Annotated in this window: 56 protein-coding genes (2 of these 56 cut by a window edge); 26 read left to right on the forward strand and 30 right to left on the reverse strand. The window is 70.9% G+C overall.

Features of this window, described 5'->3' with window-relative positions; genetic code table 11:
* The 6 genes in view from pgl to tkt are tightly spaced (at most 36 nt apart) and all read right to left on the reverse strand, a layout consistent with a single transcriptional unit that may run on beyond the window.
* Positions 1-600, reverse strand: partial view of a 6-phosphogluconolactonase gene (pgl, locus tag AC3A46_RS03085; protein WP_487663753.1) — the 5' portion only. 180 nt of this gene lie to the left of the window's left edge; the window shows 600 of its 780 coding nt (coding positions 1-600); the start codon lies at positions 598-600; its stop codon lies off the left edge, out of view.
* A 36-nt stretch (positions 601-636) separates the two neighbouring features.
* Positions 637-1,593, reverse strand: a complete 957-nt coding sequence (locus tag AC3A46_RS03090) for a glucose-6-phosphate dehydrogenase assembly protein OpcA (RefSeq protein WP_487663754.1) — start codon at positions 1,591-1,593, stop codon at positions 637-639.
* Positions 1,590-3,140, reverse strand: a complete 1,551-nt coding sequence (gene zwf / locus AC3A46_RS03095) for a glucose-6-phosphate dehydrogenase (RefSeq protein ID WP_487663755.1) — start codon at positions 3,138-3,140, stop codon at positions 1,590-1,592. The genes AC3A46_RS03090 and zwf overlap by 4 nt, the downstream gene beginning before the upstream one ends.
* A gap of 15 nt (positions 3,141-3,155) precedes the next feature.
* Positions 3,156-4,778 carry a glucose-6-phosphate isomerase gene (locus tag AC3A46_RS03100; protein ID WP_487663756.1) on the reverse strand — a complete coding sequence of 541 codons (1,623 nt, stop codon included), beginning with the start codon at positions 4,776-4,778 and terminating at the stop codon, positions 3,156-3,158.
* Complete coding sequence (gene tal / locus AC3A46_RS03105) at positions 4,775-5,896, reverse strand: transaldolase (RefSeq protein WP_487663757.1); 1,122 nt, start codon at positions 5,894-5,896, stop codon at positions 4,775-4,777. The genes AC3A46_RS03100 and tal overlap by 4 nt, the downstream gene beginning before the upstream one ends.
* An 18-nt stretch (positions 5,897-5,914) precedes the next feature.
* Positions 5,915-8,035, reverse strand: a complete 2,121-nt coding sequence (tkt, locus tag AC3A46_RS03110; RefSeq protein ID WP_487663758.1) for a transketolase — start codon at positions 8,033-8,035, stop codon at positions 5,915-5,917.
* 355 nt (positions 8,036-8,390) lie between these two features.
* On the opposite strand from tkt, the gene AC3A46_RS03115 reads away from it, so the two are divergent.
* Entirely contained in the window at positions 8,391-9,311 is a 921-nt protein-coding gene (locus AC3A46_RS03115) for a heme o synthase (protein WP_487663759.1), read from the forward strand.
* Between the two features lie 60 nt (positions 9,312-9,371).
* Here the strand turns inward: AC3A46_RS03115 and AC3A46_RS03120 are convergent, their stop codons facing one another.
* Entirely contained in the window at positions 9,372-9,767 is a 396-nt protein-coding gene (locus AC3A46_RS03120; protein ID WP_487663760.1) for a dinucleotide-utilizing enzyme, read from the reverse strand.
* A 93-nt stretch (positions 9,768-9,860) separates the two neighbouring features.
* The gene (locus AC3A46_RS03125) at positions 9,861-10,817 is read right to left on the reverse strand and encodes a COX15/CtaA family protein (protein WP_487663761.1); all 957 of its coding nucleotides are present in this window, start codon (positions 10,815-10,817) and stop codon (positions 9,861-9,863) included.
* 258 nt (positions 10,818-11,075) lie between these two features.
* Here AC3A46_RS03125 and sufB point away from each other — a divergent pair, with 258 nt between their 5' ends.
* From sufB to AC3A46_RS03160, 7 genes are all read left to right on the forward strand, one after another.
* Positions 11,076-12,494: a Fe-S cluster assembly protein SufB gene (gene sufB, locus AC3A46_RS03130; RefSeq protein WP_056367164.1), complete on the forward strand. Its 1,419-nt coding sequence runs from the start codon at positions 11,076-11,078 to the stop codon at positions 12,492-12,494.
* Complete coding sequence (sufD, locus tag AC3A46_RS03135; RefSeq protein WP_487663762.1) at positions 12,495-13,682, forward strand: Fe-S cluster assembly protein SufD; 1,188 nt, start codon at positions 12,495-12,497, stop codon at positions 13,680-13,682.
* Complete coding sequence (locus AC3A46_RS03140) at positions 13,679-14,008, forward strand: non-heme iron oxygenase ferredoxin subunit (RefSeq protein WP_487663763.1); 330 nt, start codon at positions 13,679-13,681, stop codon at positions 14,006-14,008. Before sufD ends, AC3A46_RS03140 begins: the two co-directional genes overlap by 4 nt.
* A gap of 15 nt (positions 14,009-14,023) precedes the next feature.
* Positions 14,024-14,818, forward strand: a complete 795-nt coding sequence (gene sufC / locus AC3A46_RS03145; protein ID WP_056367166.1) for a Fe-S cluster assembly ATPase SufC — start codon at positions 14,024-14,026, stop codon at positions 14,816-14,818.
* Between the two features lie 10 nt (positions 14,819-14,828).
* On the forward strand, positions 14,829-15,158 hold the full coding sequence (locus AC3A46_RS03150) for a metal-sulfur cluster assembly factor (RefSeq protein ID WP_045298811.1): 330 nt from the start codon (positions 14,829-14,831) through the stop codon (positions 15,156-15,158).
* Between the two features lie 132 nt (positions 15,159-15,290).
* Positions 15,291-16,451 (forward strand): MalY/PatB family protein, encoded by a 1,161-nt coding sequence (locus AC3A46_RS03155; protein WP_487663764.1) that lies wholly within the window; start codon positions 15,291-15,293, stop codon positions 16,449-16,451.
* Positions 16,448-17,824: an MFS transporter gene (locus AC3A46_RS03160; RefSeq protein WP_487663765.1), complete on the forward strand. Its 1,377-nt coding sequence runs from the start codon at positions 16,448-16,450 to the stop codon at positions 17,822-17,824. Before AC3A46_RS03155 ends, AC3A46_RS03160 begins: the two co-directional genes overlap by 4 nt.
* Positions 17,825-17,853: 29 nt before the next feature.
* On the opposite strand, the gene AC3A46_RS03165 is transcribed toward AC3A46_RS03160, so the two are convergent.
* From AC3A46_RS03165 to AC3A46_RS03190, 6 genes are all read right to left on the reverse strand, one after another.
* Positions 17,854-18,762, reverse strand: a complete 909-nt coding sequence (locus tag AC3A46_RS03165; protein ID WP_487663766.1) for a siderophore-interacting protein — start codon at positions 18,760-18,762, stop codon at positions 17,854-17,856.
* Positions 18,759-19,628, reverse strand: a complete 870-nt coding sequence (locus AC3A46_RS03170) for an ABC transporter ATP-binding protein (protein ID WP_487663767.1) — start codon at positions 19,626-19,628, stop codon at positions 18,759-18,761. The genes AC3A46_RS03165 and AC3A46_RS03170 overlap by 4 nt, the downstream gene beginning before the upstream one ends.
* Complete coding sequence (locus AC3A46_RS03175; RefSeq protein WP_487663768.1) at positions 19,625-20,674, reverse strand: FecCD family ABC transporter permease; 1,050 nt, start codon at positions 20,672-20,674, stop codon at positions 19,625-19,627. The genes AC3A46_RS03170 and AC3A46_RS03175 overlap by 4 nt, the downstream gene beginning before the upstream one ends.
* The gene (locus AC3A46_RS03180) at positions 20,671-21,717 is read right to left on the reverse strand and encodes a FecCD family ABC transporter permease (RefSeq protein WP_487663769.1); all 1,047 of its coding nucleotides are present in this window, start codon (positions 21,715-21,717) and stop codon (positions 20,671-20,673) included. The genes AC3A46_RS03175 and AC3A46_RS03180 overlap by 4 nt, the downstream gene beginning before the upstream one ends.
* Before the next feature lie 20 nt (positions 21,718-21,737).
* A complete protein-coding gene (locus AC3A46_RS03185; RefSeq protein WP_487663770.1) occupies positions 21,738-22,772 on the reverse strand; it encodes an iron-siderophore ABC transporter substrate-binding protein in 1,035 nt (344 codons plus the stop codon).
* A 178-nt stretch (positions 22,773-22,950) separates the two neighbouring features.
* Positions 22,951-23,598 carry a biotin transporter BioY gene (locus AC3A46_RS03190; RefSeq protein ID WP_487663771.1) on the reverse strand — a complete coding sequence of 216 codons (648 nt, stop codon included), beginning with the start codon at positions 23,596-23,598 and terminating at the stop codon, positions 22,951-22,953.
* A gap of 168 nt (positions 23,599-23,766) precedes the next feature.
* Between AC3A46_RS03190 and AC3A46_RS03195 the strand changes: the two genes are divergently transcribed.
* Positions 23,767-25,365 carry an ABC-F family ATP-binding cassette domain-containing protein gene (locus AC3A46_RS03195; RefSeq protein ID WP_310246312.1) on the forward strand — a complete coding sequence of 533 codons (1,599 nt, stop codon included), beginning with the start codon at positions 23,767-23,769 and terminating at the stop codon, positions 25,363-25,365.
* 102 nt (positions 25,366-25,467) lie between these two features.
* Here the strand turns inward: AC3A46_RS03195 and AC3A46_RS03200 are convergent, their stop codons facing one another.
* From AC3A46_RS03200 to AC3A46_RS03215, 4 genes are all read right to left on the reverse strand, one after another.
* The gene (locus tag AC3A46_RS03200) at positions 25,468-26,361 is read right to left on the reverse strand and encodes an SURF1 family cytochrome oxidase biogenesis protein (protein ID WP_487663772.1); all 894 of its coding nucleotides are present in this window, start codon (positions 26,359-26,361) and stop codon (positions 25,468-25,470) included.
* The gene (locus AC3A46_RS03205; protein WP_487663773.1) at positions 26,358-26,588 is read right to left on the reverse strand and encodes a hypothetical protein; all 231 of its coding nucleotides are present in this window, start codon (positions 26,586-26,588) and stop codon (positions 26,358-26,360) included. Before AC3A46_RS03205 ends, AC3A46_RS03200 begins: the two co-directional genes overlap by 4 nt.
* Positions 26,585-26,974: a DUF3099 domain-containing protein gene (locus AC3A46_RS03210; RefSeq protein WP_487663774.1), complete on the reverse strand. Its 390-nt coding sequence runs from the start codon at positions 26,972-26,974 to the stop codon at positions 26,585-26,587. Before AC3A46_RS03210 ends, AC3A46_RS03205 begins: the two co-directional genes overlap by 4 nt.
* Positions 26,975-27,041: 67 nt before the next feature.
* On the reverse strand, positions 27,042-27,506 hold the full coding sequence (locus AC3A46_RS03215) for a DUF4190 domain-containing protein (protein ID WP_487663775.1): 465 nt from the start codon (positions 27,504-27,506) through the stop codon (positions 27,042-27,044).
* 127 nt (positions 27,507-27,633) lie between these two features.
* Here AC3A46_RS03215 and fabG point away from each other — a divergent pair, with 127 nt between their 5' ends.
* A complete protein-coding gene (gene fabG / locus AC3A46_RS03220; protein WP_056367180.1) occupies positions 27,634-28,344 on the forward strand; it encodes a 3-oxoacyl-ACP reductase FabG in 711 nt (236 codons plus the stop codon).
* A 29-nt stretch (positions 28,345-28,373) separates the two neighbouring features.
* Here the strand turns inward: fabG and AC3A46_RS03225 are convergent, their stop codons facing one another.
* The 3 genes from AC3A46_RS03225 to AC3A46_RS03235 all read right to left on the reverse strand — a co-directional run bounded on the left by AC3A46_RS03225 (position 28,374) and on the right by AC3A46_RS03235 (position 31,072).
* Entirely contained in the window at positions 28,374-29,081 is a 708-nt protein-coding gene (locus AC3A46_RS03225; RefSeq protein ID WP_487663776.1) for an alpha/beta fold hydrolase, read from the reverse strand.
* A 62-nt stretch (positions 29,082-29,143) separates the two neighbouring features.
* Entirely contained in the window at positions 29,144-29,785 is a 642-nt protein-coding gene (gene serB, locus AC3A46_RS03230; protein ID WP_487663777.1) for a phosphoserine phosphatase SerB, read from the reverse strand.
* 42 nt (positions 29,786-29,827) lie between these two features.
* Positions 29,828-31,072: a glucose-1-phosphate adenylyltransferase gene (locus AC3A46_RS03235; protein ID WP_487663778.1), complete on the reverse strand. Its 1,245-nt coding sequence runs from the start codon at positions 31,070-31,072 to the stop codon at positions 29,828-29,830.
* A 48-nt stretch (positions 31,073-31,120) separates the two neighbouring features.
* On the opposite strand from AC3A46_RS03235, the gene glgA reads away from it, so the two are divergent.
* The 3 genes from glgA to AC3A46_RS03250 all read left to right on the forward strand — a co-directional run bounded on the left by glgA (position 31,121) and on the right by AC3A46_RS03250 (position 33,485).
* Entirely contained in the window at positions 31,121-32,314 is a 1,194-nt protein-coding gene (glgA, locus tag AC3A46_RS03240) for a glycogen synthase (protein WP_487663779.1), read from the forward strand.
* Between the two features lie 9 nt (positions 32,315-32,323).
* Positions 32,324-33,109 (forward strand): ABC transporter ATP-binding protein, encoded by a 786-nt coding sequence (locus AC3A46_RS03245; RefSeq protein WP_487663780.1) that lies wholly within the window; start codon positions 32,324-32,326, stop codon positions 33,107-33,109.
* A 121-nt stretch (positions 33,110-33,230) separates the two neighbouring features.
* Positions 33,231-33,485, forward strand: coding sequence for a type B 50S ribosomal protein L31 (locus AC3A46_RS03250; RefSeq protein WP_045302322.1), 255 nt, complete (start codon positions 33,231-33,233; stop codon positions 33,483-33,485).
* 71 nt (positions 33,486-33,556) lie between these two features.
* On the opposite strand, the gene AC3A46_RS03255 is transcribed toward AC3A46_RS03250, so the two are convergent.
* Positions 33,557-34,288, reverse strand: coding sequence for an exonuclease domain-containing protein (locus AC3A46_RS03255; RefSeq protein WP_487663781.1), 732 nt, complete (start codon positions 34,286-34,288; stop codon positions 33,557-33,559).
* A gap of 89 nt (positions 34,289-34,377) precedes the next feature.
* Between AC3A46_RS03255 and AC3A46_RS03260 the strand changes: the two genes are divergently transcribed.
* Positions 34,378-35,277, forward strand: coding sequence for an alpha/beta fold hydrolase (locus AC3A46_RS03260; protein ID WP_487663782.1), 900 nt, complete (start codon positions 34,378-34,380; stop codon positions 35,275-35,277).
* On the opposite strand, the gene AC3A46_RS03265 is transcribed toward AC3A46_RS03260, so the two are convergent.
* Positions 35,237-35,791, reverse strand: coding sequence for a CGNR zinc finger domain-containing protein (locus AC3A46_RS03265; protein ID WP_487663783.1), 555 nt, complete (start codon positions 35,789-35,791; stop codon positions 35,237-35,239). The genes AC3A46_RS03260 and AC3A46_RS03265 overlap by 41 nt on opposite strands.
* A 75-nt stretch (positions 35,792-35,866) precedes the next feature.
* Between AC3A46_RS03265 and AC3A46_RS03270 the strand changes: the two genes are divergently transcribed.
* Complete coding sequence (locus AC3A46_RS03270; protein ID WP_487663784.1) at positions 35,867-36,877, forward strand: EamA family transporter; 1,011 nt, start codon at positions 35,867-35,869, stop codon at positions 36,875-36,877.
* Here AC3A46_RS03270 and AC3A46_RS03275 read toward each other — a convergent pair.
* Positions 36,849-37,322 carry an Lrp/AsnC family transcriptional regulator gene (locus tag AC3A46_RS03275; protein ID WP_045302332.1) on the reverse strand — a complete coding sequence of 158 codons (474 nt, stop codon included), beginning with the start codon at positions 37,320-37,322 and terminating at the stop codon, positions 36,849-36,851. The genes AC3A46_RS03270 and AC3A46_RS03275 overlap by 29 nt on opposite strands.
* A gap of 165 nt (positions 37,323-37,487) precedes the next feature.
* On the opposite strand from AC3A46_RS03275, the gene pdhA reads away from it, so the two are divergent.
* From pdhA to AC3A46_RS03290, 3 genes are read left to right on the forward strand one after another with little or no spacing between them, the layout of a single operon-like run.
* Positions 37,488-38,618: a pyruvate dehydrogenase (acetyl-transferring) E1 component subunit alpha gene (gene pdhA, locus AC3A46_RS03280; RefSeq protein WP_487663785.1), complete on the forward strand. Its 1,131-nt coding sequence runs from the start codon at positions 37,488-37,490 to the stop codon at positions 38,616-38,618.
* A gap of 2 nt (positions 38,619-38,620) precedes the next feature.
* On the forward strand, positions 38,621-39,631 hold the full coding sequence (locus AC3A46_RS03285; protein ID WP_487663786.1) for an alpha-ketoacid dehydrogenase subunit beta: 1,011 nt from the start codon (positions 38,621-38,623) through the stop codon (positions 39,629-39,631).
* Positions 39,631-41,040 carry a dihydrolipoamide acetyltransferase family protein gene (locus AC3A46_RS03290; RefSeq protein WP_487663787.1) on the forward strand — a complete coding sequence of 470 codons (1,410 nt, stop codon included), beginning with the start codon at positions 39,631-39,633 and terminating at the stop codon, positions 41,038-41,040. The genes AC3A46_RS03285 and AC3A46_RS03290 overlap by 1 nt, the downstream gene beginning before the upstream one ends.
* A gap of 197 nt (positions 41,041-41,237) precedes the next feature.
* Here AC3A46_RS03290 and AC3A46_RS03295 read toward each other — a convergent pair whose 3' ends face one another.
* Positions 41,238-41,834 carry an SACE_7040 family transcriptional regulator gene (locus AC3A46_RS03295; protein WP_487663788.1) on the reverse strand — a complete coding sequence of 199 codons (597 nt, stop codon included), beginning with the start codon at positions 41,832-41,834 and terminating at the stop codon, positions 41,238-41,240.
* Positions 41,835-41,969: 135 nt separating this feature from the next.
* On the opposite strand from AC3A46_RS03295, the gene AC3A46_RS03300 reads away from it, so the two are divergent.
* Genes AC3A46_RS03300 through AC3A46_RS03320 form a run of 5 tightly spaced genes read left to right on the forward strand, consistent with a single transcriptional unit; the run spans position 41,970 to position 48,128 of the window.
* On the forward strand, positions 41,970-43,574 hold the full coding sequence (locus AC3A46_RS03300) for a carboxyl transferase domain-containing protein (RefSeq protein ID WP_487663789.1): 1,605 nt from the start codon (positions 41,970-41,972) through the stop codon (positions 43,572-43,574).
* Positions 43,575-43,579: 5 nt separating this feature from the next.
* Positions 43,580-45,601 carry an acetyl/propionyl/methylcrotonyl-CoA carboxylase subunit alpha gene (locus AC3A46_RS03305; protein ID WP_487663790.1) on the forward strand — a complete coding sequence of 674 codons (2,022 nt, stop codon included), beginning with the start codon at positions 43,580-43,582 and terminating at the stop codon, positions 45,599-45,601.
* Positions 45,602-45,617: 16 nt separating this feature from the next.
* The gene (locus AC3A46_RS03310; protein WP_487663791.1) at positions 45,618-46,778 is read left to right on the forward strand and encodes an acyl-CoA dehydrogenase family protein; all 1,161 of its coding nucleotides are present in this window, start codon (positions 45,618-45,620) and stop codon (positions 46,776-46,778) included.
* A gap of 16 nt (positions 46,779-46,794) precedes the next feature.
* Positions 46,795-47,322 carry a MaoC family dehydratase gene (locus AC3A46_RS03315; protein ID WP_487663792.1) on the forward strand — a complete coding sequence of 176 codons (528 nt, stop codon included), beginning with the start codon at positions 46,795-46,797 and terminating at the stop codon, positions 47,320-47,322.
* A complete protein-coding gene (locus tag AC3A46_RS03320) occupies positions 47,319-48,128 on the forward strand; it encodes an HpcH/HpaI aldolase/citrate lyase family protein (protein ID WP_487663793.1) in 810 nt (269 codons plus the stop codon). The genes AC3A46_RS03315 and AC3A46_RS03320 overlap by 4 nt, the downstream gene beginning before the upstream one ends.
* A gap of 21 nt (positions 48,129-48,149) precedes the next feature.
* Here the strand turns inward: AC3A46_RS03320 and AC3A46_RS03325 are convergent, their stop codons facing one another.
* The 3 genes from AC3A46_RS03325 to AC3A46_RS03335 are packed head-to-tail and all read right to left on the reverse strand — an operon-like array spanning position 48,150 to position 50,018.
* Positions 48,150-48,530, reverse strand: coding sequence for an iron chaperone (locus tag AC3A46_RS03325; protein ID WP_487663794.1), 381 nt, complete (start codon positions 48,528-48,530; stop codon positions 48,150-48,152).
* A 10-nt stretch (positions 48,531-48,540) separates the two neighbouring features.
* A complete protein-coding gene (locus AC3A46_RS03330; RefSeq protein WP_487663795.1) occupies positions 48,541-49,146 on the reverse strand; it encodes a histidine phosphatase family protein in 606 nt (201 codons plus the stop codon).
* A gap of 38 nt (positions 49,147-49,184) precedes the next feature.
* Positions 49,185-50,018 (reverse strand): Sir2 family NAD-dependent protein deacetylase, encoded by an 834-nt coding sequence (locus AC3A46_RS03335; protein WP_487663889.1) that lies wholly within the window; start codon positions 50,016-50,018, stop codon positions 49,185-49,187.
* A 114-nt stretch (positions 50,019-50,132) separates the two neighbouring features.
* On the opposite strand from AC3A46_RS03335, the gene AC3A46_RS03340 reads away from it, so the two are divergent.
* Positions 50,133-50,936, forward strand: coding sequence for a TrmH family RNA methyltransferase (locus tag AC3A46_RS03340; protein WP_487663890.1), 804 nt, complete (start codon positions 50,133-50,135; stop codon positions 50,934-50,936).
* Positions 50,937-50,961: 25 nt separating this feature from the next.
* On the opposite strand, the gene AC3A46_RS03345 is transcribed toward AC3A46_RS03340, so the two are convergent.
* Together AC3A46_RS03345 and AC3A46_RS03350 are read right to left on the reverse strand one after the other, a co-directional pair.
* A complete protein-coding gene (locus AC3A46_RS03345; RefSeq protein ID WP_487663796.1) occupies positions 50,962-51,651 on the reverse strand; it encodes an SDR family oxidoreductase in 690 nt (229 codons plus the stop codon).
* A 1-nt stretch (position 51,652) separates the two neighbouring features.
* Positions 51,653-52,513 carry an SGNH/GDSL hydrolase family protein gene (locus tag AC3A46_RS03350; RefSeq protein ID WP_487663797.1) on the reverse strand — a complete coding sequence of 287 codons (861 nt, stop codon included), beginning with the start codon at positions 52,511-52,513 and terminating at the stop codon, positions 51,653-51,655.
* A gap of 235 nt (positions 52,514-52,748) precedes the next feature.
* On the opposite strand from AC3A46_RS03350, the gene AC3A46_RS03355 reads away from it, so the two are divergent.
* Together AC3A46_RS03355 and AC3A46_RS03360 are read left to right on the forward strand one after the other, a co-directional pair.
* Positions 52,749-54,548: a DEAD/DEAH box helicase gene (locus AC3A46_RS03355; protein WP_487663891.1), complete on the forward strand. Its 1,800-nt coding sequence runs from the start codon at positions 52,749-52,751 to the stop codon at positions 54,546-54,548.
* Positions 54,549-54,696: 148 nt separating this feature from the next.
* A protein-coding gene (locus AC3A46_RS03360; protein WP_487663798.1) for a VIT1/CCC1 transporter family protein crosses the window boundary here: on the forward strand, positions 54,697-55,637 show its 5' portion. Its footprint extends 148 nt past the window's final position; only the first 941 of its 1,089 coding nucleotides appear in the window; the start codon lies at positions 54,697-54,699; its stop codon lies off the right edge, out of view.

Below are 55,637 nucleotides of genomic sequence, written 5' to 3' on the forward strand. Positions count from 1 at the left end.
CTTCGAGCTGTTGATGACCGGGCGCGTCATGGTGATGCGCTCCGGCGGCGGCTTGGGGGAGTCGCGCACCGCGACCACCGCGCGATCCGTGATCTGGATCTCGGAGCGGTCCGGGAAGAGCGAGGCGATGTGCCCGTCGGGCCCGACGCCGAGGAAGCACACGTCGAACGACGGCCAGGCGCCTTCGGCACCCGGGAAGCGCGCGAGCTCCTCGGCATATGCCGCGGCGGCGGCGTCGAGGTCGGCGCCGTCGTCGCTCCCGAGGGTCGCGTGGATGTTCTCCTCGGGGATCTCGAGAGCGTCGAGGAACGCCTCACGCGCCTGGCGATCGTTGCGCTCGGCGTGGCCGAGCGGAACGAAGCGCTCGTCGCTCCACCAGAAGTGCACGCGCGACCAGTCGATGCGCGCCGCGCGCGGATTGCGCGCGGCGGCGGCGAGCACGGCCGAGCCCATCGATCCGCCGGTGAGCGAGATGTGCGCGAGCTTGCCCTCGTCGATCCGCTTGATGACCCGGCTCAGGAAGCGGGGCGCGACCGATTCGGCCAGTGCGGCGGGATCGGAGCTGATGATGACGCGTTTCTCTGCCCAGCCCTCAGGCATCCGTCTGCATCCCGTTCGTCACCCGCGCACCGCTCATCAGGCCTGCGTCCCCTTCGTCGCCGGGGGGTCGAGCAGCTCCCAACCCTCGGTGATGACTCGACCATACAGGACGTCCGGGTCGAGTCGACGAAGCTCCTCCGCGAGGCATTCGCGGAGCGTCCGGCGGGGGAACGCGAGGTCGTGCGTCGGCTGACCCGGCTGCGTGAGGATCGCCACACCGGGCGTCGGGCGCTCGAGGAGCACCTCGCCGCTCGGGCGCACGAGAGCGACGGACTTGATGCCGTGCGGCCACTCGTCCGCGTCGAGGTAGGCCCAGTCGACCGGCACATCGAGGGTGAGGCGCAGCCACGCCGCCAGGAGCGCGGTGGAGGGCGAATCGGACGCCCCGCGCACGCGCACGCCCACGACGGGCTCGTACGGCGGCTGGTCGAGGATCGCCGCCAGCTGCTCGCGCCAGCGCGTCAGACGCGTCCACGCGAGGTCGGTGTCGCCCGGCGCGTACTGCTCGCCGAGGTCGGCGACCCAGGCCGACGGGTCGGACTTGGTCGCGGCATCCGTGATTCGGCGCTGCGCGATGCGGCCGATCGACGTCTTCGAGATGTGGTCGGGGGTCCGGTTGGGCCACCACACCACCACGGGGGCGTCGGGGAGCAGAAGACCGGTGACCAGGCTCTCGAGGTTGGAGCGGCCGGCGTCTCCGAACGCGCGGAGCGTGACGACCTCGCTCGCGCCGGCGTCACCGCCGACGCGGATCTGCGCGTCGAGGCGGGACTCGCCGTCGCCGGAGTCCGGGATCATGAGCACGATGACGCGCATCGGGTGCTCGCGGGACGCGTCGTTCGCGGCCTCGATGACCTCTTCGACGGCGCCTTCACGCGTCAGGATGACGAGCGTCAACACACGGCCGAGCGCGACCGCCCCGCCTTCCTCGCGCACGTTGACCAGTGCGCGGGAGATCTTGCTGACGGTGGTGTCGGGAAGGTCGACGATCACGGGCGCCTCCAGGTGCGGCCATCGCGGGAGAGCATCTCGTCCGCGGATTCCGGGCCCCACGACCCGGGCGAGTACTGTTCGAGAGGTCCGCCCTGGGCGTCCCAGAACTTCTCGATCGGGTCGAGGATCTTCCACGACAGCTCGACCTCTTCGTGCCGCGGGAACAGCGGCGGGTCTCCGAGCAGCACGTCGAGGATCAGGCGCTCATAGGCCTCGGGGCTGGCCTCGGTGAACGCGTGGCCGTAGCCGAAGTCCATCGTGACGTCGCGGACCTGCGCGCCGGCACCGGGCACCTTCGAGCCGAAGCGGATCGTGACGCCCTCGTCGGGCTGCACGCGGATCACGAGGGCGTTCTGGCCCTGACCCGAGGTCTGGCTGCGCGAGAACAGCAGCTCGGGCGCGCGCTTGAACACCACGGCGATCTCGGTGACGCGGCGGCCGAGGCGCTTGCCGGTGCGCAGGTAGAACGGCACGCCGGCCCAGCGGCGCGTGTTCACCTCGAGCGTGACGGCGGCGTACGTCTCGGTCGTGGACTTCGGGTTCATCCCGTCTTCCTCGAGGAAGCCGAGCACCTTCTCGCCGCCCTGCCATCCGCCGGCATACTGACCACGCGCGGTCGAGCGCGCGAGGTCGGCCGGGAGTGTGACGGCCGCGAGGACCTTCTCCTTCTCGGCGCGCAGGTCCTTCGCGTCGAACGAGATGGGCTCCTCCATCGCGGTGAGCGCCATCAGCTGCAGCAGGTGATTCTGGATGACGTCGCGTGCGGCGCCGACGCCGTCGTAGTACCCGGCGCGGCCGCCGACCCCGATGTCCTCCGCCATCGTGATCTGCACGTGGTCGACGTAGTTGCGGTTCCAGATCGGCTCGTACAGCTCGTTCGCGAAGCGCAGGGCCAGGATGTTCTGGACCGTCTCCTTGCCGAGGTAGTGGTCGATGCGGAAGATCGAGTCCGTCGGGAACGCCGAGCGGAGCACGTCGTTGAGAGCGCGCGCCGACTCCTGGTCGTGGCCGAACGGCTTCTCGATGACGACGCGGCGCCAGCGGTCGGGCTGATCGGCGGTGTCGTCGACGAGCCCCGACGCCTTCAGCTGCTCCGCCACGAGGGGGAACGCCTTCGGCGGGATCGACAGGTAGTACGCGTGGTTGCCCATCGTCCCGCGCTCGGTGTCGAGCTTGTCGACGGTGTCCTTCAGCCGGCGGAAGGCGTCCGGGTCGTCGAACTCGCCCGACACGAAGCGGATGCCCTGGAGCAGCTGCTGCCACGTCTCGTCGCGGAATTCCGTCCGCGCGTGCTGGCGCACGGCGTCGTAGACGACCTTGGCGAAGTCCTGGTCCTCCCAGTCTCGCCGCGCGAAGCCGACGAGCGCGAAGCCGGGAGGCAGCAGCCCGCGGTTGGCGAGGTCGTAGACGGCGGGCATGAGCTTCTTGCGGGAGAGGTCTCCCGTGACGCCGAAGATGACGAGCGCGCTCGGGCCGGCGATGCGGTTGAGGCGACGGTCTTCGGGGTCGCGCAGCGGGTTGTGCCCGCGCGAGATCTCGACGGTCATGTGGGGATCGAACTCCTACTGTGCCGCTTCGAAGAGCGAGAGCACTTCGATCTGGGGGTCGGTGAGGGTCAGGGTCACGACGGGACGGCCGTGGCCTTCGGCGAGCACGGCCGCGTCGCCCGCGGCCTGCGCCTGGATCAGCTGGCCGAAAGTGAACGGCCGGCCGGGGATCTCGAGGTCGACATCGGTGCGCTCGAGGATCTGGACGAACACCCCGTTGGCCGGGCCGCCCTTGTGGTACTGGCCCGTGGAGTGCAGGAACCGGGGGCCCCAGCCGAACGTCGTCGGACGCGCGGAATCCGCGGCGACGAGCTCGCGCAGGCCCGAGAGCTGGCCGAGCTCGAGGCGGTTGACGTACGCCTGGATCGCGACGTAGCCGTCCTCGGGAAGGCGTGCCCAGAGCGCGTCGAGCACACCGGCGACGGTTCCGGATGCTGCGAGCTCGGGGTCCGAGACGCGCACCTCGACGCCCTCCACGGCGAACGCCGGAGCCGTGGGCTCAGGACGCGCGTCGAGCAGACCACGCGCCGCGACCTTGGCGGATTCGACGTCGGGCTGGTCGAAAGGATTGATGCCCAGCATCCGTCCCGCGATCGCCGTCGCGTACTCCCACACCACGAACTGCGCGCCGAGCGAGCCGCTCACCAGGATCTCGCCCTCGTGATGCTCGAACAGGTGGAACTTCTTGGCCTCGTCGACGAAGCGCACGATCTGCAGATCGGCGGGCTTCGCGTCGACCTCGGGGGAGACCGGCAGCAGGACGACCGGCAGGATGCCGGTGCCCTCCTTGCCCGTCGACTCGGCGACGAGCTGCTCGATCCAGTCCGGGAGCCCGGCGATGTGGGTGCCGTCGGTGATGAGGCCGAGCTTGTCCTTGCGGGGCTCGCCGCCGGCGATCGCCGCGGCGAGCACGAGCGCCGGGTTGTCGGGGCTGTCGATGGAGACCTCGAGCAGCGACGCCTCGGCCTCGTCGAGGAGCTCCGAGATGTCGGCGCCCGCGAGACCGGACGGCACGAGCCCGAACGCCGTGAGCGCCGAGTAGCGGCCCCCGACGGTCGGGTCGGCGTTGAACACCGTGTACCCGTCGGCGCGGGCCTCCTGGTCCAGCGGCGAGCCCGGGTCGGTCACGACGATGATCCGCTCGGCCGGGTCGATGCCGAGGTCGCGGAAGGCAGCCTCGAACGCCCGCTTGGCGGAGTCCGTCTCGACGGTCGAGCCCGACTTCGACGACACCACGAGAGCGGTTCGCGTGAGGTCGCCGGCCTCTGCGTCGCCGTCGATCGCGGCGAGCACCTGGCCGGGCGCGGTCGAGTCGAGGATGACCAGCGGTGCCCCCGAGGTCTGTGCGATGACCTCGGGCGCGAGCGACGAGCCGCCCATGCCCGCGAGCACGATGCGGGTCACGTTGCGCGCGTGCAGACGCTCGCGCAGCGCCAGGATCTCGGGGACGAGCGGACGCGAGACGCTGACGGCCTCGGTCCACCCCAGTCGACGGGAGGCCTCGTCCTCCGCCTCGGGACCCCACAGCGACGAGTCGCCGCCGGTGATCCCCGACGCGACCAGGCTCGCGACGAGCCCGGGGAGCGTCTGATCGACGACCGACTTGACGTGCCCCGACAGGTGGATGTCGAAGCTCATCGGGTGGCCTGGAGTGCGTCCTCGAGGGCCGTCTTCACGGTGCCCTGCAGATCGTGCCAGGAGGCGATGAACTTGCTGACGCCTTCGTCCTCGAGCACCTGCGTGACGTCGGCGAAGTCGACGCCGACGGCGGCGAGATCGGCGAACACCTGGTGCGCGGCCTCGTAGGTGCCGGTCACGGTGTCACCGGCGACCTGGCCGTGGTCGAAGGTCGCTTCGAGGGTCTTCTCCGGCATCGTGTTGACGGTGCCGGGGGCGACGAGCTCGGTGACGTACAGCGTGTCGGGGAGGTTCGGGTCCTTGACGCCGGTCGAGGCCCACAGCGGACGCTGTGCGTGGGCCCCGGCATCCGTCAGCGCCTTCGCGCGGTCGGTGGCGAACTCCTTCTCGTACAGCTCGTACGCGAGGCGCGCGTTCGCGACGCCGGCGAGGGACTTGAGCCCCGCGGCCTCGTCGGTGCCGATCGCGGCGAGGCGCTTGTCGACCTCGGTGTCCACGCGCGAGACGAAGAACGACGCGACGGAGTGGATCTGCGAGACGTCGTGACCGTTCGCCTGCGCCTGCTCGAGGCCCGCGAGGAAGGCCTCGATGACCTCGGCGTAGCGCTCGAGGCTGAAGATCAGCGTCACGTTGACCGAGATGCCCTCGGCGAGCACCGCGGTGATGGCGGGCAGGCCGGCCTTCGTCGCGGGGATCTTGATGTGCACGTTGGGCCGGTCGACCGTTGCCCACAGTTCCTTCGCCTGCGCGATCGTCGCGTCGGTGTCGTGGGCGAGGTCGGGGGAGACCTCGATCGACACGCGGCCGTCCACGCCGTTCGTGGCGTCGTAGACGGGCCGGAAGATGTCGGCCGCGTCGCGCACGTCGTCGGTCGTGGCCGCGAAGATCGCGTCGTCGACCGTCGCGCCCGCCTTGGCGAGCTCGGCGATCTGGCCGGCGTACGAGTGTCCGCCGCCGCCGATGGCGCCCTGGAAGATCGTCGGGTTCGTCGTGACGCCCGACACGTTGCGCGTCGAGATGAGTTCGGTCAGGTTGCCCGACGTGATGCGCTCGCGCGACAGGTCGTCGAGCCAGATGCTCACGCCTTCGGCGACCAGCTTCTCAGTGGGGGTGCTCATTCTGCCTTCTCCTCGTGCTTACTTCGCCGTTGCGAGTTCGAGTGCTGCCGTGGCCGCGAGGGACTCGCGGGCGGCCTCGACGACGGCGTCGGCGGTGATGCCGAACTTCTGGAACAGGGTCTTGTAGTCGGCCGACGCGCCGAAGTGGTCGATCGCGACGGAGCGGCCGGCGTCGCCGACGATGCCGCGCCAGGTGAGCGCGGAGCCGGCCTCGACCGACACGCGCGCCCTGACGGCGGCGGGCAGGACCTTCTCGCGGTAGGCGGCGTCCTGCTCGTCGAACCACTCGAGCGACGGCGCCGACACGACGCGGGCGTTGATGCCCTCGGCGGCGAGGGTTTCGCGGGCGGAGACCGCCAGCTGGACCTCGGAGCCGGTCGCGATGAGGATCACGTCGGGGGTGCCGTTCGGCGCCTCGGCGAGGATGTACGCGCCCTTGGCGACGCCGTCGGTCGACGCGAACACGTCACCCGATGCCTCGCCGGTGCCCCGGGCGAACACCGGGATGTTCTGGCGGGTCAGCGCGATGCCCGACGGCCCGCCCTGACGGCGGACGATCTCGAGCCAGGCGGCCGAGGTCTCGTTCGCGTCGGCGGGGCGCACCACCGTGAAGTTCGGGATGGCGCGCAGCGTCGCGAGCTGCTCGACCGGCTGGTGGGTGGGGCCGTCCTCGCCGAGTGCGACGGAGTCGTGCGTCCACACGAAGATCGACGGGATGTCCATCAGCGCGGCCAGACGCACCGACGGGCGCATGTAGTCGCTGAAGATGAGGAACGTGCCGCCGAACGGACGCGTCGGGCCGTGCAGCTTGATGCCGTTGACGATCGCGCCCATGGCGTGCTCGCGGATGCCGAAGTGCAGCACCCGGCCGTACGGGTCGCCCGACCACTCGTGGGTCGACCACTCGGCGGGGATGAACGACTTCGCGTCCTTGATGGTGGTGAGGTTCGACTCGGCGAGATCCGCCGAGCCGCCCCACAGCTCGGGCAGCACCGCGGCCAGCGCGTTGATGACCGTGCCCGACGCGGCGCGCGTGGAGACGTCCTTGCCGGCTTCGAACGAGGGGAGAGCCGATGCCACGTCCTCGGGCAGGTCGCCGGCCTCGAGGCGGTCGAACAGCGCCTTGCGCTCGGGGTTGGCGGCGGCCCACGCGTCGAACGAGGACTGCCAGGCGGCGCGCTCGGTGGCGGCGCGGTCCTTCAGCGCCCGCGTGTGGGCGATGACGTCGTCGGCGACGACGAAGGACTGCTCGGGGTCGAAGCCGAGGACCTTCTTCGTCGCGGCGAGCTCGTCGCCGCCGAGCGCGGAGCCGTGGATCTTTCCGGTGTTCTGCTTGCCGGGCGAGGGCCAGCCGATGATGGTGCGGAGGATGATGAGCGACGGCTTGGCGGTCTCGCCCTGGGCGGCCTCGATCGCACCGTGCAGCTCGGCGACGTCCTCGACGTACTCGCCGGTCTTCTTCCAGTCCACGATCTGCACGTGCCAGCCGTACGACTCGTAGCGCTTCGCCACGTCTTCGGTGAAGGCGACGTTGGTGTCGTCCTCGATGGAGATCTGGTTCGAGTCGTAGATCGCGATGAGGTTGCCGAGTTCCTGGTGGCCCGCGAGCGACGACGCCTCGCTGGTCACGCCCTCCTGCAGGTCGCCGTCACCGGCGATCACGTAGATGTTGTGGTCGAACGGCGACTGACCGGCGGGGGCCTCCGGGTCGAACAGGCCGCGCTCGTAGCGGGCCGCGTACGCGAATCCCACCGCCGAGGCGAGACCCTGACCCAGCGGGCCGGTGGTGATCTCGACGCCCTTGGTGTGGCCGTACTCGGGGTGACCCGGGGTGAGCGAGCCCCACGTGCGCAGCGCCTTGAGGTCGTCGAGCTCGAGCCCGAATCCGCCCAGGTACAGCTGCACGTACTGGGTGAGCGACGAGTGGCCGGCCGACAGGATGAACCGGTCGCGTCCGACCCAGTGGGTGTCCGTGGGGTCGTGGCGCAGCACGCGCTGGTACAGCAGGTACGCCGCCGGCGCCAGGCTCATCGCCGTGCCCGGGTGGCCGTTGCCCACCTTCTCCACCGCGTCCGCTGCCAGGACGCGGGCGGTGTCCACCGCGCGCCGATCGATCTCATCCCAAGCCAGTTCCGACACCGGGCCGCCTTTCGTTGGAGGTGCGCCCAAGAATGTGGCCGGCTCGCGGCCCTTGTCCGGATGGAGAAGGGGGAATCGGCGACGGGCGCGCGTGTTTCTCAGCATAGCGAAGGGGCATACCGCCCAGGCCATGCAAGCCGTCTATGTGACAGAGTCTTGCGAAGCCCGGGTCGCCGTCGGTGACATCCCGGTGTCGTGGGAGTCACGTTCTGCTCACGCCCGCCGTTCGGTCGATGTGAGCAGCCGGGCGCCGCAGCTCGCGACTCTCGGGCGGGGCGCGACACGCCGATGCCCTAGACTTGGGGGGAATCTGCAGGCAGCGATTGCGGGGGCCATGGACAGCACGAGAACGGCCGTGACCGTAGCATCCGTCGACGGATCCAGCCGACCTCCGCAGACCTTCGGCCGTACCGTTCGCGCGTACATCGCGCTGATGAAGCCGCGCGTGCTCGAACTGCTGCTGGTGACGACCGTGCCGGTCATGATCCTGGCGGAGGGCGGCTTCCCGGATGTGTGGCTGGTCGTCGCGACCGTCATCGGCGGCACCGCGAGCGCCGGCTCGGCCGCGGCGTTCAACATGTACCTCGACCGCGACATCGACGCGCACATGCAGCGCACGGTGAACCGTCCGCTCGTCACCGGCGAGGTCTCGCCGCGGGGCGCGCTGATCTTCGCGTGGTCGCTCGCGGTGTTCTCGACCGTGTGGCTGTGGCTCACCACGAACTGGCTGGCCGCGACACTGTCGGCCGCCGCCATCTTCTTCTACGTCGTGATCTACACGATGATCCTCAAGCGCCGCACCGAGCAGAACATCGTGTGGGGGGGCATCGCAGGCTGCTTCCCGGTGCTGATCGGCTGGACCGCGGTGACGGGGTCGCTCGCGTGGCCGCCGGTCATCCTGTTCACCCTCGTCTTCCTCTGGACGCCGCCGCACTACTGGCCGCTGTCGATGAAGTACAAGGACCAGTACGAAGAGGTCGACGTGCCCATGCTCGGCGCGACGCGCGCCGGCTCGCAGGTGGGCCTGCAGGTCATCCTGTACGCGTGGGCCACTGTCGTCTGCTCGCTGCTGCTGATCCCCGTCGCCGACATGGGACTCGTCTACACGGTGTCGTCGCTCGTCTTCGGCGGCTGGTTCATCTACGAGTCGCACGTGCTCTACAACCGCGCGGTGCGGGGCACCGAGCCGCGTCCGATGCGCGTCTTCCACGCCTCGATCACGTACCTCACTCTGCTCTTCGTCGCGATCGCGGTCGACCCGCTGCTGCCGTTCTGATCGGAGAGAAGAGAAGAGGCCGCCCGGCGTACCGGGCGGCCTCTTCTCTTGCTGGACGGATCAGCGTGCGGCGACGGATGCCTCGGCCTCGAGCGGGTCAGCGGTCTCGGTGAGGGCGGCGTCGGTCTTCGCCTCGACGGCGGTCTCGGTCTCCGAGTTCCAGTCGATGGGCTCGACGACCTCGACGGGCGCGTGCGGGCGGAGCGTCGAGACGGCGGCGACGCCGAGCGCGAGCAGGACGCCGATGACGCCGGCGCCGATGAGGATCGCGCCGAGCTGGGCGATCGACTGGCCGACGTACACGTCGACACCGGTCGCGGTGCCGTCGGTCAGGGTCGTGGTCATCGAGGCGATCTTGTCGGTGGTGATGTACCAGCCACCGGCGATCGTCGCCACGGAGACGACGACGAGGCCCCAGAAGGGGATGCTGCGGACGAGACGGGGGCGGGTGGGCATGTGTCGATCACTCCTCGGGATGCGCGACCCGGTTGGTCGCGGCATCCCACCCTCGCAAAGGAGTCCGTGCGACGCCAATCGGGTTGCTGTGGATCAGCTGTGCGCGGGCACCGTGGCGGGCGCCTTCAGGTGCATGACGACCGCGGTCATGGCCGCGACCAGCCCGACGGCCAGGACCATGTGGATGTTCACCAGCACGATCGGAAGACCCGTGCGCGCCTGCCAGAGACCGACGATGATCTGGACCAGCTCGACGGCGAGGAGCAGCAGCGTCCACAGCCGCAGGCGCAGCGCCGGGGAAGTGCGCCACGAGCCCGCCACGAGGACGAGGGTGAGCGCGAAGGTCACGTACGCCGGCCACGCGTGGATGTGCTGCATCAGCTCGGGGTTCAGCCCGTTGCGCGCGGCGCCGCCGTCTCCGGCGTGAGGCCCGGAACCCGTCACGAGGATTCCGACCACCACGGTGACGAGCACGAACCCGGCCGTGACGTGCGTCACGACCGCGTACCAGCGGGGCACCGCGAGCACGCGAGGCCCGGGCACGGCGTAGACGCGGACGACGAGGACGGCAGCGAGCGCCACCAGCAGCGCGGACGCGAAGTAGTGAAGACCGACGACATACGGGTTGAGATTCGTCAGGACGGTGATGCCGCCGATGACCGCCTGCAGCGGCACGTACAAGCCGATCAGCAGCGACAGCCAGAAGAGGTCGCGCCGCTCGCGGCGCATGCGCACCACGAAGAGGAACATGATGATCGCGACGGCGACGAGAACGAAGGTCAGCAGGCGGTTGCCGAATTCGATGACACCGTGCACGCCGGAGACCTCGGGGACCGGCACGAAGGAGTCCGCGGTGCAGCGCGGCCAGGTCTCGCAGCCGAGCCCCGAGCCGGTGAGACGCACGAGACCACCGGTGGCCACGATGCCGATCTGCACGAAGAGCGTCGCCCACGCCGCCGCGATCACGCGCCGGTCCACCCGGTCCGGCAGCCACTGCCAGAAACGCTGCCAGATTCCGGGGGCGGTGGTGGTGGACTGGGGCGCGGACATGCGGGGGGTGCCTCCTGGCAGAGGCTCCACGTGCTGCGCGTGACAGGCGGGGCGCGTCCGCGGCGGGGTGGAACCTGTAGAATCGAGGGGTCGGTTGCGCACGCACTTCATGGCGCCGCGCACCACTGACAGTCTAGGCGCGATGGCCGGCGCCACTTGAGAGGGCCCGAGAAGCGGCATCCCCCCTCCGGTATCTCCACCGGAGATCACGGATGCCGGGACGGATGACACCGCCAGGGCCCGGAGGAGAACGTGACGATGTCTGATGTGCTGATCGATCGCCCGGAGCTGGACAGCCTGGGTGTCTACGAGTTCGGGTGGCATGATGCCGACGCCGCGGGTGCCGTGGCGAAGCGGGGCATCGACGAGTCCGTCGTGCGCGGCATCTCGGCGCTCAAGAGCGAGCCCGAATGGATGCTCAAGACCCGGCTGAAGGGCTATCAGCTGTTCGGCCGCAAGCCGATGCCGACCTGGGGCGCGGACCTCAGCGAGATCGACTTCGACAACATCAAGTACTTCGTGCGCTCCACCGAGAAGCAGGCGCAGTCGTGGGAGGACCTCCCCGAAGACATCCGCAACACGTACGAGAAGCTCGGCATCCCCGAGGCGGAGCGTCAGCGCCTCGTCGCGGGCGTCGCCGCCCAGTACGAGTCCGAGGTCGTCTACCACCAGATCCGCGAGGACCTGGAGCAGCAGGGCGTCATCTTCATGGACACCGACACGGCTCTGCGCGAGCACCCGGAGTTCTTCGAGGAGTACTTCGGCACGGTGATCCCCGCCGGCGACAACAAGTTCGCGGCGCTGAACACGGCGGTGTGGTCGGGCGGCTCGTTCGTCTATGTGCCCCCGGGCGTGCACGTCGAGATCCCGCTGCAGGCCTACTTCCGGATCAACACCGAGAACATGGGCCAGTTCGAGCGGACGCTCATCATCGCCGACGAGGGCTCGTACGTGCACTACATCGAGGGCTGCACGGCCCCGATCTACAAGAGCGACTCGCTGCACTCGGCCGTCGTCGAGATCATCGTGAAGAAGAACGCCCGCGTGCGTTACACGACGATCCAGAACTGGTCGAACAACGTCTACAACCTCGTCACCAAGCGCGCCGTGGCGCACGAGGGCGCGACGATGGAGTGGATCGACGGCAACATCGGCTCGAAGGTCACGATGAAGTACCCGTCGATCTTCCTCATGGGCGAGCACGCCAAGGGCGAGACCCTGTCGGTCGCGTTCGCCGGTCCCGGTCAGCACCAGGACGCCGGCGCGAAGATGATTCACATGGCGCCGTACACGCAGTCCTCGATCGTCTCGAAGTCGATCGCCCGCGGCGGCGGCCGCGCCGGTTACCGCGGCGAGGTCCGCGTCGACGCCAATGCGCACCACAGCGCCAACACCGTGCGCTGCGATGCCCTGCTGGTCGACACGATCTCGCGCTCCGACACGTACCCGGCGATCGACATCCGCGTCGACGACGTGCAGCTCGGCCACGAGGCCACGGTCTCCAAGGTCAGCGAGGAGCAGCTGTTCTACCTCATGAGCCGCGGCATGCCCGAAGACGAGGCCATGGCGATGATCGTGCGCGGCTTCATCGAGCCGATCGCGCGTGAGCTGCCCATGGAGTACGCGCTCGAACTCAACAAGCTCATCGAGATGGGCATGGAAGGATCCGTCGGCTAGATGAGCCCCACCACCGAGGCCCCCACCATTCCCGGCGCGAAGGGCCACACCGATGGCGCCGGTGCATTCGTGCCCGTTCAGACCCGCTCCGAGCGAACCTGGTCGTTCGACCCGACCGCCTTCGAGGCGCCCACCGGCCGCGAGGTCAACTGGAAGCACACGCCGCTCGCGAAGCTCCAGTCGCTGCTGTCCGACGAGACCGGACGCCCTGGCGTCATCGAGGTCGACGTGGACGCGCCCGACAGCCTGGTCCAGGAGCGCCTCCGCGTGGGCAGCGCGCCCCGCGGCGAGGTGTTCCGCCCCGAGGATCTCCCCAGTGCGATCGCGTGGAAGCAGGAGACCGAAGCTCCGCTGCTGCGCATCCCTGCGGGCGCCGAGTACTCCGCGCCGATCGTCGTGTCGCTGAACGGCACCGGCGGACTGGCCCATGCGCATGTCGTGGTCGAGGCGCAGGCGAACTCGCACGCCACGGTGGTCTTCCGTCATACCGGCACGGCGCATCACGCCCAGAACATCGAGATCATCGTCCGCGAGGGCGCCCACCTCGAACTCGTCACGGTCCAGCGGTGGGACGACGACGCGGTGCACCTGGCGTCGCATCAGGCTCGCGTCGAGCGCGACGCGACCCTGCGTCACGTCGTCGTCAGCTTCGGCGGGGACGTCGTGCGGATCAACCCGAGCGTCGAGCTCGCGGGCACCGGCTCGCGCGCCGAGCTCTACGGACTCAGCTACTCCGACTCGGGGCAGCACCTCGAGAGCCAGGTGTACCTGCACCACAAGGGAGCCGAGACCTCGGGCGACGTCCTGTACAAGAGCGCCCTGCAGGGAGCCGCGGCGCGCACGGTCTGGATCGGCGACGTCCTCATCGGACCGGACGCCGTCGGCACGGACTCGTACGAGGCCAACCGCAACCTCGTCCTCACCGAAGGTGCGCGCGCCGAGTCGATCCCGAACCTCGAGATCGAGACGGGTGACATCCGCGGCGCCGGCCACGCCAGCGCGACCGGACGCTTCGACGATGAGCAGCTGTTCTACCTGCAGGCGCGCGGCATCACCGAGGACGAGGCGCGACGCCTCGTCGTGCTCGGATTCCTCGCGGAGATCGTGCAGAAGATCGGTGTCGAAGACCTCGAGGCGGAGCTGTTCGCCGCCATCGAGGAAGAACTCGCCAAGGAGGCCGGCCTGTGACCGCTCAGCGTGTGTGCGCCCTCAGCGACCTCGTCCAGGACGAGGCCACCCGAGTCGAGGTGGACGGCGTCGCGATCGCCGTCGTGCTCGACTCCAACGGCGAGGTCCACGCGATCGGCGACGTCTGCACCCACGGTGACATCTCACTGTCGGAAGGCTTCGTCGACGGCGAGTCGCTGGAGTGCTGGGCCCACGGCTCGGCGTTCTCGCTGCGCACCGGCAAGCCCCTCAACCTCCCCGCGTACGAGCCGGTCCCGGTCTTCGCGGTCACCGTCGACGGCGATGACGTGCTCATCGACGCGGCCGTCAAGCTCGAAGTGAACTGAAGAAGGTACTGAAGAATGTCTGTTCTCGAGATCCGCGACCTCCACGTGACGGTCGAGACGGATGCCGGCACCACGCCGATCCTCAACGGCCTGACGCTCACGATCCGCACGGGTGAGACCCATGCGATCATGGGCCCCAACGGCTCCGGCAAGTCCACGCTCGCCTACACGATCGCCGGACACCCCAAGTACAACGTCACGAGCGGCTCGATCTCGCTCGACGGCGAGGACGTCCTCGCGATGTCGGTCGACGAGCGTGCGCGCGCGGGCCTGTTCCTCGCGATGCAGTACCCGGTGGAGATCCCCGGCGTCACCGTCACCAACTTCCTGCGCACCGCGAAGACCGCGATCGATGGCGAGGCGCCCTCGATCCGCACGTGGACGAAGGACGTCAAGGCGTCGATGAAGAACCTGCGCATGGACCCGAAGTTCGCGTCGCGCAACGTCAACGAGGGCTTCTCCGGCGGCGAGAAGAAGCGCCACGAGATCCTCCAGCTCGAGCTCCTGAAGCCCCAGATCGCGATCCTCGACGAGACCGACTCGGGCCTGGACGTCGACGCGCTGAAGATCGTGTCGGAGGGTGTGAACCGCGCCAAGGCCGAGACCGACCTCGGTGTGCTGCTCATCACGCACTACACCCGCATCCTGCGCTACATCGCACCCGACTTCGTGCACGTCATGGTGAACGGGCGGATCGTCGAGGAGGGCGGCCCCGAGCTCGCCGACCGCCTCGAGGACGAGGGCTACGACCGCTTCCTGCCTGCGGGCGAAGCGGAGCCGGCCGAAGCCCCCGTGGGCAGCGAAGCGTAGGATCGACCTTATGACGGCGACCCTCACCCCCGAGAAGTACGACGAGGTGACCGAGGCTCTCAAGGACGTCATGGACCCCGAGCTCGGGATCAACGTCGTCGACCTCGGCCTCATCTACGATCTCGCCTGGGACGACGAGAACGACGCGCTGGTCATCCACATGACCCTCACGTCGGCCGGCTGCCCGCTCACCGACGTGCTCGAGGAGCAGACGGCTCAGGCCCTCGACGACATCGTCGAGCGGTTCCGCATCAACTGGGTGTGGATGCCGCCGTGGGGCCCCGAGCGCATCACCGACGACGGGCGCGACATGATGCGTGCGCTCGGCTTCGCGATCTGACACTTCCCTGACGCCTCGCGGTCGTTGACGCGGCGGCTTGGACGTGACCCGCTGGCGAGCAGCACGACCTCGGCACCTTCACACGGTGACTCACTCGGCGGCGCCGTGCCGCCGGATCGGTAGGGTCGAGGGGTGAGCGTCACCCCCCTGCGAGCCCTGCCCATCGACGAGCTGCGTCAGCGCACGAGCACGAAGTGGCGCAAATACGGGGAGGAGGTGCTGCCGTTCTTCGTCGCCGAGACCGACTATGCCCTGGCACCGGCGATCACCGAGGTGCTGACCCGGGCCGTGCAGCTCGGCGACACCGGCTACACCCCGCCGGAGCCCGGCGTGCGCGAGGCGTTCGTGGGCTTCGCCGAGCGTCGCTGGGGCTGGAGCGTCGACCCGTCCCACGTCTTCTGGACCGGCGACGTGATGATGGGCGTCGTCGAGATCCTCCGCCGCGTGATCGAGCCCGGTGACCGCGTCGTCGTGATGCCGCCGGTGTATCCGCCGTTCTACGACACCGTCGAGGAGGCGGGCGGCGTCGTCGAGCGCGTGCCGCTCGTCGAGGGCGTCGACGGGTGGGAGATCGACCTCCTCGGCGTGGAGGCCGCCCTGGCCGGCGGTGCTCGAGCGGTGCTGCTGTGCAATCCGCACAACCCCACCGGCACCGTGCACACGCGCGAGACGCTGGCGGCCTTGGCAGACATCGCCGAAGGGTTCGCGGCGACCGTCATCAGCGACGAGATCCACGGGCCGCTGACCTACGCCCAGAAGCCGTTCACGCCGTTCCTCTCGGCGTCCGACTCCGCCGGGCGCGTCGGCTACGCGGTGACCAGCGCGAGCAAGACGTTCAATCTCGCCGGTCTCAAATGCGCCGTGATGGTGGCGGGTGGCGATGCTCAGGCAAAGGAGCTGCGTGCCCTGCCATGGGAGGTCGAGTGGCGCACCGGCCTGTTCGGGGCGCTGTCGAACGTCGCCGCCTACTCGGCGGACAGCGACGAATGGCTGGCGAGCCTGCTTGCGGCCCTCGATGCGAACCGGATGCTGCTGGCCGACCTCCTCGCCGAGCACCTGCCCGACGCGCGCTACCTGCCTCCCGATGCCGGATTCCTGGCGTGGGTCGACCTCTCCGCGTACGGCTGGGGGGACAACCCGGCCGTCAAGGTGCTGCGCGAGGCGAAGGTGGCGCTGCACCACGGACCGCTGTTCGGCACCGAAGGCAAGGGCTACGTCCGCATCAACTTCGGCTGCGACCCCGACCTGCTCCGCGAGGCGGTGGAGCGCGTCGGCGCCCTGGCGCGATCGTGACGGCTGAGCCGGAGTCCGCGTCCGCCACCGGGATCTGGCAGGGTCGATTCCTCTGGGTGACCGTCGGCGCCGTCGCGCTCATCTTCCTGGCGGCGATGCAGTCGCTCGCCGTCACCACGGTGATGCCGGTGGTGAGCGCCGACCTCGACGGCGAGCGCCTGTACGCCGTGGCGTTCGCCGGCACCCTGGCGACGAGCGTCATCGGCATGGTCGCGGTCGGCGCGTGGTGCGACCGGGGCGGCGTGCTCGCCCCGCTCAGCACCGCCGTCGCGCTGTTCGTCGTGGGCCTGCTCATCGCCGGATTCGCCTTCACCATGCCGGCGCTGGTCGCCGGCCGTCTGGTGCAGGGCCTCGGCACCGGCGGGCAGACCGTGGCCCTCTACGTGGTCGTCGCCCGCGTGTACCCCGGCGCGATGCACGGCCGGGTCTTCGCCGCCTTCTCGGCGGCGTGGGTCGTGCCGTCGCTCATCGGCCCGTTCCTCGCCGGCGCCGTGACGGAGTTCCTGCACTGGCGGTGGGTGTTCCTCGGCGTCGCGGCGCTCACCGTCGTGGCGTTCGCGATGGTGGTCGCCCGGCTGCACGGGCTGCCGCTCGACACCGATGAGCCGTCGACGGCCCGCATCGCACCGCGTCTGGCGTGCGCGACCGCGGTGGCAGTGGGGGCGCTCGGGCTCAGTCTGGCGGGCGAGCTCGGAGCGTGGGCGTGGGCGGCGGTGGCAGCATCCGTCGTCGTCATCGGGCTCGCGTCACGGCCGCTGCTGCCGCGCGGCACGCTCGTGGCCGGAAGAGGGCTGCCGAGCGTCGTGCTGATGCGCGGGCTCATCGCAGGTGCGCTGTTCGGCGCGGAGATCTACGTGCCGTACCTGCTGATCGACGGCTACGGGTTCTCGCCGACATGGGCGGGGCTCGGGCTCACGGCTGCCGCGCTGGCGTGGGCGGTCGCCGCCGACGTGCAGGGGCGCTTCGGCGACCGGCTCGGCAACGCACGCATCACGCTCACCGGCACCGCGCTGCTCGTGACGGCGCTGCTGGTCGCGGGGGCGACCGCCCTGATCGGGCTGCACCCCGCGGTGCTCATCGCGGGATGGGGGCTGGCGGGCGGCGGCATGGGTCTCATGTACCCGCGTCTGACGGTGCTGACGCTCGCGTACTCGACGCCGCAGAACCAGGGTTTCAACTCGTCGGCGCTGTCGATCTCCGACGCCGTCGGCTCGGCGTCCTCGATCGCCGTCATGGGCCTCGTGTTCACCGCGCTTGCGGGGACGGATGCCGGCTTCCCTGCGGTGTTCGGCATCGCCGTGGCGCTCGCGCTCGGCGCGCTGATCCCGGGCCTCAGACTCGGGCACGCGCACGAGGCGACGCGGCGCGGGTGACGGATGAGGTTTCGACTCGCTTCGCTCGCTCAATTCTCCGCGCGGCCGAGGCGCCAGTAGCCCATGAACGCGACGGCGCGACGGTCGACGCCGCGCTCGGCCACGAGATGGCGGCGCAGGGCCTTGATCGCTCCGGCCTCGCCCGCGAGCCACGCGTACAGGCGCGCGCTCTTCAGCGCTGCCCCGCCCTTGGCGGTGCGGGGCACCTCCCACAGGATGTCGGTGTCGATGTCGACCTCCTCGACGTCTGCACCGGCGCCCGCGGGCACCAGGCGGGCCGCCGCATCCGTCACCGACTCCACGAGGTGCGCGTGACGCTCGCCCTCCGCGCGCGCGCCGATGCGGTACTCGAATCCGGGATGCCGTGGGAAGTACGCGGCGTCGTCGGCGTGCGGCAGCTCGACCGCGACCACTCCGCTGGCGTCGCGGGGCAGCTGCTCGAGGATCGCGGCGATCGCGGGCGCCGCCGTCTCGTCGCCGGCGAGCAGGATCGAGTCGACCCGGGCCGGCGGCACGAAGTCGATGCCGAAGCTCACGCCGCTGTGGGCCGTGGTCGGCGCGAAGATGAGCACCTCGTCGCCGACCTGCGCACGATCGATCCAGTCGGAGGCCGGGCCGATCACGTCGTGCGAGACCATGTCGACGTCCACCTCGCTGAGGTGGTTGCGCACGTAGCGCGTCGTGTAGGTGCGGAACGGCAGGCGCTGCTCCTCGGGCAGCGCGCGCCACTGCGTGTACCAGTCGTCGCCGAAGGGCATCGCATCGAGGCCGAGTGTGCGCGTGGGGAAGACGATCTTGATGCGCTGGTCGAGGCCCGGGTCGCCGTAGTCGGCGAGGTCGTCGCCGCCGAAGGTGAAGCGGCGGAAGCTCGGGGTCACGTCGGAGATGGCCGTCACGCGCGCACGGAAGAAGCGCGAGGGCACGTCGGTGTCGGTCATCGTGAGGCTCCTGTCGGCAGGGGAGTGGAGGCCGCGGCGAGCGGGGCTGCGGCGACGGGCACCCGGGGCGACACGTGGTGCCTGCCGCGGGGAAGGACGATGGGCGAGCCCGACACGGGATCGGGCACGACGAGCGCGTCGAGGTCGAAGACCTCGCGGATGAGTTCGCCGGTCATGACCTCGCCAGGCGCTCCGCTCGCGACCACGCGGCCGGAGCGCAGCGCGAAGAGGTGGTCGGCGTACCGGGCGGCGAGGTTCATGTCGTGCAGCACCATCACGATCGTGGTGCCGCGGTCGCGGTTGAGGTCGGTGAGGAGGTCGAGCACCTCGACCTGGTGCGCAACGTCGAGGAAGGTCGTGGGCTCGTCGAGCAGGAGGATGTCGGTCTCCTGTGCGAGTGCCATCGCGATCCACACGCGCTGGCGCTGCCCGCCCGACAGTTCGTCGACCGACCGGTCGGCGAGGTCCTCGATGCCGGTGGCGGCGAGCGCCTGCGCGACGACCTCGTAGTCGTGCGAGCTCCAGCGCGCCAGCAGCTTCTGGTGGGGGTGCCGCCCGCGACCGACGAGGTCGGCGACGGCGATGCCCTCGGGGGCGATCGGACTCTGGGGGAGGAGCCCGAGCGTGCGTGCGATCTCTTTCGTCGCGCGGCCGTGCAGGGCCTTGCCGTCCAGGATCACCTGACCCTCACGCGGCGTGATCAGACGCGCGAGCGCGCGCAGGAGGGTCGACTTGCCGCACCCGTTCGCGCCCACGATCGCGGTGATGCGACCCGGCGGGATCACGAGGTCGAGACCCTCGACGATCGTGCGGTCACCGTATGACAGCGTCAGGCCTTCCGCCGACAGGCTGTGGGAATCGGTCATAGCGAGCCTCCGGAGCGGTTCGTCCTGATGAGGAGGTAGATGAGGAAGGGGGCGCCGAGCACGCCGGTGACGACCCCGACCGGGTAGCGGCTGTCGAAGGCGAACTGACCCACGAGGTCTGACAGCTGCACGAGCAGCGCGCCGACGAGCGCGGACGGCAGCAGCAGCGAGCCGCCGGGGCCGACGATGCGCGCCGCGATGGGGCCGGCCATGAACGCGACGAACGCGATCGGGCCGGTGGCGGCGGTCGCGAACGCCAGCAGCGCGACGGCGGCGACGATGACCACCACTCTGGTGCCCTGAAGACGGATGCCGAGACTCGCGGCCGCGTCGTCGCCGAGGCGCATGACATTCAGGTCGCGACCCTTCGCCAGCAGCGCCGGCACGAGCACGATGCTCGCGATCGCGAGCGGGAGCAGCGTCGACCATGTCGCCCCGTTCAGGCTCCCGGTGAGCCAGCGCATCGCGGCCTGCAGGTCGTAGGCCGGGGCTTTCGAGAGCACATAGGTGACCGCCGCGTCGAGCATGGCGGCGACGCCGATGCCGATGAGGATCAGGCGCGTGCCGGCGAATCCGCCCTTGTTCGAGAGCAGGTAGATGGCGAGGGCGGTCGCGAGGCCGCCCACGACGGCGAGCACGGACACCGCGGTCTCGCTGAGCGACAGGATGACGATGCCGAACACCGCCGCCGCGCTCGCACCGGCGGTGATGCCGATGACGTCGGGCGACGCGAGCGGGTTGCGCAGCATCGTCTGGAACGTCACGCCCGCGATGCCGAACGCGAATCCCGCGAGGATCGCGAGGACCGCGCGCGGGAGGCGCAGCTCGCCGACGGTGAACGAGGCGCCGGGCACGGTCTGCCCGAGGACGACTCGGACGACCTCGTCGAGGCCGTAGAACGTCTTTCCGATCATGAGCGATGCGACGAAGACCAGCACGACGCCGACGGCGAGGGCGGCGGTCGCGATGACGCGGCGGCGGCTGCGGCGCCGTCGTCCGATGACGACCGCCTGCGCAGCGGGACGGAGGAGGGTGTCGGTGCTCACAGCTCGCGCACCTTCTGCCTGCGGACGATCCAGATGAAGAACGGGGCGCCGACGAGCGCGGTGAGGATGCCGACCTCGATCTCATCCGGGCGGGCGATGACCCGGCCGACGATGTCGGCGGCGACGAGCAGCACCGCTCCCGCGACCGCCGCGAACGGGAGCAGCCAGCGGTGGTCGGTGCCGACGAGCAGGCGGCACAGGTGCGGGATGATCAGGCCCACGAAGGCGATGGGACCCGCGATCGCCACGGCCGCGCCGCACAGGATGACGGCGCCCGCCGACGCGATGAGCCGGGTGCGCAGGACGCGCTCGCCGAGGCCCGTCGCGATGTCGTCGCCGAGCGCGAGAGAGTTCATGCCGCGTGCGCAGACGAGGGTGATCACCGCGCCGACCGCCAGGACCGGGAGGATCGTCGCGATGCGATCCCAGGTCGCGCCGCCGACCCCGCCGATCTGCCAGAACCGGAAGGTCTCGAGCAGATCGACGCGGGGGAGGAGCACGGCGCTCACGAGCGACATGAAAGCGGCCGAGGCCGCCGCACCCGCGAGCGCGAGCTTGAGCGGCGTCGCTCCGCCCCGGCCGAGGGAGCCCACCGTGTAGACGAACACGGCGGCGCCGCCGGCGCCGATGATCGAGGCGGCGATGAAGGCGTAGGGGTCCGACATGCCGAAGAACGCGATGCCGATGACGACCGCGAGCGCGGCGCCGCCGGAGATCCCGAGGATGCCGGGGTCTGCCAGCGGGTTGCGGGTCACCGCCTGCATGGCTGCGCCCGACATCGCCAGCGCCGCGCCGACGAGGATCGCGAGCACGGTGCGGGGAACCCGGGCCACCACGGCGGCCTGCGCGATCCCGCTGGTGTCGCCGCCGAGGCCGGCGAGGATGTCGCCCAGCGCGACGTCGCGGACGCCGAACGACACGCTCGCGACGCAGAGCATCGCGAGCACCGCGAACGACACCGCGAGCCACGCCAGTCGCACCGCTGCCGGGCGCCGCAGGGTTGCGGCATCCGGCAGCGGCGTACGCGTCTCGGTGACAGTCACCCGATCGAGCTCCTGGCCTGTCAGTCGGCCGCGAGGGCGTCGTTGAGCAGCGCGAAGTACTCGTCGACGCCCCAGCCGATCGACAGCGGCGACGGGTTGGCCGAGGCGGCGAGCGGGGTCGCCTCCTCGAGGATCGCGATGCGGCCTTCGGCGATCGCCGGGATCTGCGACAGCAGCGGGTCCGCCTGCAGCTGCGCGATGATCGAGCCGCTCGCGTCGCCGTAGGTGACGAACACGTCGACGTCGGCGAAGCGGTCGGCCTGCTCGGCGCTCACAGTGGTGTAGAACTGCACGCCGTCCGACTCCTCCTCGACGACGGCCGGCAACGGGAAGCCGAGGCCCTCGAGGAACCCGGGACGCGTGTCGAGGCTCGTGTAGAAGCCGACCTGGCTGAAGTCCGACGGGTCGATGTAGGAGAAGAGCACGCGCGAGTCGGCGAGCTCGGGGTAGTTCGCGAGCGCCGCGTCGACCTCGCCGTGCAGCTCCTCGATGAGGGCGTCGCCCTCCTCCGCGAGGCCGAGCGCCTGCGAGTTGAGACGGATCATGTCCTCGTACGACGTGCCCCACGCGACCTCGGGGTACGCGACCACGGGTGCGATCTTCGAGAGGGTGTCGTACTCCTCCTGCGTGAGACCGGAGTACGCGGCGAGGATGACGTCGGGCTGCGTGTCGGCGACGGCCTCGAAGTCGATGCCGTCGGTCTCGTCGAAGAGGACCGGCGTGTCGGCGCCGAGCTCTTCGAGCTCGTCCTCGACCCAGGGCAGCACGCCGTCGCCGTCATCGTCGCCCCACGTGACCTCGGCCATGCCGACGGGCACGACGCCCAGCGCGATCGGCACCTCCTGGTTCGACCACGCGACGGTCGCGACGCGCTCGGGCTTGGACTCGATCACCGTCTCGCCGTACGCGTGCTCGATCGTGACCGGGAACCCGGTCTCCGAGGCTGCGTCGGCGGTGTCGCCGGTGCTGTCGGCGGTCGCGCTCGCGCACCCGGCGAGGGTGATCGCGGCTGCGGCGAGCATCGCGGTGGCGGCGGCAGGGCGGTTGAGGCGCACGGAATCCTCCGAGGTGTGTTAGGTAAGGATGCCCTTAGCGAGGGCGAGTAAGGCCAACCTTACCCAGCCGTTTCCCAGATCGCGAATCCGTCGCGTCACGCTCCTTTGAACGCGAGAGCCCCCGGCCGTGCAGCCGGGGGCTCTCGATGGGCGGATGCCTCGGGTCGAGGCATCCGTCTCAGTTCTTGCTCTGGTCCGCCTTGCGGACGAGCGCCCACGCTCCGGGGATGATCGCGGCGGCGAGGGCCGCCTTGATGAGGCCGCCCAGGATGAACGGGAGGAGGCCGACGGCGAGCAGCTCGCCGAAGGAGTACTCCAGGCCCATCACGACGTTGAGGATGAAGGCCATGTACGGGATGCCGAACAGGAACGGCACGACGCTCGCGGCGGCGAAGCCGAGGAACGCGAGCCCGGGGCGGCGGTCCCACGCGCGCTCGGCGAACCAGCCGGCGACGAACGCCGAGAAGATGAAGCCGATCACGAACCCGAAGCTGGGCTTGCCGATCGCGGCGACGGTGCCGGTGAAGCCGGCGAAGACGGGGAGTCCCGCGAGGCCGACGAGCATGTAGGTCGTGAGGGCTGCCGCACCGCGCCACGCGCCGAGCGCAGCGCCGACGACGATGACACCCAGCGTCTGGCCTGTGATCGGCACGGGCCACAGCGGGATCTCGACCTGGGCGAGGAGGGCGACGATGGTCGCGCCGGCGATGACGAGTCCGGCATCGAGGGCGAACGCGCGAGCGCGCGAGGACGGGCGGGCGATGACGTCGGCGAGGACGCGACGCGTACCGGCGGAGGCGGTCGGAGCGGCGGCGATGGATGACATGGGACTCAGCCTAGGGGGAGGCCGCAGCGGGTTCTTGGACGGGATCCACGAATGATCGGCCGATCCGCTGTCCGCCGCTCGTCCGACGACGACGGAACCGGGCCCGTATACTGGGAGGCTGGCCGTTCGGCCACCTCCCCATCACCATCGACGGATCGGACTTCCGCTGTGCTCGCCGTGCACGACCTCGAGATCCGCGTGGGCGCCCGCGTGCTCATGTCGGACGTCTCCTTCCGCGTCTCGGACGGCGACAAGATCGGTCTCGTCGGCCGCAACGGCGCCGGCAAGACGACGCTGACCAAGGTCCTCGCGGGCGATCTCATCCCCGCGGACGGCAAGGTCGAGCGCTCCGGCGAACTCGGCTACCTGCCGCAGGATCCGCGTTCGGGCGACCCCGAGATGCTCGCCCGCACGCGCATCCTCGACGCGCGCGGCCTCGGCTCGCTCGCGATCGGCATGCACGAGGCATCCCTTGCGATGGGTGACGACGACGAGGCGGTCGCCGCGAAGGCGATGCGCAAGTACGCGAATCTCACCGAGCGCTTCGAGGCGCTCGGCGGCTACGCGGCCGAGGCCGAGGCGGCGTCCATCGCCCACAACCTCTCGCTGCCCGACCGCATCCTCGACCAGCCGCTGAAGACCCTGTCGGGTGGTCAGCGCCGCCGTATCGAGCTCGCGCGCATCCTCTTCTCGGACGCGCAGACGATGATCCTCGACGAGCCGACGAACCACCTCGACGCCGACAGCGTCGTGTGGCTGCGCGAGTTCCTCAAGGGCTACAAGGGCGGGCTCATCGTGATCTCGCACGATGTGGAGCTCGTCGGCGAGACGGTCAACCGCGTCTTCTACCTCGACGCGAACCGCCAGGTCATCGACGTCTACAACATGAACTGGAAGAACTACCTGCGTCAGCGGGTGGCCGACGAGGAACGCCGCAAGAAGGAGCGCGCCAACGTCGAGAAGAAGGCCACCGTCCTGCAGCAGCAGGCGGCCCGGTTCGGCGCCAAGGCGTCGAAGGCCGCCGCGGCCCACCAGATGGTGGCGCGCGCCGAGAAGATGCTCGCGGGCCTCGACGAGGTGCGCCAGGAGGAGCGCGTCGCGAAGCTGCGCTTCCCGAAGCCGGCCCCGTGCGGCAAGACACCGCTCATGGCATCGGGCCTGTCGAAGTCCTACGGCTCGCTCGAGATCTTCACCGATGTCGACCTCGCGATCGACCGCGGCTCGAAGGTCGTCATCCTCGGCCTGAACGGTGCCGGAAAGACCACCCTGCTGCGCATCCTCGCCGGCGTCGACCAGCCCGACACCGGACAGCTCGAGCCCGGTCACGGCCTCAAGATCGGCTACTACGCGCAGGAGCACGAGAACCTCGACGTGTCGCGCTCGGTGCTCGAGAACATGATGTCGGCTGCGCCCGACATCACCGCCACCGACGCGCGCAAGGTGCTGGGGTCGTTCCTGTTCACCGGGGACGACGTGCTGAAGCCCGCCGGCGTGCTCTCCGGCGGCGAGAAGACGCGACTGTCGCTCGCGACCCTCGTCGTGTCGTCGGCCAACATGCTGCTGCTCGACGAGCCCACGAACAACCTCGACCCCGCGTCGCGCGAGGAGATCCTCGGTGCGCTCGCCCACTACGAGGGCGCGGTGGTGCTCGTGTCGCACGACGAAGGCGCCGTCGAGGCGCTCAACCCCGAGCGCGTGCTCATCCTCCCCGACGGCGTCGAAGACATCTGGGGTCGCGACTACGCGGACCTCGTGTCGCTCGCGTAGCGCGTCGGCAACGCGCACAGCGGCGGAGGTCTTGCGCGACACGCCGCTAACGGATGCCTCGGCCCGGCGTGTCGCCGAAGGATTCCGATTCTGTGCTCGGGGTCAGCGGCCGGCGGCGTCGAGCAGGGCGTCCTCGTCGTCGGCGTCACGGTCCCGGCGACGGCGCGGTGCCGGCGGCGCGGGAGCCGAGGCATCCGTTCCGCCTGCCTCCGAAAGAGCGTCCTCCGCGTCCTCGCGACGGTGCCGGCGCTCGGTGCGGATGACGTAGCCGATGAAGACGAATCCCATCACCGCGAACAGGATCCACTGGATCGCGTACGAGAGATGGGGCCCGGGGTCCTCGGACGGGGCCTCGAGGGCGCTCGGCGCGGTCGCCGGGGCCGGATCCTCCGACACCATGACGCCGTAGGCGCTCCGCTCGAGGGCCTCGCGCGCGCTGGGCGAGATCGTGTCGGCGATGAGGCCGAGATTGATCGTGGGGACCTGCCCCTCGGGCGCCGAGCGACCCGACGAGGGCAGGGGCTCGCCCGGGCGCAGGCGCACGACCACGGTCGCCTCGCCGGACGGGGGAGCCGGGATCGCGTCGGGGACGGGCTGATCCTGGCCCGGCGGCACCCAGCCGCGGTCGACCAGCAGCACGCGTCCGTCGTCGAGACGGAAGGGCACGAGCACCTCGAAGGCCGAGGTCCCGCCATGCGGGCGGTTGCGTACCAGGAGCTGTTCGTCGGTCAGGTACGTCCCGGTCAGCGTCACCGGGTGCCACTCGTCACCGGGCGAGAAGTCGCCGCCGGCAGGGAGGAGCTCGGCCAGCGGCACCGGGACGGCGTCGTAGTTCTCGGCGACCAGCGCGAGCTGTCCGGAGCGCTCCTGGTTGCGCGTGAACTGCCAGTTCGACAGGAAGGCGCACGCGATCGCGAACACGACCGCGAGGGCGATGTAGATCGCCCAGCGGCCCGCGCGGGGCAGGCTCTGCATGCTCACGGAGCGGGTGCTCATCGGGCGGACTCCGTCGGGGCGAGCGGCGCGACCCCCACCGGGAAGTCGCGTGCGGCGAGGAACTCGCGGAGGTAGCCGACGTGCTCGTCGCACGCCACCCAGGTCTTGCGGCGGTCCTCAGCGTGGATGCGGGGATTGCGCCAGTCGATGCGCCAGCGCGCCGTGGCGCGGCAGCCCGCGCGCGAGCAGACCGCGTCGGCAACCTGGTCGGGTCCGGCGTCTCTCATGCGGTCGGGTCCGCCTCGTCGGTGGGATCGTCGGCCGTGCGCTTGTCGTCCGCCGGGATCGCCCGGGTCTCCTCGACGCGGATCACCGGGGTTCCGGTCGCAGCGGTCGTGGGTGCGGCGGGAAGCGCCGGCTCGGGATCTTCGCGGCGGTTGCGCCGCGCCTCCTGACCGACGTTCGCGGAGACCACCGCGATGTACGGCAGGAAGATCGCTGCGGCGCCGAAGAGCCAGGTGTACCAGCCGTACGGCGTGATGACCACCATGAGGATGAAGCAGGCGACGCGGATGCCCATCGTGATCAGGTAGCGGGTCGAGCGCGCGTCGACGTCGTCGCGCGGGGAACGCGGCAGGGACGTCGCCGACGGGGCGTGGCTCGAACTCTTCACGGTACTTCCAGGGTACGCCGGTTGCACCGCGTGATCGCCCCGGGAACGGGTCCCGGGGCGAGCGGATTCAGGAGTAGGTGCCGTACTGCCCGTACATCCCCACGATGAAGGAGAAGAACAGGATGGCCGCGATGGTCCCGAGGATCGCGAGCCCCAGTCCCACCCAGCCGACGATGGTGCCGGCCAGCGCCATTCCGCGCCCCTGCTCGCCGTTCGTCTTGAGCTGGTTGAGCGACATGTGGCCGGTGATCACGCCCACGACAGAGCCGATGAACGGCAGGAGGACGAAGGCCGAGATCGAGGCGATGAGCGACACGATCGCCAGCGTGTTCGTTTTCGCGGGCGCGCCGTAGCCGTACCCGGGGGCTGCGCCGTACGCGGGAGCGGAGCCGTACGTCGGGGCGGCACCGTAGGCGGGCGCGCTGCCCGCGGGCGAGCCGTAGGCGGGCGGGGGATAGGCCCCCTGAGCGGGCGGAACCGGCGGGTACGAGCCCGGCTCCGGTGCGGGGGTCTGCGGGGTGCTGTCGCTCACGGGGCGGCCTTTCTTCGATGTCTGGGACCAGAGTCCCAGCGCCGCGGCGGGGGTGTCAAACACGCCGGCCGATCGGGGCGCCGCCGGTAGGCTGGTGCGGATCCGCCACAACCCCGGGAGTGCCACCATGTCCACCGATCGCGTCGTCCTCGTCACCGGCGGAAACCGCGGCATCGGCCGCGCCATCGCAGAGCGCTTCGTCGCCGAGGGCTACAAGGTCGCCGTCACCGCGCGCTCCGGCGAGGGTCCCGAGGGCACCCTCACCGTGCGGGCGGACGTGACGGATGCCGCAGCCGTCGACGCCGCCTTCACCGAGGTCGAGAACACGCTGGGCCCGGTCGAGATCGTCGTCGCGAACGCCGGCATCACGAAGGACACCCTCCTGCTGCGCATGACCGAGGACGACTTCGACAGTGTCGTCTCGACGAACCTCGGCGGCGCGTTCCGCGTCGTCAAGCGCGCCTCCAAGGGGATGCTGCGCGCCCGCTGGGGCCGCGTCGTGCTGATCTCGAGCGTCGTGGGGCTGTACGGCTCGGCCGGTCAGATCAACTACGCCGCCTCGAAGAGCGCCCTCGTCGGGTTCGCGCGCTCGCTCACCCGCGAGCTCGGAGCCCGCGGCATCACGGCGAACGTCGTGGCCCCCGGCTTCATCGAGACCGACATGACGGCCGAGCTGTCGGACGACACGCAGGCCGAGTACAAGAAGAACATCCCCGCCGGGCGCTTCGCGTCGCCCGACGAGGTGGCCGGCGTCGTGACGTGGATCGCCTCGGACGACGCGGCCTACATCTCCGGCGCCGTGATCCCGGTCGACGGCGGCCTCGGCATGGGGCACTGACCGCAGCACTCCGCGCGACGCGGGCGTTCTCAGGCGATCGCCTGCAGGATCGCCTCGGCGACGGCGCCGGGCCGTGAGAACTGCGGCCAGTGGCCGGTCGGGTCTGCGGGGGAACCGAGTTCGATGATGTCGAGGTGCTCGAGGGCGGCGAGTTCGGCCGCCCAGGGCGGTGCCGCCGCGATGATCTCGCGGATCTGCGCCTCCGCCACGGTGCCGGTGATCATCGTCGCCGGAACGGCGCGCCGTCGCTCGTAGCTGAGCCGGATCGGATCGGTCGGCACCCGCTCGGGCACTGACTTCGCGCGCGCCGCGGCCTCCGCCCGCGTCTGCGGATCGAGGTCGGCGATGTCGGGCTCGTCGAAGAAGTCCCAGCCGGGGAAGGGGATGACACCGTCGACGACGGGGAACTCGGAGATGGAGCCGCCGTCGCCGGGAGGGAACGTGTCGAGGAAGACGACCCGGGCGACCCGGTCGGGCCGCGCATCGACGGCGCCGTAGACGACGTTGCCCCCGCCCGAATGACCGACGAGCACGACAGGGCCGTCGAGCCGATCGATCTGCGCGACCGTCGCGGCGATCCAGTCGGCGATGCCGATGCCCGCGGACTCCGTGGCGGAGGCGCCGACCCCCGGCATGGTGAGCGCGTGCGTGCGGTGGCCGGCGGCTTCGAGGGCGGGGTCGACGTCGCCCCACGACGACGCGTCGAGCCACAGCCCGGGAACGAGGATGATGTGCATGCTCCGACGCTACCGACGGCGCCCGACATCGGAACAGCCCCGTCCTGGGGCGACGAGCGCGCTTACGGCAGCAGCGGGATGACCTCGGCGAGGTCGACCGGACCGACGACCAGGTCGGCGCGTTCACGCACCGCGGGCTTCGCATTGAAGGCGACGCCGAGCCCGGCGACGGCCATCATCTCGAGGTCGTTCGCGCCGTCGCCGATCGCCAGGGTGCGGCTGAGGGGAACGCCGCGCTCGTCGGCCCATTCGCGGAGGGCAGCGGCCTTGCCCGCAGCATCCACGATCCCGCCGTCCACTGCTCCGCTCAGCACGCCGTCCCGCGTGGCGAGCCGGTTCGCACGCCACACGTCCACCCCGAGGTCGGGGGCGACCGTGTCGAGGATCTCGTGGAACCCGCCCGACACCACGCCCACGGCGCCGCCGCGCTCGTGCACCGCCGCGATCAGCTCGCGGACGCCCGGCGTGGGCTCGATGCGCGCGAGCACGCGCGCGAACGCCGCGACCGGCACGCCCTCGAGGGCCTCGACGCGGGAGCGCAGGCTGGTCGCGAAATCGACCTCGCCGCGCATCGCGGCCTCGGTCGCCGCCGCGACCTCCGCGCCGCGTCCGGCCTCATCGGCGATCAGCTCGATGACCTCGTTGCGGATGAGCGTGGAGTCGGCGTCGAGCACGACGAGGAAGCGGGCGGGCGCGGCAGGCATGCTCCCACGCTAGCCGGACCGGATGCCGCTGCCCGCCGTGTGTCAGCGCTCGACGCGGAACCCCTTGCCGACGACGGTGATGCCGCTGTCGGTGATCGTGAAGCCGCGCGCGAGGTCCTTGTCGCGGTCGACGCCGACCGTGGCGCCGTCCTCGAGCACCACGTTCTTGTCGAGGATCGCGCGGTGCACCCGCGCGCCCGCACCGACGTGCACGTGGTCGAACAGCACCGAGTCGGTGATCGTCGACCCGCCGCCGGCGAGCGTCCACGGACCCACCACGCTGCGCTCGAGGTGCGTGCCCGACAGCACCGACCCGAGCGACACGATCGAGTCGATCGCGTTGCCGATGCGGCCGACCGAATCGCGCACGAACTTCGCGGGCGGGGAGTTGACCGCCTGCGAGTGGATCGGCCAGTCCATGTTGTACAGGTTGAACACCGGCAGCGTCGAGATGAGATCGCGGTGCGCGTCGAAGAACGAGTCGATGGTTCCCACGTCACGCCAGTAGTAGCGGTCGCGATCGGTCGAACCCGGCACGTCGTTGCGGTTCATGTCGTAGACGCCGGCCTCGCCGCGGTCCACGAAGTAGGGGATGATGTCGCCGCCCATGTCGTGGTTCGACGTCGGCAGCTCCCCGTCGGACTCGACGGCCTCGATGAGCGCGTCGGTGTCGAAGATGTAGTTGCCCATCGAGGCGAGCACCTGGTGGGGCGCGTCGGCCAGGCCCACCGCGTTCTGCGGCTTCTCGAGGAACTCGCGGATGCGCATCGGGTCCTCGGGGTCGACGTCGATCACGCCGAACTGGTTCGCCAGCGAGATCGGCTGACGGATGCCGGCGACCGTGGCCCGCGCGCCCGACTCGATGTGCGCGGCGAGCATCTGCCGGAAGTCCATGCGGTACACGTGATCGGCGCCGATGACGACCACGATGTCGGGCTGCTCGTCGTTGATGAGGTTGAGGCTCTGCAGGATGGCGTCCGCCGATCCCGAGAACCAGCGCTTGCCCAGGCGCTGCTGCGCGGGCACCGAGGTGACGTAGGAGTCCAGGAGCGCCGACATGCGCCACGTCTGCGAGATGTGGCGGTCGAGGCTGTGGGACTTGTACTGCGTCAGCACCACGATCTGCCTCAGGCCCGAGTTGATCAGGTTCGAGATCGCGAAGTCGATGAGCCGGTACTGGCCTCCGAACGGGACGGCGGGCTTGGCGCGATCCGCGGTCAACGGCATCAGCCGCTTCCCTTCGCCGCCGGCGAGGATGATTCCGAAGACCTTGGGTGCAGCTGGCATGCGACCCACACTATGACGCGTTCCGGCCCGTGTACTAGCGTTCGACACATGCGAGTCGACATCGTCACCAAGGAGTACCCGCCGGAGATCTACGGCGGCGCCGGTGTGCACGTGACGGAGCTCGTCAAGGCGCTCCGCTCGAGCATCGACGTCCGGGTGCGCGCGTTCGGCGCCGACCGCGACGAGGAGGGCACCACGTCGTACGGCGTTCCGGCGGAGCTGGGCGCCGCGAACGCCGCGGTGCAGACGCTCGGCACGGATCTCGAGATCGTGACGGATGTCGCGGGCGCCGACGTCGTGCACAGCCACACCTGGTACGCGAACTTCGCCGGGCACCTCGCGTCGCTGCTGCACGGCATCCCGCACATCGTGACCGCCCACAGCCTCGAGCCGCTGCGCCCGTGGAAGGCCGAGCAGCTCGGCGGCGGCTACGCCGTCTCGAGCTGGATCGAGAAGTCGGCGTACGAGGGCGCTGCGGCCATCGTCGCGGTGAGCAACGGCATGCGCGACGACATCCTGCGCAGCTACCCGGCGCTCGACCCCGACCGCGTCCGCGTGATCTACAACGGCATCGACGTCGAGGCGTGGCACCCCGTCGAGGACCCCGCGCTGCTGGCCGAGCTGGGGATCGATCCCGCGAAGCCCTCCGTCGTCTTCGTCGGCCGCATCACGCGGCAGAAGGGCCTGCCGTACTTCCTCCGCGCCGCCGAGCGGCTGCCCGCCGACGTGCAGGTGATCCTCGCCGCCGGCGCGCCCGACACCCCGCAGATCATGGCGGAGGTCGAAGAGCTCGTCCGCGGGCTCCAGGAGACCCGCGAGGGCGTGGTGTGGCTGGATCGGATGCTCTCGCGGCACGAACTGTGCACGATCCTGAGCGCGGCGACCACCTTCGTCTGCCCGTCGGTCTACGAGCCGCTCGGCATCGTGAACCTCGAGGCGATGGCCTGCGGCGCCGCCGTCGTCGGGACGGCGACCGGCGGCATCCCGGAGGTCGTCGTCGACGGTGTCACGGGTCGCCTCGTGCCCATCGAGCAGGTGCAGGACGGCACAGGCACCCCGACAGACCCCGAGCAGTACGTGTCGGACCTCGCGCGCGTGCTCACCGAGGTCGTGAGCGATCCGGAGCGCGCGCGCGAGTACGGCGCCGCCGGCCGGAAGCGTGCGACCGAGGACTTCAGCTGGCAGCGCATCGCCGATCAGACGGCCGCCCTGTACGCGGAGGTGGTCTCTGGCGGCCGATAGGCTGTCAGCATGCCCCAGGTGCTCGAGTTCTCCGACGTCGTCGTCCGCCGAAACGCCCGGAACATCGTCGACCACCTGAACTGGACGATCAACGACGACGAGCGCTGGGTGGTCCTCGGACCCAACGGCGCCGGCAAGACCACCGTGCTCCAGATGGCCGACACGCTGCTGCACCCCACGTCCGGCGTCGTGACCATCCTCGGCGAGCGTCTCGGCCGCACCGACGTCTTCGAGCTGCGGCCGCGGATCGGGTTCGCATCCTCCGCGATGGCGCGTCGCGTGCCTCCGGAGGAGACCGTGCTCAACGTCGTCCTGACGGCGGCGTACTCGGTGCTCGGCCGCTGGCGCGAGGACTACGAGGACATCGACGAGCGCCGCGCGCTGCGCGTGCTCGCGGAGTGGAAGCTCGACCACCTCGCCGACCGCACCTTCGGCACCCTCAGCGACGGCGAGCAGAAGCGCGTGCAGATCGCGCGTGCCGTCATGACCGACCCCGAGCTGCTGCTCCTGGACGAGCCGACCGCCAGCCTCGACCTGGGCGCGCGCGAAGAGCTGCTGATCCTGCTCGCGGGCTATGCCCAGGCGCCGACGACGCCGGCGATGATCATGGTCACGCACCACGTCGAGGAGATCCCCATCGGATTCACCCACGTGCTGCTGCTGCGCGACGGCCAGGCCGTGGCATCCGGTCCGATCCGCGAGACCCTCACCGCCGAGGCGCTCACCGACACGTTCGGCGTGCCGATCCGCCTCAGCGAGGAGGGCGGCCGCTACGCCGCACGCGCCGCGCACTGAGTCCCGAGAACGGCCGGTTCGGCGTCCGCGCGGGAGGCTGGTAGAATCTCTCTTTGGTGCATTCGCACCCAGACTTTGACCGCCCTGGCAAAATCCAGGGCACCATCCTCAAAGGACCATCATGAAGACTGACCTCCACCCGGACTACCAGGCCGTCGTGTTCCGTGACCTCGGCTCGGGCGAGACCTTCCTCACCCGCTCGACGGTGACCAGCGACAAGACGATCGAGCTCGACGGTGTCGAGTACCCCGTCATCGACGTCGAGATCTCGTCGGCCTCGCACCCGTTCTACACGGGCAAGCAGCGCATCATGGACTCGGCCGGTCGTGTCGAGAAGTTCAACCAGCGCTTCAAGAACTTCGGCGGCTCCAAGTAAGCCTCAGCTCTTCCGGAAGACCCCGCTTCGGCGGGGTCTTCTGCGTTTCCGGGACGGGCGGGCGACGCCGGTCAGCGGATCGGCCAGCGACCGTCGAGACGGTCGTCGGGATCGATCCTCCCGATGCGGACGAAGTACTCGGTGAGGCTCTCCGCCTGGGCCCGGGCCCAGCCGATCTGGCGGGTGTGCAGCTCATGCGCCGTGTCGGGCAGCCACGGCGCGAACCGCTCGGCGAGCGCCTGCGCGACCCGGCCGGCGGCGACCGCGTCGGCCGATGCCTCGTGCGCGGCGTCCAGTCGCACGGCGTAGTGCGCCGCGACGACCTCCAGCGTGCGCTTGCCCTTGCGCCACCGGTCGTACGCCTTGTCGACGACGAGAGGATCGATCACGGGAGACGGATCTTCGATCGGCGCGATGCCGTGCCGCAGCGACTCGTACTTCAGCAGCGAGAAGTCGAACGGCGCGTTGTACGCGACGACGGGGATGCCGGCATCGAGCAGGGTGCGGACGGCCGCGACCACTTCGTCGACCACCTCGGCGGCCGGTCGGCCGTTCGCGCGGGCGTGCGCTGTGGAGATGCCGTGGATGGCGCTCGCGCCATCGGGGATCTCGACGCCGGGATCGGCCAGCCAGTCGCGGGCGCGGATGACGCGGCCCGAGGCATCCAGCAGGCCCACGTGCGCCGTGACGATGCGGTCGGCGGCGATGTCGATGCCGGTGGTCTCGAGATCGAACACCCCGACCGTGCGCACCCAGTCCGGCGCATCCCACAGCGGCAGCTGTTCGGTGTGCGGGCGGCTCATGCCGTTCACGGTATGCGTCGCCTCCGACATCCGGGGGCAGGCACTCCGCGCACAGCCGGGACCCGGGGGAGTCCTCGTAGACTCGACGGGTGACAGCGCCCAACCCGTACGCCCCGCTCCTCGACGTGATCCCGGTCGAGCGGCGCGAGGTCGCCGTGCTCGGCGGCACGACGGCGTACTGGGTCTACGGTCCCGCCGACGCCGAAGCGACCATCGTCGCGGTGCACGGCTTCCGCGGCGAGCACCACGGTCTCGAGCCGGTCGTCGCGCACCTTCCGGGCGTCCGCGTGATCTCACCCGACCTTCCCGGCTTCGGTGAGACGGCACCCGTCCCCGGCCGCACCCATGACCTCGACCTCTACGCCGAGTGGCTCCGTGAGTTCGCCGCGGCGGTCGCACCGGGATCGGTGATCCTCGGGCACTCGTTCGGCTCGATCGTCGTCGCGGCGGCCGTCGCCGGCGGGCTCGAGACGCCGCGGGTGATCCTCGTGAACCCGATCGGCGCTCCGGCGCTGGAGGGCCCGCGAGGCATCCTCACGAGACTGGCGGTCTTCTACTACTGGGCAGGCGCGAAGCTGCCGAAGCGGCTCGGCGAGGCCCTGCTGCGCAACGGGCTCATCGTGCGGGTGATGAGCGTGTCGATGGCGAAGACCAAGGACTCCGGCATCCGTCGATTCGTGCACGATCAGCACGACACGTACTTCTCCCGCTTCGCCGACCGCGACGTGCTGCACGACGCCTTCGTGGCGTCGGTGTCGAACGACGTGCGCGCGTTCGCACCGCGCATCGCCCGGCCGACGCTGCTGGTCGCCGCCGTGAGGGATGACATCACGCCCATCGAAGCCGAGCGCAAGCTCGTGAGGCTGTTCCCGGACGCGCAGCTGGTGGAGATCCCCGACGTCGGGCACCTCATCCACTACGAGACGCCGGCGGCTGCCGCCGACGCGATCACGCGGTTTCTCGCGCCTTCCGACGCCGGTACGCGTTGACGTTCATGCGGTTGCCGCAGTTGCCGGTGTCGCAGTAGCGCTTGGAGCCGTTCTTCGAGTAGTCGACGTAGACGGAGTCGCAGTCGTCTGCGGAGCAGATGCGCACGCGGTCGTACTCGTCGGAGCGGATGACGTCGACGAAGGCCATCGCCGCCTCGACGAGGATGCGGGTCGCGAGCGGTGCATCGTCGCTCGTGGCGTGCACGTGCCAGTCGAAGCCGTCATGGCGGACGAGGCGGGGCAGTGCGCTGCCGTCTGCGAGCATCTCGTTGACCAGCGGGACGGCGCCGTCGCGGTCGACCTCCCACAGCTGCCGCAGACGCGGGCGGATCGCACGGATCGCCGCGAGCTCGTGCTCATCGCGCCGGATGAGCCCCGTGTAGGGGTTGACCGCCAGGTACTCGTCGAACTCTTCGAGCGTGGTGAGCGTGTCCTCGTCGTCGTAGCCGGGCAGCGTGTTGACCAGGGAGGCGGCCGCGCGGAGGCTCAGCTCCGTGTCACGAATGAAAACCACGTTGACTCCTGACATGCTGTTCCACTACTGTCACCAGTGTAAGCAGTATTCACCCCTGACAGCCGGATGCCGCCCATGACCGTCTCGACCGCGTCCCATCCCGCCATCGCCCCGAGCGCTGCCTTCCGCGCGCACGCGCGAATGCGTACCAGCGGGCTCGTGATGGGCATCGCCTCGGCGCTGGCGTTCTCGTCGAGCGGTCCCTTCGTGAAGCCTCTGCTCGAGGCCGGCTGGTCGCTCGGGGCGGCGCTGCTGGTTCGCATGGGCGTCGCGGGCCTCGTGCTCTCGCCCGCGCTGTTCCTCGCGATCATGCGGCAGCGCGGCTTCCTCACGCGGCACTGGCGGCTCATCCTCGGCTTCGGGCTGATGCCGGTGCTGGGCTGTCAGCTCTTCTTCTTCTCGGCGATGCAGCGGATGCCGGTGGCGGTGGCGCTGCTGATCCAGTACCTCGCGCCGGTCATGCTCGTCGTCGCGATCTGGGTGCGCACGCGCACCGCGCCGTCGGCGCTCGTGCTGTGGGGCTCCGCGGTCGCGATGGTCGGTCTGGTGCTCGTCGTCGACATCTCGGGCGCCTCGTTCGACCTGATCGGAACGCTGCTCGCCCTCGCCGCCGCGGTGTGCGTGTGCGCGTACTTCGTGATCTCGGAGCGAGCCGGCGACGACCTGCCGCCGCTCGCCCTGGCCGCCAGCGGGCTGCTGACGGGCGCGATCGTCATGGGCGTGCTGTGCCTCACGGGCATCATGCCCTTCCAGGCCCCGGCGGTGGATGTGGTCCTCGCGGGAGTGGCGGTGCCGTGGTGGATGCCGCTCTTCTGGGTGGCCGCGATCGCGACGACGCTGGGCTACGCGCTGGGCGTCATGGCCGTTCCACGCATCGGCTCGCGGGTCGCCTCGTTCGTCGGGCTCTCGGAAGTGCTGTTCGCCCTCATGTTCGCGTGGATCTTCCTCGCCGAGGTGCCCGCGCCCATCCAGTTCGTCGGTGGGGCGCTGATCCTGGTCGGAGTGGTCCTGGTGCGCGCCGACGCGTCGTCGACCGGAAACCCCAGGGGCGCCGCGGCTACGACTCCCGTCGTGCCAGCTCCATGAGCGGCGTCACGCGGTGGGCGATGACCTCGCCCATCACGAGCGACGTCTCGGTCCGCTCGACCCCCTCGATCGCGAGGATGCGGGCGTCGGTGTCGAAGAGGTGCTGGGTGTCGCGGCACGCGACGCGCACCAGCAGATCCACCTGACCCGACAACCCGTGCGCCTGCACGACCTCCGGGACGCGGGCGAGTTCGACGGCGATGCGGGGCAGATCGGCCTGACGCACGATGACGCTGATGAACGCCTCGATCGGGAACCCGAGCGAAGCGGACGAGATGGCTCGCTCGTACGACAAGAAGACCCCCGCCTTCTCCAGGCGCGACATGCGTGCCTGGACGGTGTTGCGCGAGAGGCCGAGTCGTTCGGCGAGTGCGACGACGGTCGCGCGCGGGTCGGCGGAGAGCGCTGCCAGCAGCTCCAGGTCGACGTGATCGAGGGCACTCATAGTGCGAAACGTTAGCACGCGCTTGGTGGGCTTGAGTTGTCAACATGCTCAAGAAGTCCTCGAATGCTTGAGCGAGGTGCGATGCGGACGTACCGTTGAAGCAGCCGGCGACGTGGCCGGCACACGCGAAGCGGCTCCTCACGAGGGGGCCCGCAACGAGGAGTGATGACGATGACGCACACCCTGACACCCACAGCGGATCTCGCCACCGACATCGAGGATGTCGCGCGACTGCTGACCCCCGACGGCGAGCGCATCGCCGACCCCGAGCTCGATCGCTGGGTGGCCGACGTCGACGCCGCGACACTGCGCGGCCTGTACCGCGACATGGTCCTCCTGCGGCGCATCGACACCGAGGGCGTCGCCCTGCAGCGGCAGGGTCAGCTGGGCCTGTGGCCGCCGTGCCAGGGCCAGGAGGCCACCCAGATCGGCACCGCCCGCGCCCTCCGCGCCGACGACTTCGCGTTCCCGAGCTACCGCGAGACCGGCGTCGTCTACGCCCGGGGCGGCAAGCCCGCGGACTTCGTGCTCGCGTGGCGCGGCGAGGAGCACTCGACCTACAACCCGTACGACATCAACACCGCCACGCAGCAGATCATCATCGGCGCGCAGGCGCTGCACGCGGTCGGCTACGCGATGGGCGTGCAGCGCGACGGCACCGACCAGGTATCGGTCGCCTACTTCGGCGACGGCGCGTCGAGCCAGGGCGATGTCAACGAGGCGATGGTGTTCGCCTCCTCCTTCCGTGCGCCGGTCGTGTTCGTCTGCACCAACAACCAGTGGGCGATCTCCGAGCCCGTCACGGTGCAGGCGAAGTTCCCGATCGCCGGGCGGGCCCCGGGCTTCGGGATCCCCAGCATGCGCGTCGACGGCAACGATGTGCTGGCATGCTTCGCGGCCATGCGGTGGGCGCTCGACAACGCGCGCCGCGGCAACGGCCCCGCCTTCATCGAGGCGGTCACCTACCGCATGGGCCCGCACACCACGTCGGACGACCCGACCCGGTACCGCGACAAGGAAGAGGTCGAGAAGTGGCGCCGTCGCGACCCGATCGCGCGCGTCGAGGCGCTCCTGCGGTCGCGCGGTGAGTTCGACGAGGCGTTCGTGACGAGCGTCGAGGCGGACGCCGATGCCCTCGCCGCCGCCGTGCGCGAGGCGGCGATGACCGCGAAGACGCGCGACCCGCTGACCGTGCTCGACAACGTCTACGCGGAGCCCCACTCGGGCCTCGCGGAGCAGCGCGAATGGTTCGGCGCGTACCTCGACGGGTTCGCCCCGGCAGCCGAGGCGGTGTGACGATGACGCAGCTGACGATGGCGAAGGCCATCAACGAAGGACTCCGCCGTGCGATGGCGGACGACGACAAGGTCCTCGTCATGGGCGAGGACATCGGAAAGCTCGGCGGCGTCTTCCGCATCACCGACGGCCTCCTCGACCAGTTCGGGGCGCAGCGCGTGGTCGATACGCCGCTCGCCGAGGCCGGCATCATGGGCACCGCCGTGGGGCTGGCGTTCCGCGGCTACCGGCCGGTCGTCGAGATCCAGTTCGACGGCTTCGTGTACCCGGCGTTCGACCAGATCGTGTGCCAGGTGGCGAAGCTGCACTACCGCACGCGAGGCAACGTCAAGATGCCGATCACGATCCGCATCCCGTGGGCGGGTGGCGTGGGTGCCGCGGAACACCACTCGGAGTCGCCCGAGGCCTACTTCGTGCACACGTCGGGCCTGCGTGTGATCGCGGTGTCCAACCCGCAGGACGCCTACGTCATGCTGCGGCAGGCGATCGCGTCGGACGACCCGGTGGTCTACTTCGAGCCCAAGCGGCTGTACCACACCAAGGGCGAGGTCGATCTCGACGTCCACCTCGCGGACGCCCCGCCGATGGGCCTGGCCCGCGTGGCCCGCGAGGGCAGCGACGTCACTCTGCTGACCTATGGCTCGCAGGTGCTCACGGCGCTGGACGCGGCCACGGCCGCCGAGGATGACGGCGTCTCGATCGAGGTCATCGATCTGCGCTCGATCTCGCCGGTGGACTACCGCACGGTGACCGCCTCCGTCCGCAAGACCGGGCGCGTCGTGGTCACCCACGAGGCCGCCCGCGAGGCGGGCGTCGGCGCCGAACTGGTCGCGAGCGTCACCGAGCGCTGCTTCAACTATCTCGAGGCGGCGCCGCAGCGCGTCACCGGGCATGACATCCCTTACCCGCCCGCGAAGCTCGAGAAGCACCACCTGCCCGACCTCGACCGGATCCTCGACGCCGTCGACCGCGTCATGGACCGGCCGAACAGCCTGAGCGGGGTGCGGGACTGATGGCGGTGCAGGACTTCAGGCTCCCCGACCTCGGGGAGGGACTCCCCGAAGCCGAGCTCGTGCAGTGGCTCGTCGCCGTCGGCGACACGGTCGCCCTCAACCAGACCATCGCCGAGGTCGAGACCGCGAAGGCCGTCGTCGAGCTGCCATCGCCGTACGCCGGCACCATCACGGCACTGCACGCCGAAGCAGGCGATGTCGTCGCGGTCGGCTCGGTGCTGATCTCCTTCGACATCGGAGACTCGACGGTCCCCACGCCTTCAGCGCCCGCCGCGGAGACCGGGGGCTCCGCTCCGGAGGTCGCCGGGAGCGCGCCGGCCGAGCCGGCGAAATCCGAGCCCAACCTCGTGGGCTACGGCGCGACGCCGCAGGGCGCCGGGCGCCCTCGGCGCCGCGCGCGTGTCGCGGGCTCGGTGGCCGCCGCATCCGACACCGCCGTCCTCGAGGCGGCGCCGCACGACGCGATCCAGTTCGCCGACGTCGTGGAGCGTCCCGTGGAGCGCCCGCGCTCGACACCGCCGGTGCGGCAGTTCGCCAAGCAGCTGGGCATCGACCTCGCGCTCGTCGAGGCGAGCGGTGCGTCCGGGGTCATCTCGCGCGCCGACGTCGAGGCGTACGCGACGCGCGTGGGCGCCACGGCGACCGCGCCGGCCGCGGCCGAGCCCGTCGAGACCTTCGAGATGCCGGTGCCGGCCGCCGCGGAGGGGGAGCGTACGACGCGCACGGCGATCCGCGGGGTGCGGCGCATGACCGCGGACGCCATGGTGCGCAGCGCCTTCACCGCTCCGCACGTCACGACGTTCCTGACCGTCGACGTGACAGCGACGAGCGAGCTCATCGCCTCGCTGAAGGGCGACCGCGACCTGCAGGAGCACCGGATCGGGATCATGGCCGTGGCGGCGAAGGCGGTGTGCCTCGCGCTGGGCCGCCATCCCGGGCTCAACTCGAAGTGGGACGACGAGGCGGGCGAGATCGTCGAGCACCACTATGTGAACCTCGGCATCGCCGCGGCCACCGGGCGCGGGCTCGTGGTGCCGAACATCCGCGATGCCCAGGAGCTGACGCTGGTCGAACTGGCCGACGCCATCCGCGGGCTCGCCGAGACCGCGCGCGCGGGGAAGACGTCGCCGGCCGACATGATGGGCGGCACGTTCTCGATCACGAACGTCGGCGTGTTCGGCGTGGACGCCGGGACGCCGATCATCAATCCCGGAGAGGCGGGCATCCTCGCCCTCGGCGCGGTGCGGCGCCAGCCGTGGGAGCATCGCGGCGAGATCGCCCTGCGCGACGTCATGACGCTCGCTCTGTCGTTCGATCACCGGCTGGTCGACGGCGAGCAGGGGTCGCGGTTCCTGGTCGATGTCGCGGGCATCCTCCGCGAGCCCGGGCGTGCGATGCTGTTGCACTGACCAGCCGCTGACCGGCCGGCACCTTGGGGGCCGGCCGGTCAGTCCATCTTCGGGGAGAAGAGTCCGAGCCCGTGCGTCTGCAGCACGTCATATGGCTCGGCGTAGGTCTCGGGCTCCGCGGAGCCCGGGGCCGCATAGCGTGCGTGCAGCAGACCCAGCAGGCCGCGTCCGGGCGGGAGGCGGCGGGGCCGCCGCCCTCAGGCGGTCAGGGAGGCGCGCGCCATCGTGTGGAGGATGCCGCGCACATCGCGCTCGCCGGGGCGCGACCTCGACGCGCGCACGGTATGGGGCGTCGAGTTGATCAGGCCGAAGCAGGCATGCGCGCGCACGCGCAGATCGTCCTCGTCCCGGTCCGGGTGGACGGTCGAGAGGATGCCGATCCACACCTCCACGTACTCCCGCTGCAGACGGCGCACGGTGTGACGGTCGTCCTCGCTGAGGCTCGCGAGATCGCGGTCCTGCACGCGGATGACGTCGGCGTCGCGCAGCGCGAACTCCACGTGGAAGGCGATGATCGCGTTCAGCTGGTCGGCGGCCTCGTCATGGGCCGAGATCACTTTGCGCCCACCCGCCAGGAGCCGCTCGCTCACCTCGACGAGGATGGCGCCGAGCAGCGCCTGCTTGTTGGCGAAGTGGCGGTAGAGGGCGGGACCGCTGACACCGACCGCTCCGCCGATGTCTTCGAGGCTGACGCCGCTGAAGCCGCGTTCGGCGAAGAGGGCCGCCGCCTCGTGGAGGATCGCCGCATGGCGGTCGGCCTTCGCGCGATCGCGATCGGTCACACCGTTCGTCATCTGATGCTCCGCTTGTAAATCCAGTTAAGGCTCGCTAACCTGAACCTCAGTTAGTGAACACTAACCAATCCGATCGCGTCCCGACAACGGACGTGATCCGATCGTGACGTCGAGGAAGATGCGCGGGAGATCCGGATGAGCGTGCTGAGCACCACCGCGGTGCACGACGAGGCCTTCGCGCGCACGCGCGACGCCCAGCGGGACCTGGCACAGAAGCTGCGGGAGCGGCTGGCCGCAGCATCCGTCGGCGGACCCGCCGCGTCGCGCGAGCGGCATGTCGCGCGCGGCAAGCTGCTCCCGCGCGACCGTGTGACGCGGCTGCTGGACGAGGGGAGTCCGTTCATCGAGGTCGCGCCGCTCGCCGCGGAGGGCCTGTACGACGGCGACGCCCCCGCCGCAGGCGTGATCGCGGGGATCGGGCTGGTGCACGGGCGGCATGTGATGGTGGTGTGCAACGACGCGACGGTCAAGGGCGGGACGTACTACCCGCTCACCGTCAAGAAGCACCTGCGGGCGCAGGAGATCGCCCTCGAGAACCGCCTGCCCTGCGTCTATCTCGTCGATTCCGGTGGCGCCTTCCTGCCGATGCAGGACGAGGTGTTCCCCGACCGCGACCACTTCGGCCGCATCTTCTTCAACCAGGCCCGGCTGTCGGCCGCGGGCATCCCGCAGATCGCCGCCGTGCTCGGCTCCTGCACCGCCGGCGGCGCCTATGTGCCCGCGATGAGCGACGAGACGGTGATCGTCCGTGGCCAGGGCACGATCTTCCTCGGTGGCCCGCCCCTGGTGAAGGCCGCGATCGGCGAGATCGTGACCGCCGAGGAGCTCGGCGGGGGAGAGTTGCACGCCCGCCGCTCCGGGGTCGTCGACCACCTCGCCGAGGACGACGAGCACGCGCTCGAGATCGTGCGCGACATCGTCGCGACCCTGCCGGCGCCGGCTGAACCCGCGTGGGAGGTCGTGCCGGCGGTCGAGCCGGTGGCCGAGGCATCCGATCTGTACGGAGTCGTTCCGGTCGACGTGAACCAGCCCTACGACGTGCGCGAGGTGATCGCGCGGCTCGTCGACGGCAGTGAGCTGCACGAGTTCAAGCGCGAGTACGGCGACACGCTCGTCACCGGCTTCGCGCGCATCCACGGGCATCCCGTCGGCATCGTCGCCAACAACGGCGTGCTGTTCAGCGAGTCCGCGCAGAAGGGCGCCCACTTCATCGAACTGTGCGATCAGCGCGGGGTGCCCCTGCTGTTCCTGCAGAACATCTCGGGGTTCATGGTGGGACGCGACGCCGAGGCGGGCGGCATCGCGAAGGACGGCGCCAAGATGGTCACCGCCGTCGCGACCACGCGAGTGCCGAAGCTCACGGTCGTCATCGGCGGGTCGTTCGGCGCCGGCAACTACTCGATGTGCGGACGCGCGTACTCGCCGCGGTTCCTCTGGACGTGGCCGGCGAGCCGGATCTCCGTCATGGGCGGCCCCCAGGCCGCCTCCGTCCTCTCGACCGTCAAGCGCGACCAGCTCGAGGCGCGCGGCGAAGAGTGGTCCACGGCTGAGCAGGCGGACTTCGAGGCCCCGATCCGCGCCCGATACGAGGAGCAGGGCGACCCGTACTACGCGACCGCCCGGCTGTGGGACGACGGGGTCGTCGACCCGCTCGATACGCGGGACCTCCTCGGCCTCGCGCTCGACGTCGTCTCGCGCACCCCGCTCCCCGAGCCGCGCTTCGGCGTCTTCCGGATGTGACTGTCATGCTCTTCCCTCTGCCTGAGCCCGCCGAAGGGTTCGACACCGTTCTCGTCGCCAACCGCGGTGAGATCGCCCGCCGGGTGATCCGCACGCTCCGGCGTCTCGGCATCCGCTCTGTCGCCGTCTACAGCGATGCGGACGCCGACGCGCCGCACGTGAGTGAGGCCGACGAGGCCGTCCGCATCGGGCCCGCCGCGGCCGCGCAGTCGTACCTCGACATCGACGCCGTCATCGCCGCGGCGGTCGCCACCGGCGCGCAGGCCGTCCACCCGGGCTACGGCTTCCTGTCGGAGAACGCGGCTTTCGCCCGCGCCTGCGCCGAGGCCGGCATCGTCTTCATCGGCCCCGGCGAGCGCGCGCTCGAGGTGATGGGCGACAAGATCCGTGCGAAGGAGCACGTCGCGTCGCACGGCGTGCCGACGGTGCCCGGGCTCAGCGCGGCGGGGATGACGGATGCTGAGATCACGGCGTCCGCCGAGCGTGCCGGCTTCCCCCTCCTGGTCAAGCCCTCGGCGGGCGGCGGCGGCAAGGGCATGCAGGTGGTGCGCTCGGCCGCGGAGCTGCCGGACGCCCTCGCGACCGCGCGCCGCGTCGCGGCCGCCGCGTTCGGCGACGACACGCTCCTCCTCGAACGGCTCATCGAACGCCCGCGGCACATCGAGGTGCAGGTGCTCGCCGATGCGCACGGGAGCGTCGTCCACCTCGGCGAGCGCGAGTGCACGCTGCAGCGGCGCCACCAGAAGGTGATCGAGGAGGCGCCGTCCCCGGCGGTCGACGCCGACACCCGCGCCCGCCTGGGCGCGGCGGCCTGCGCGGCCGCGGCATCCGTCGACTATCGCGGGGCGGGCACTGTCGAGTTCCTCGTCGCAGCCTCGCGCCCCGAAGAGTTCTTCTTCATCGAGATGAACACGCGCCTGCAGGTCGAGCACCCCGTCACCGAGCTCGTGACCGGCTTCGACCTGGTCGAGCAGCAGCTGCGGATCGCGGCGGGGGAGCCGCTCGCCTTCTCGCAGGACGACGTGCAACTCGACGGCCACGCGATCGAGGCCCGTGTGTACGCGGAGACGCCGGCGCGCGGCTTCCTTCCTGCCACCGGCGAGGTGCTGGTGTGGCGGCCCGCCGAGGGCGTCCGCACCGACTCTGCTGTCGAGTCCGCGAGCACCGTGACGGCGGACTACGACCCGATGATCGCGAAGGTCATCGCACACGGCGCCGACCGCGCGGAGGCGCTCGATCGTCTCGACGGGGCGCTCGCCGAGACGATCGTTCTCGGGCTCGAGACCAACATCGGCTTCCTCCGCGCCCTGCTCGCCGAGGAGGGCGTGCAGACCGGAGACATGGACACCGGGCTCATCGACCGCATGCCGAGGTACACGGCGGGCGCGCCGAGCGCGGCAGCGCTGGATGTCGCGGCCGCCGCCGCCGAACCCGAGGGCAGGACGGACCCCGGCGCGGAGCGGCGGGCGAGCCCGCTGTGGCGCGCGGGATCGGGCTGGCGCTCGGGCGAGCCACCTGCCGCGCGCACGGTCTCCGTGGAGACCGCGGACGGCGAGGTGCTCGCGGTCCCCGTCCCTGCTGCGCCGGGCGCCGGCGACGGTGCGATCGACTCCCGCGACGCCGACGGATGGGTCTGGGTGCACGCCGACGGCGCGACGCATCGCCTCCGCCCGCTCAGCCGCCGCGCCGCCATGGAGCGACGCCTGGCGGACCGCGAGCGTGGGGCCGCGGCATCCGATCCGCAGCTGCGCGCCCCCATGCCGGGCGCGGTCGTCGCCGTGCACGTCGCCGACGGCGCGACCGTCGCCGCCGGCGACAGGATCGTCACGATCGAGGCGATGAAGATGGAGCACCCCGTCCTCGCCCCGCACGACGGCGTCGTGCGCGTCGACGCCGCCGTCGGCGAACAGGTGCGCCGCGACCAGGTGCTCGCGCATGTCTCGCTCGCGGACGCGGCGGCCGCCGCGTCCGACTCTCCCGACGACTCCACCGCGGACGCCCACGAGGCGCCCGCGCCGACCTCCTGACACCCGAGGAGCAGCAATGGACAGCTACGACACCTACGACCTCTCGGAGGACGAGCGAGAGCTCGCCGCGCTGGTGCGGCAGTTCGCCGACGAGGTCGTCGCGCCCGTCTCGTACGAGGCCGACCGCACGCACACCCTGCCGATGGACGTCGTCGCGCAGATGGGGGAGCTGGGCCTCTTCGGCCTGCCGTTCCCCGAGGAGTACGGCGGTCAGGGCGGCGACTACTTCGCGCTGTGCCTCGCGATCGAGGCGCTCGGCCGCGTCGACCAGTCGCTCGCGATCACGCTCGAGGCGGGCGTGAGCCTCGGTGCCATGCCGGTGTTCCGCTTCGGCAGCGAGGAGCAGAAGCGGGAGCTCCTGCCCGACCTGCTCGCCGGCCGCGCGCTCGCCGCGTTCGGGCTCACCGAGCCGGAGGCGGGATCGGACGCCGGGGCCACCCGCACCACCGCGCGTCGCGACGGCGACGAGTGGGTCATCAACGGCTCGAAGCAGTTCATCACCAACTCGGGCACCGACATCACCCGGTTCGTCACGGTCACCGCGGTCACGGGCGAGACCGACGGCCGCAAGGAGATCTCGACCATCGTCGTGCCCCACGGCACGCCGGGGTTCACCGTCGAGCCCGGCTACGACAAGGTCGGCTGGCGCGCGTCCGACACGCACCCGCTGACCTTCCAGGACGTGCGCGTTCCCGTGGCGAACCTGCTCGGCACGGAGGGGCGCGGCTTCGCGAACTTCCTCCACATCCTCGACGAGGGACGCATCGCGATCGCCGCGCTCGCCACGGGAGCGGCGGAGGGATGCCTCGACGCAGCGGTCGACTACGCCAAGAAGCGGACCGTGTTCGGCGACGCGCTCTCGACGCGCCAGGGGATCCAGTTCCTGCTGGCCCGCATGCAGCAGCGCGTCCACCTCGCGCGGCTCGCGTGGCACCACGCGGCGCGACTGCGGGACGCCGGCAAGCCCTTCAAGACGCAGGCGGCCATGGCGAAGCTCACCGCGAGCGACGCCGCCATGGACAACGCCCGCGACGCGACCCAGATCTTCGGCGGCAACGGCTTCATGAACGAGTACCCGGTCGCGCGGCACTACCGCGACTCGAAGATCCTCGAGATCGGCGAGGGCACGAACGAGGTGCAGCTGCTGGTGATCGCGCGGGCGCTCGGCGTGGCGTGAGGGTAGCGTGACAGACGTGACCCCCGACGCTTCCGACGACGACGCCCCGCCCCGGGCAGCGCGGACGATCGTCCAGCGCGGGCTCTACTACGACGAGCTCGAGATCGGGGCGCGGTACCTGCACCGCCCCGGCCGCACGGCGACCGAGGCCGACAACGTGGTGTTCTCGTCGATCACGATGAACACGCAGGCGCTGCACCTGGACGCCGCGTTCTCCGAGACGCAGCCGTTCGGCCGGCGCCTCATGAACTCGATGTGGACGCTCGCGACGATGGTCGGGGCATCCGTCTCGCAGATCACCCAGGGCACGCTCGTCGCGCAGCTCGGCCTCACCGACGTGTCGTTCCCGGCGCCGCTGTTCCACGGCGACACCCTATACACCGAGACCGACGTGCTCGACAAGCGGCTCTCGGCGTCGCGGCCGGGGCAGGGGATCGTGACGCTGCGGCACACCGGCCGCAACCAGCGGGGCGAGGTCGTCGCCCTCGCCACCCGGACCGCGCTGATGTGGTGCGCACCCGAGACCCCGGAGGAGACCCGATGAGCTTCGACCTCGGCCCCGCGCTGCTGTTCTGCCCCGCCGACCGCCCCGAGCGGTACGAGAAGGCGTTCGACCGTGCCGATGCCGTGATCCTCGACCTCGAGGACGCTGTCGCGCCCGCCGACAAGACCGCGGCGCGCGGACACCTCATCGAATCCGAACTCGACCCGTCACGGGTGATCGTGCGCGTGAACCCTCCCGAGACGGACGCGTTCGTCGCCGATCTCGCGACGCTGTCGCAGACGGACTACCGGCGCATCATGGTCGCGAAGTCCGAGTCGCCCAAGCGCATCGGGCGCATCGACGCACGCTTCGAGGTGATCGCGCTGTGCGAGACGGCGAAGGGCGTCGCCCAGGCCGACCGCATCGCCGCGCTCGACAACGTGGTGGCCATGATGTGGGGCGCCGAAGACCTCGTCGCGAGCATCGGCGGCACCTCCAGCCGCACACCCAGCGGCCGCTACCGCGACATCGCGCGCTACGCACGCTCCCGAGTGCTGCTTGCGGCCGCCGCGCGCGGCAAGGCGGCGATCGACGCCGTGCACCTGGACATCGAGGACGCGAAGCGCCTGGCCATCGAGGCGGCGGATGCTGCGGCCTCCGGTTTCCGCGCCACCGCCTGCATCCACCCGAGCCAGGTGGCCGTCATCCGCGCCGCCTACCGCCCCGACGAGAAGACCGTGGAATGGGCACGCGCCGTCCTCACCGCCGCCCAGAGCCAGCGCGGTGTGTTCTCGTACGACGGGCGCATGGTCGACGAACCGGTGCTGCGCCACGCGCGCGGCGTGCTGGCCCGCGCGGACGCCTGAGCGCGCAGTCCGTCGGGCGCTTCAGCCCTCCGCCGACTCGCGGACGCGTTCGTCCGCGATCTCGCGCGCGACGCGGCCGATGAGCTCGTACGGCACGTCCTTCGAGTGCGGGAAGACGACGGAGTCCTTCTCGGCGCGATAGGGCCCGATCTCGGACTCCAGCGGCTCGAGAAGGACCGGCACCGGGTAGAGGCCGATGTGCTTCTTCCAGCCCGCGAAGTGGAGTGCGTAGCGCCCGCCGAGCATGATCGCCGCGATGCCGTATCGCACCTTCTGCTCGGGCGGCGTACCGGATGCGGCAGCGACGGCATCCACGATCTCGGCGCGGACGCGGATGAGTCGCTCGGCGACTTCGGGAGGGAATCCCGCGATGTACTCGTCGACGGTGGCAGGCGCGGCCATGGCGCCGAGCCTAGGCCACCAGCCCCGCGTACGTCACGAGCCGGAGGTGATCGCGCTCGTAGACGAAGTCGTGGGTGGAGCCGTTGGCGAGGCGCTCGCCCTCCGGCGGCAGTGCGCCGGCGGTCGCGTGGCGCATCACCTCGCGGATGAGCGCGCCGTGGCTCACGACGATGAGCGAGGCCGCGGCGGGGGCGGTGGCGCGGCGGTGATCCCGCACGACACGGCCGAGCGCCGTGATGGCGCGCGCGCGCAGATCGGCCCACGGCTCGGCGCCGGGCACCTCTGCGGTGTACCAGTCGCCCCAGCGGGTGCGGAACTCGTCGATGCCGACGCCCTCCGCCTCGCCGTAGGCGCGCTCGCGCAGGCCGGCGTACGTCCGCGGCGCCGCAAGGCCCAGCTCGGCCGCGATGATCTCCGCCGTCTCGCGGGCACGGGCCAGGTCACTCGACACGACGGTCATGGGAACAGCGCCGTCGAGGCGTTCGCGCAGCACCTGCGCGGTCGCGCGGGCCTGTGCGCGACCGGTGTCGTTGAGGGGGATGTCCGTCGATCCCTGGATGCGCCGGTCGCGGTTCCAATCGGTCTCGCCGTGGCGGATCAGGGTGAGCGCGGTCATGCTTTCGACCCTACCCGGGCCGCCTGGACGTCAGCCGCTCAGGCGAGGGAGGGCAGCCCGTCGGCGAGCGCGCGCAGCACTTCGCTGGTGCCTGCGTCGATCTTGACCGTCGCCCGGGCATCCGCGCGCGTGGCGCCGCGGTTCACGATGACGACGGGCAGGCGTCGGCGCCGCGCACGCTCGAGCAGCCGGATGCCCGAGTTCACGACGAGCGAGGACCCCGCCACGATGAGCGCCTCGCTGGTGTGCACGAGCTGCTCGGCCTCACGGAACTTCTCGGCGGGGATGAACTCGCCGAAGAAGACGACATCGGGCTTCAGCATCCCGCTGCACACGCTGCATTCCGGAATGCGGAAGCCCTCGGTGCTCTCGGGGAGCACATCGCCGTCGGGGCCGAGCGCGACGTTCTCGGGCACGCGGATCCACGGATTGTCATCCTCGACGCGGCGGGCGAGGTCGCGCCGGTCGAAGACCTGGCCGCAGTGGGTGCAGAAGATGCGGCGCATCGTGCCGTGAAGCTCCACGACGCGGCGGCTGCCGGCGCGCACGTGGAGTCCGTCCACGTTCTGGGTGACGACGCCCGTCGCGAGTCCTCGAGCTTCGAGGTCGGCGAGCGCGCGGTGCCCGGGGTTCGGCTCGGCGGACGCGAACGCCTGCCAGCCGAGGTGGCTGCCGACCCAGTAGCGACGTCGCGACGCATCGCTGGAGAGGAACTGCTCGACGGTCATCGGGGTCCGAACGGGAGCTCCCGCCCCGCGGTAGTCCGGGATGCCGGAGTCCGTCGAGACGCCTGCCCCGGTCAGCACGGCGATCCGCCGGCCCGAGAGCGTGGCGATGGCCTGAGCCACGGCATCCGTCGTCCGGGCGTCCATTCCGGTCGAGATCGTCGTCACGGCGCACCCCCTTCGCGTCGAGTGTAGGCCCCGCGGTTTTCGGGGATGTTACGTCAGCGCCGCGGCCTGAGCGCCGTGCGACGATGGGACGCGATGCACGCGATCCAGATCACCGACGCCTCCGACGAGCGCCTCGCGGACTACCGCGATCTCACCGATGTCGCACTGAGGCGCGTGATCGAGCCCGAGGGCGGCCTGTACATCGCCGAGTCGGCGAAGGTGATCGGTCGCGCGATCGCGGCCGGCCATCGGCCGCGCTCGGTGCTCGTGCAGGAGAAGTGGCTCCCCGACGTGGAGGAGCTGGTGACGGATGCCTCGACCCCGGTGTACGTCGTCGCCCCCGAGATCGCCGAGTCCCTGACCGGGTATGCGGTGCACCGCGGCGCGCTGGCGTCGATGCACCGGCCCGAGCTCCCGTCGGTGGCCGACGTCGTCGCGGGCGCGCGGCTCGTCGTTGTGCTCGAGGACATCGTCGACCACACCAATGTGGGCGCGATCTTCCGCGCGGCCGCCGGCCTCGGCGCCGACGCGGTGCTCGTGAGTCCGAGATGCGCCGACCCGCTCTACCGGCGGAGCGTCCGGGTGAGCATGGGCACCGTCTTCCAGGTGCCGTGGACGCGGCTGCCCGAGTGGGAGGAGGCACGCGCGGTGCTGCACGATTCGGGCTTCGAACTCGCCGCGCTCGCCTTGTCGGACGCCGCTGTCCCGCTCGACGCCTTCCGCGCGCGCCGGCCGGAACGGGTCGCGCTCATGCTCGGCGCGGAGGGCGACGGGCTGTCGCGCCGGGCGCTCGAGGCGGCCGACACCGTCGTCACGATCCCCATGGCCGGTGGCGTCGACTCCCTCAACGTCGCCGCGGCGAGCGCGGTGGCGCTGTGGGAGCTGCGGGCGCGCTGACCTGCTCGGGGCCGCGTCGCCGAGGTCAGCCGCCCGGTCGCACCGTCAGCTCGGTGAGGTCGGCGTCGCGGGGCAGGTCGAGGGCCGTCAGGATCGCGGTCGCGACGGATGCCGGGTCGATCCACCGCGACGCGTCGTAGTCGGCGCCCTCCTGCTGGTGGACCTTCTCCTGCATGGGCGTCGCGGTGCGGCCGGGGTACACGGTGGTCACGCGCACGCCGTTCGCGCGCTCCTCCTCGCGGAGGGCATCTGCGACGGCGCGCACCGCGAACTTGCTCGCGCCGTAGGAACCCCACTCGGGGCTGACACGCAGACCGGCGCCGGAGTTCACGAACACGACGCGGCCGCGCGCCGTGCGGAGGGCGGGGAGCATGAGGCGGGTGAGCTCCGCAGGGGCCACGGCGTTGACGTTGAGCTGGTGCTGCCAGGTCGCGACCGGCGTCTCGCCGATCGCCCCGAGCTCCACGACGCCGGCCACGTGGATGAGCGAGTCGAGCTGCGGCGGCACGCTCTGGTGGCTGAACGCCCACGACAGCCGTGCGGGGTCGGCGAGGTCGCCGACGAGGGTCTGGGCGCCGGGGAAGCGCCGGCGGAGCTGCGCCGCGCGTCCGGCGTCCCGCGCGAGCAGCCACAGATCGTCGCCGCGGGCGGCGAGCCGCTCCGTCAGCGCCGCGCCGATGCCCGAACCGGCGCCGGTGACAAGGTGCGTCGTCACGTCAGGCCTCCTCGCCGCGCGGCGCCGCGGGGTCCGGCCCCGGGACGATCGTGATCACCGGCAGCGGGTCGGGTCGCTTCGCCGTGACGTCGTCGCCGGAAGACTGGTGGCGCAGGCGCCGCAGCACCCACGGCACGAGATACTCGCGGGCCCACATGACGTCGACCGCTCGCGCTTCGCGCCACGTGCGGATCGGCAGCGGGTCGGGCTGCATCGGCTGGAGGTCGTTCGGCACGTTCAGAGCGCGCAGCACCATGCGCGCCACCTCGTGGTGGCCGAGCGCGTTGTAGTGCAGGCGGTCATCGTCGAAGAAGCGCATGTCCTGCACCTCTTTGAGCGCCCACTGGTCGGCGACGATGCAGTCGTACCTGTCGGCGATCGCGCGGATGTTCTCGTTGTAGATGGCGACCTTGCCGCGGATGCCCCGGAATACGGGCGTGAACGCGGTGTCGATGCCGGTGAAGACCACGACGGTCGCACCGTCGCGGGAGAGGCGCACGACGGCGTCCTCGAACAGCTGTGCGACACGGTCGGGGTCGCCGTTGGGGCGGATGACGTCGTTGCCGCCCGCCGAGAAGGTCACGAGGTCGGGCTTGAGGGCGATCGCCGGCGCCACCTGCTCGTCGACGATCTGGCCGATGAGGCGCCCGCGGATCGCGAGGTTGGCGTAGGCGAAGTCGTCTACCTGCTCCGAGAGCACCTCGGCGACGCGGTCCGCCCAGCCGCGGAACCCGTTCGGGGCCGAAGGCTCGGGGTCGCCCACGCCCTCGGTGAACGAGTCGCCGATCGCGACGTAGCGGCGCCACGGGTGCGGCTGGACGTTTGCGACGTACGGGCTTCGGGGATCTTCTCGCGTGGACATCGCTCTTCCGTTCCTCGGCTTGTGACCGACAGTCAGGCTATCGCGGCGGGGCAACGCACCGGCCCGCGATGTCGTGCGGGTCGTCTATCGTGGTGACTCGTTGTCTACGGGGGAGGTGTGATCGGTGACGGACGAAACGACGATCGAATCGCCGCCCGCCCTCCCCGAGCACCCTCTCACGGAATCGGCATCCGACGGCCGTCTCGCCACCGGCCCGCACGGCGCCGAACCGCACATCGGCAGCTTCGCCGCGGAGCACCTCTCGCCGACGTACCCGCAGCGCGCCCCCTGGGGAACCGCGCAGCGGCTGCGGGCGTGGCAGGCCGAGGCGCTCGATCTCTACTTCGGACTGGACGGCCCTGACGGCCCAGGCGGCGGACCCCGCGACTTCCTCGCGGCGGCCACCCCGGGCGCCGGCAAGACGACGTTCGCCCTCCGCCTCGCGAGCGAGCTGCTGCGGCGTCGTGTCGTCAACCGCATCGTCGTCGTCGCTCCCACGGAGCACCTCAAGACGCAGTGGGCCGACGCGGCCGCGCGGGTGGGCATCCGACTCGACCCCGCCTTCAGCAACCGCCACTTCGCGCCCGCCCGCCAGTACCACGGCGTCGCCGTGACGTACGCGCAGGTCGCGGTCAAGGCATCCGTCCATCAGCGGCTCACCATGGACGCGAAGACTCTCGTGATCCTCGACGAGGTGCACCACGGCGGCGACGCGCTGAGCTGGGGCGACGCCCTGCGCGAGGCGTACGCGCGGGCGACCCGCCGGCTGCTGCTCAGCGGAACCCCGTTCCGCAGCGACACCGCGCCCATCCCGTTCGTCGAGTACCACCCCGACCCCAAGGGCATCCGCATCTCGCGCACCGACTACGCCTACGGGTACCGCCGCGCGCTCGAGGACGGCGTCGTGCGTCCCGTTCTCTTCATGGTCTACGCCGGGCAGATGCGCTGGCGCACCAAGACCGGCGAGGAGATGGAGGCGCAGCTCGGCCAGGACAACACCAAGGACATCACCTCGCAGGCCTGGCGCACCGCGCTCGACCCCGAAGGCGACTGGATCCCCGCCGTGCTGCGGTCGGCCGACCGCCGGCTCACCGAGGTGCGCGAGCACGTTCCGGATGCCGGCGGCCTGGTGATCGCGACGGATCAGACGGCCGCGCGCGCCTACGCCGCGATCCTGCACGACATCAGCGGCGAGGCGCCCACCGTCGTGCTGTCGGACGAGGCCGAGGCGTCGAGCCGCATCGAGGAGTTCTCGAAGTCGACGAGCCGGTGGATGGTCGCCGTGCGCATGGTGTCGGAGGGCGTCGACGTGCCGCGTCTCGCCGTCGGCGTGTACGCGACGAGCGCCTCGACGCCGCTGTTCTTCGCGCAGGCCATCGGGCGCTTCGTGCGCGCGCGCCGTCGCGGTGAGACGGCGAGCGTGTTCCTGCCGAACGTGCCGCAGCTGCTCGCCCTCGCGAACGAGATGGAGCGGCAGCGCGACCACGCGCTGGACCGCGACTCCGACGGCGAGGACGAGTGGAACGCCGAAGAAGACCTGATGAACGCCGCCGAGCGCGAGGACAAGGCTTCCGACGCGCTCGAGGAGGAGTTCTCGTATCAGGCCCTGGGCTCGCTCGCGCACTTCGACCGCGTGCTCTTCGACGGCCAGGAGTTCGGCCAGCTCGCCGTGCCCGGCACCCCCGAGGAGGAGGAGTTCCTGGGCATCCCGGGCCTGCTCGAACCCGACCAGGTGCACGACGTCCTGATGTCGCGGGTCTCGCGGCAGTCGCGGCACCGCACCGCGCGCGAGGCGCAGGAGGCGACGGAGCCCGCGGAGGAGCCCGCGCTGCCCCAGGCGCTGCACCGCACCCTCAAGGAGCAGCGCCAGCTCCTCAACAGCCTCGTCGGCCTCTACGCCCGCCAGACGGGCGAGGCCCACGGCCTCGTGCATGCCGAGCTGCGCCGGATCTGCGGCGGCCCCGCCGTGTCGCACGCCACGGTGACCCAGTTGCAGTCCCGCATCGACGTGCTGCGCAAGCGCGTCCGCTCCTGACCCCCGGCGCTCGAGCTCGGGCTGCGCGGCGGTCTCGGGCGGGTGAGGTTCGGAACCCCGAAATGCTGGCAATCGTCGGTTTCGGGCCTGCGGTGCCTCGGGTCGTGGCTAGCGTTGACGGGTCCCGCACCCCTGACTGGAGGACCGAGTGAGCACGCCCGCCGCACCGACCGACCGCGATCGACGCCGCTGGGCGCGGTATCTCGTCAACGAGCGCGCAGAGGCGCACGTCTACCGCGAGCTCGCCGGACGCCGCACGGGGGAGGAGCGCGAGATCCTCCTGGCGCTGGCCGAGGCCGAGGGGCGCCATGAGGCGCACTGGCTGCAGCTGCTGGGCAGCGAGCCGGCACGACTGCCGCAGGCAGACGTCCGCACCCGCCTGCTCGGCTGGATGGCCAGGCGTTTCGGTTCGATCTTCGTGCTGGCCCTCGCCCAGAACGCCGAGGCCCGCTCACCCTACGACGACGAGCCGTTCGCGACGTCGACGATGGCGGCGGACGAGCGGATCCACCACGAGGTCGTGCGCGGGCTCGCCGCCCGCGGACGCCGTCGCCTGTCGGGCACGTTCCGCGCGGCGGTCTTCGGCGCGAACGACGGCCTCGTCTCGAACCTCGCGCTCGTCATGGGCATCGGCGCCACCGGGGTGTCGAGCCAGTTCGTGCTCTTCAGCGGCATCGCGGGCCTGCTCGCCGGCGCTCTGTCGATGGGCGCGGGGGAGTTCGTGTCGGTCCGCTCCCAGCGGGAGCTGCTGGCGGCGACCGAGCCGAGCGACTACGCCGACGGCGCGATCCCGCACCTCGACATCGACGCCAACGAGCTGGCACTCGTCTACCGGACCCGCGGGATGCCGGAGGCGGAGGCGTCCGCGCGCGCCCGCCGCGTCGTCGAGGCCGCCCACGCGCTGGGTCAGGGACGCGCCGACACCGGCCCGATCTCGGTCGCCGACCACGAAGAGGTCGTGGGAAGCGCCTGGGCCGCGGCGCTGTCGAGCTTCCTGTTCTTCGCGTCCGGCGCGATCATCCCCGTGCTGCCGTGGATCTTCGGCCTGTCCGGCCTCACCGCCGTCGTCGTGGCGCTCGTGCTGGTCGG

The organism is Microbacterium sp. Soil_C_42 (assembly GCF_057656735.1).

What these genes read in the sequence shown, in the direction of transcription:
- zwf (WP_487663755.1), bottom strand. Translation starts at nt 3,140, where the DNA reads ATGACCGTCGAGATCTCGCGCGGGCACAACCCGCTGCGCGACCCCGAA.
- AC3A46_RS03100 (WP_487663756.1), bottom strand. Translation starts at nt 4,778, where the DNA reads ATGAGCTTCGACATCCACCTGTCGGGGCACGTCAAGTCGGTCGTCGAT.
- tal (WP_487663757.1), bottom strand. Translation starts at nt 5,896, where the DNA reads ATGAGCACCCCCACTGAGAAGCTGGTCGCCGAAGGCGTGAGCATCTGG.
- AC3A46_RS03120 (WP_487663760.1), bottom strand. Translation starts at nt 9,767, where the DNA reads ATGCCCACCCGCCCCCGTCTCGTCCGCAGCATCCCCTTCTGGGGCCTC.
- AC3A46_RS03125 (WP_487663761.1), bottom strand. Translation starts at nt 10,817, where the DNA reads ATGTCCGCGCCCCAGTCCACCACCACCGCCCCCGGAATCTGGCAGCGT.
- sufB (WP_056367164.1), top strand. Translation starts at nt 11,076, where the DNA reads ATGTCTGATGTGCTGATCGATCGCCCGGAGCTGGACAGCCTGGGTGTC.
- sufD (WP_487663762.1), top strand. Translation starts at nt 12,495, where the DNA reads ATGAGCCCCACCACCGAGGCCCCCACCATTCCCGGCGCGAAGGGCCAC.
- sufC (WP_056367166.1), top strand. Translation starts at nt 14,024, where the DNA reads ATGTCTGTTCTCGAGATCCGCGACCTCCACGTGACGGTCGAGACGGAT.
- AC3A46_RS03150 (WP_045298811.1), top strand. Translation starts at nt 14,829, where the DNA reads ATGACGGCGACCCTCACCCCCGAGAAGTACGACGAGGTGACCGAGGCT.
- AC3A46_RS03165 (WP_487663766.1), bottom strand. Translation starts at nt 18,762, where the DNA reads ATGACCGACACCGACGTGCCCTCGCGCTTCTTCCGTGCGCGCGTGACG.
- AC3A46_RS03170 (WP_487663767.1), bottom strand. Translation starts at nt 19,628, where the DNA reads ATGACCGATTCCCACAGCCTGTCGGCGGAAGGCCTGACGCTGTCATAC.
- AC3A46_RS03190 (WP_487663771.1), bottom strand. Translation starts at nt 23,598, where the DNA reads ATGTCATCCATCGCCGCCGCTCCGACCGCCTCCGCCGGTACGCGTCGC.
- AC3A46_RS03200 (WP_487663772.1), bottom strand. Translation starts at nt 26,361, where the DNA reads ATGAGCACCCGCTCCGTGAGCATGCAGAGCCTGCCCCGCGCGGGCCGC.
- AC3A46_RS03205 (WP_487663773.1), bottom strand. Translation starts at nt 26,588, where the DNA reads ATGAGAGACGCCGGACCCGACCAGGTTGCCGACGCGGTCTGCTCGCGC.
- fabG (WP_056367180.1), top strand. Translation starts at nt 27,634, where the DNA reads ATGTCCACCGATCGCGTCGTCCTCGTCACCGGCGGAAACCGCGGCATC.
- AC3A46_RS03225 (WP_487663776.1), bottom strand. Translation starts at nt 29,081, where the DNA reads ATGCACATCATCCTCGTTCCCGGGCTGTGGCTCGACGCGTCGTCGTGG.
- serB (WP_487663777.1), bottom strand. Translation starts at nt 29,785, where the DNA reads ATGCCTGCCGCGCCCGCCCGCTTCCTCGTCGTGCTCGACGCCGACTCC.
- AC3A46_RS03235 (WP_487663778.1), bottom strand. Translation starts at nt 31,072, where the DNA reads ATGCCAGCTGCACCCAAGGTCTTCGGAATCATCCTCGCCGGCGGCGAA.
- glgA (WP_487663779.1), top strand. Translation starts at nt 31,121, where the DNA reads ATGCGAGTCGACATCGTCACCAAGGAGTACCCGCCGGAGATCTACGGC.
- AC3A46_RS03245 (WP_487663780.1), top strand. Translation starts at nt 32,324, where the DNA reads ATGCCCCAGGTGCTCGAGTTCTCCGACGTCGTCGTCCGCCGAAACGCC.
- AC3A46_RS03250 (WP_045302322.1), top strand. Translation starts at nt 33,231, where the DNA reads ATGAAGACTGACCTCCACCCGGACTACCAGGCCGTCGTGTTCCGTGAC.
- AC3A46_RS03255 (WP_487663781.1), bottom strand. Translation starts at nt 34,288, where the DNA reads ATGAGCCGCCCGCACACCGAACAGCTGCCGCTGTGGGATGCGCCGGAC.
- AC3A46_RS03270 (WP_487663784.1), top strand. Translation starts at nt 35,867, where the DNA reads ATGACCGTCTCGACCGCGTCCCATCCCGCCATCGCCCCGAGCGCTGCC.
- AC3A46_RS03275 (WP_045302332.1), bottom strand. Translation starts at nt 37,322, where the DNA reads ATGAGTGCCCTCGATCACGTCGACCTGGAGCTGCTGGCAGCGCTCTCC.
- pdhA (WP_487663785.1), top strand. Translation starts at nt 37,488, where the DNA reads ATGACGATGACGCACACCCTGACACCCACAGCGGATCTCGCCACCGAC.
- AC3A46_RS03285 (WP_487663786.1), top strand. Translation starts at nt 38,621, where the DNA reads ATGACGCAGCTGACGATGGCGAAGGCCATCAACGAAGGACTCCGCCGT.
- AC3A46_RS03290 (WP_487663787.1), top strand. Translation starts at nt 39,631, where the DNA reads ATGGCGGTGCAGGACTTCAGGCTCCCCGACCTCGGGGAGGGACTCCCC.
- AC3A46_RS03295 (WP_487663788.1), bottom strand. Translation starts at nt 41,834, where the DNA reads ATGACGAACGGTGTGACCGATCGCGATCGCGCGAAGGCCGACCGCCAT.
- AC3A46_RS03300 (WP_487663789.1), top strand. Translation starts at nt 41,970, where the DNA reads ATGAGCGTGCTGAGCACCACCGCGGTGCACGACGAGGCCTTCGCGCGC.
- AC3A46_RS03305 (WP_487663790.1), top strand. Translation starts at nt 43,580, where the DNA reads ATGCTCTTCCCTCTGCCTGAGCCCGCCGAAGGGTTCGACACCGTTCTC.
- AC3A46_RS03310 (WP_487663791.1), top strand. Translation starts at nt 45,618, where the DNA reads ATGGACAGCTACGACACCTACGACCTCTCGGAGGACGAGCGAGAGCTC.
- AC3A46_RS03320 (WP_487663793.1), top strand. Translation starts at nt 47,319, where the DNA reads ATGAGCTTCGACCTCGGCCCCGCGCTGCTGTTCTGCCCCGCCGACCGC.
- AC3A46_RS03325 (WP_487663794.1), bottom strand. Translation starts at nt 48,530, where the DNA reads ATGGCCGCGCCTGCCACCGTCGACGAGTACATCGCGGGATTCCCTCCC.
- AC3A46_RS03330 (WP_487663795.1), bottom strand. Translation starts at nt 49,146, where the DNA reads ATGACCGCGCTCACCCTGATCCGCCACGGCGAGACCGATTGGAACCGC.
- AC3A46_RS03335 (WP_487663889.1), bottom strand. Translation starts at nt 50,018, where the DNA reads ATGGACGCCCGGACGACGGATGCCGTGGCTCAGGCCATCGCCACGCTC.
- AC3A46_RS03340 (WP_487663890.1), top strand. Translation starts at nt 50,133, where the DNA reads ATGCACGCGATCCAGATCACCGACGCCTCCGACGAGCGCCTCGCGGAC.
- AC3A46_RS03350 (WP_487663797.1), bottom strand. Translation starts at nt 52,513, where the DNA reads ATGTCCACGCGAGAAGATCCCCGAAGCCCGTACGTCGCAAACGTCCAG.